Origin of the sequence: Cupriavidus gilardii (assembly GCF_017598945.1) — a bacterium.
Classification (GTDB): Bacteria; Pseudomonadota; Gammaproteobacteria; order Burkholderiales; family Burkholderiaceae; genus Cupriavidus; species Cupriavidus gilardii_E.
The window spans coordinates 1-57671 of record NZ_JAGFTW010000001.1; the positions used below are offsets into that span (position 1 = coordinate 1).

Sequence of the window (57671 nt, forward strand, 5' to 3'; positions counted from 1 at the left end):
CCCGCGGCCACGCCGCAACCCGTACCCGCTGCCGAACCCGCGCCCGGTCCACCCGCGCCGACCGAAGGGCCGCCGCTGGCTGCCTCGCCGGGCGGCACGGGCAGTGTTGCCGCAGGCGGCGGTGCCGGCGGCAACGCCCCGGGGTCTGCACCGGCGCCGGCTTCCGCCGACGCGCTGCGCTACGCGGCGCCGCCGTCGGCGACGCTGCGCTACGCCAGCTTCGTCAACGGGGTCGAGAACCCGGACGGCACCATCCGCTGGCAGCACGAGGGCGGGCGCTACCAGCTGTCGGTCGAAACGCGGATGCTGTGGTTCCGCTTCGCCTTCCACAGCACCGGCGCGCTGGGCGAGCAAGGGCTGGCGCCCGAGCGCTACGTCGAGGAACGCCGCAAGCGCAGCCAGGTGACGCGCTTCGATCGCGCGGCTGGCACCGTCGTCTTCGAGTCGGGCGGCGGCCAGGCGCCGCTGCCCGACGGCGCGCAGGACCGCTTCAGCGTGTTCCTGCAGCTGGTCGGGCTGGTGCGCGGCAATCCGCAGCGCTACGCCGCGCCGGGCGTCACCGAAACCTTCCAGGTCGCCGACACCAGCGATGTCGAGCCGATGCGCGTGCAGTACGTCGGCGAGCAGGACATCGAGACCGGCGCGGGGTACGTCCGGGCCAAGCACTTCATCCGCCTCCCGCGGCGAGCCGACGACCGGCGCCGGGTCGAAGTCTGGCTGGCGGAATCGGTCGGCTGGATGCCGGTCCAACTGCGACAGACCGAACCGGACGGCACGCAGATCGATCTGGTGCTGCGCGGCGCCGGGCCCTAGTCTTGAACCATCGGAGCGAAACGGCGTGATCGCCGCTACACTCCAACGCGATGCGTCGCCGCCGACCCACCCAATCAGGAGGACACGATGACCGACACCTTGCCGCCCACCGCCACGACCGCCACCACGCCGGGATCGACGCCGGGATCGACGACCGCGGGCCCCGGGCCTGCCGCCCAGCCGCCCGCTTCCGAGACGCACCGCGTGATCGTCGGCGACGTGACGCTGCACGCCCGCATCGACGGCACCGAAGGCCCGTGGGTCGTGATGGCCCACGCGCTGGCCGCGGACCACACGCTGTGGGACGCGGCCGCGGCCCATCTGGCGCCGCGCTATCGCGTGCTGCGCTACGACCTGCGCGGCCACGGCCGCAGCGACGCGCCGGTCGGGCCGTATTCGATGCTGCGCATGGCCGACGACGTGGTCGCCCTGATGGACGGACTCGATGTGCCGCAGGCCCACTTCGTCGGCGTCTCGCTGGGCGGCATGATCGGCCAGACCCTGGGCGTGCGCTACCCCGAGCGCCTGCACTCGCTGACGCTGGTCGATACCACCTGCCGCACGCCGCAGCACGCGCATCCGATGTGGCATGAGCGGATCGGGCAGGTCGAGGCGCACGGCATGGCGGGCGTGATAGACGGCGTGCTGCAGCGCTGGATGACGCCGGCGTACCGGGCGGCGCATCCGGACCAGGTCGAGCGGATCCGCGCGATGGTGCTGGCCACCCCGGTGCGGGGCTATGTCGGCGCCGCCCTGGCCATCCTGGGTTTCGATCAGGCCGAGGCGCTGGCGCGCATCCATTGCCCGACGCTGGTCGTGGTCGGCGAACAGGATCAGGGCACGCCGGTCAGCGAGGCGAAGGCCATCGCAGATGCGATTCCGGCTTCACAGCTCGAAATTGTGCCGAATGCAGCGCATCTGCCGCCGATCGAGCAGCCCGAGCGATTTCATGCCGTTCTCGACGCTTTTCTGTGCAAGGCAGCCTGCGGCGCGCAGTGCGATACACCGTAACGCGCCGACTTCGTAGGACAAACCCTCTTTTCGAGCCCGGCACCGAACCGCCGCCGACGGGCCGGCTCCAACCGGATGAGCGGGCGCTATCGCAACCGGCACCACGCCAGCGCCCAGCGGGGCATGCGCTTGAAAAGTGTCTTCATGCCCTCAGCTTGGAGGTGAAATCGCGAAAGGAAGCCGGCGCTCCCACCGGCTGACGCAACAATCAACAACCCTTTCGCCCGTCCCATAGCCCGGAGGTGCGCCATGCAAATGATTTATAACAGCGACAACTACTGCATCGTGGAGTTTGGTGCCGACGTCGAGCATGCCACCCTCGCCTCCGGCGGTTACGAGATCGTCGACAAGAACCTGAAGCGTGAGATCTTCCTTGGCGGCCAGATGGCCGAGCATTTCCGCGCCGATGTGCAACGTCTGATCGAGAGCGAACCGTCCGTGGAAGAGGTGGACGAATTTCTTGGCAAGTTCGATACGGTGATGACGCACTCCCTGGTGATGCACTGACGACGGACCGACGCAGGGGCGTCCCGCTGCAGAAGAACCCGCGCCACGGCGCGGGTTTTTTTATGCGCTGGCGACCGATGGCCACGTCGGCACCGTCGGCACCGCCAGCACCGTTGGCACCGTCAGTACTGCTCCCACGGCAGCCCTTCGAAGCGCCACCCGTTGACCGTATTGCGGTGCCGCTGCGCGTCGAGGTCGCCCTCGAAGCCGTGCAGCACGTTGTAGACCGTGGTGAAGCCCGCGCCCTCGAGCGCCTGCGCCGCCGCGGTCGAGCGGTTGCCGCTGCGGCAGATCAGCAGCACGGGCCGCGCCGATGCCTGTCCGGCCAGCTTCTTGACCGACTGCACGAAGTGCGGATTGACCTCCCAGTCCGGGCCGTCGTTCCACGGCACGTTGAGGGCGCCGGTCGGATGACCGACGAACAGGTATTCCATCTCGCTGCGGCAGTCGATGAACAGGGCGTCGGGGTGCTCGGCCAGCAGGGCCTGGGCCTCGCGCGGGGCAAGGTGTTGCATGCGGTGTCGCGGGTGTCGGGTGGTGGTCGATCTGCCCGAGTGTAGGCGCGGGCAAGGCGGGGCGGCAAGGTGCCGTAACTGATAAAATCGACCACTTTTCCAGCATCACCGAGGCCAGTGAAGCCATGAGCGCTGCATCTACCGAATTGACCGGCGTCGCGCCGGGCCCGCATGCAGGCACCCCGGCCCGCCCGTACACCCGCGCCGCGCAGCTGCCGCGGCTGCTGCGCGAGCGCATCCTGATCCTGGACGGCGCGATGGGCACCATGATCCAGCGCTACAAGCTGGGCGAGGCCGAATACCGTGGCGAGCGCTTCGCCGCGCATCCGGTCGACGTCAAGGGCAACAACGAACTGCTGCTGCTGACCCGCCCGGCGGTGATCCGCGAAATCCACGAGCAGTACCTGGCCGCCGGCGCCGACATCATCGAGACCAATACCTTCGGTGCGACCCGCGTCGCGCAGGAGGACTACAAGATGGCGGACCTGGCCTACGAAATGAACGTAGCCGCCGCCCGCCTGGCGCGCGAGGCCTGCGAGCGCTACAGCACGCCCGACAAGCCGCGCTTCGTCGCAGGCGCCTTCGGTCCCACGCCGAAGACCGCCAGCATCTCGCCGGACGTCAACGACCCCGGCGCGCGCAACGTCAGCTTCGAAGAGCTGCGCCAGTCGTATTACGAGCAAGGCAAGGGTTTGCTGGAAGGCGGCGCCGACGTGTTTCTGGTCGAGACCATCTTCGACACGCTGAACGCCAAGGCCGCGCTGTTCGCCATCGACCAGCTGTTCGAGGACACCGGCGAACGGCTGCCGGTGATGATCTCGGGCACCGTCACCGATGCCTCGGGCCGCATCCTGTCGGGCCAGACCGTCGAGGCCTTCTGGAACAGCCTGCGCCACGCGCGCCCGATCACCTTCGGCCTGAACTGCGCGCTGGGCGCGGCGCTGATGCGGCCCTATATCGCCGAGCTGGCCAAGCTGTGCGATACCGCGATCTCGTGCTATCCGAACGCCGGGCTGCCGAACCCGATGAGCGATACCGGCTTCGACGAAACGCCCGACGTGACTTCGTCGCTGGTCGACGAGTTCGCCGCGTCGGGGCTCGTCAATCTGGTCGGCGGCTGCTGCGGCACCACGCCAGAACATATCGCCGCGATCGCGCAACGCGTCGCCAGCCGCAAGCCGCGCGCCTGGCCCGGCCAGTATCGCGACGAGGCGGCCGCGGCCTGACCGGTCGACCGCGCCGCCCCTTCCCGTCAGCCCATGCCTTGTCGGCGCGCCGTGAACGAGTCCGTCCCCGGCGCGCCGCGCATCCGATCCCGAACCTGAGTCCGCCATGTCTACCGAAACCCGTCCCGCTCGTCCGATGCGCCTGTCCGGCCTGGAGCCGTTCACGCTTGGCGAGGGCAGCCTGTTCGTCAACGTCGGGGAACGTACCAACGTCACCGGCTCCAAGGCCTTCGCCCGGATGATCCTGAACGGCCAGTTCGACGAGGCGCTGGCGGTCGCGCGCCAGCAGGTCGAGAACGGCGCGCAGATCATCGACGTCAACATGGACGAGGCGATGCTCGACTCCAAGGCGGCGATGGTGCGGTTCCTGAATCTGATCGCGTCCGAGCCCGATATCGCCCGCGTGCCGATCATGATCGATTCGTCCAAGTGGGAGGTGATCGAGGCCGGCCTGCAATGCGTGCAGGGCAAGGCCGTGGTCAACTCGATCTCGCTGAAGGAAGGCGAGGAGCAGTTCCGCCACCACGCCGCGCTGATCCGCCGCTACGGCGCTGCTGCGGTGGTGATGGCCTTCGACGAGAAGGGCCAGGCGGACACGTTCCAGCGCAAGACCGAGATCTGCAAGCGCAGCTACGACATCCTGGTCAACGAAGTCGGCTTCCCGCCCGAAGACATCATCTTCGATCCGAACATCTTCGCGGTCGCGACCGGTATCGAGGAACACAACAACTACGCGGTCGACTTCATCGAGGCAACGCGCTGGATCAAGCAGAACCTGCCCTACGCCAAGGTCAGCGGCGGGGTATCGAACGTCTCGTTCTCGTTCCGCGGCAACGACGTGGTCCGCGAGGCGATCCACACGGTGTTCCTGTACCACGCGATCGCCGCCGGCATGGACATGGGCATCGTCAACGCCGGCCAGCTCGGCGTCTACGATCAGCTCGACGCCGAGCTGCGCGAGCGGGTCGAGGACGTGGTGCTGAACCGCCGTGCCGACGCGACCGACCGCCTGCTCGAGATCGCCGACCGCTACAAGGGCGGCGGCGCCAGGCGCGAAGAGAACCTGGAATGGCGCGGCACGCCGGAGAAGCCGGTGCCGGTGGCCGACCGCCTCGCGCATGCGCTGGTGCACGGCATCACCACCTTCATCGTCGAGGACACCGAGGAAGCCCGCCAGCAGATCGCTGCGCGCGGCGGCCGCCCGATCGAGGTGATCGAGGGCCCGCTGATGGACGGCATGAACATCGTCGGCGACCTGTTCGGCGCCGGCAAGATGTTCCTGCCGCAGGTGGTCAAGAGCGCGCGCGTGATGAAGCAGGCCGTGGCCCATCTGCTGCCCTTCATCGAAGAGGAAAAGCGCCTGCTGGCCGAGGCCGGCGGCGACGTGCGCGCGCGCGGCAAGATCGTGATCGCCACGGTCAAGGGCGATGTGCACGACATCGGCAAGAACATCGTGTCGGTGGTGCTCCAGTGCAACAACTTCGAGGTCGTCAACATGGGCGTGATGGTCCCGTGCAACGAGATCCTCGCCAAGGCGAAGGTCGAAGGCGCCGACATCATCGGGCTGTCCGGCCTGATCACGCCGTCACTCGAGGAGATGGCCTACGTCGCCTCGGAGATGCAGCGCGACGACTATTTCCGCGTCAAGAAGATTCCGCTGCTGATCGGCGGGGCGACCACCTCGCGCGTGCATACCGCGGTCAAGATCGCGCCGAACTACGAAGGGCCGGTGGTCTACGTTCCCGATGCCTCGCGCTCGGTCAGCGTGGCCTCGAGCCTGCTGTCCGACGAGGGCGCCACGCGCTATCTGGACGAGCTGCGCGCCGACTACGAGCGCATCCGCACCCAGCACGCCAACAAGAAGGCCGTGCCGATGGTGACGCTGGACGAGGCGCGCAGGAACAAGACGCCGATCGACTGGAGCAGCTACGTGCCGCCGAAGCCGAAATTCATCGGCCGGCGCGTATTCCGCAACTACGATCTGGCCGAGCTGGCCAACTACATCGACTGGGCGCCGTTCTTCCAGACCTGGGACCTGGCCGGCAAATTCCCCGCGATCCTGAACGACGAGATCGTCGGCGAATCGGCGCGCCGCGTGTTCTCCGACGGCAAGGCGATGCTGGCGCGGCTGATCCAGGGACGCTGGCTGACCGCCAACGGCGTGATCGCGCTGCTGCCGGCCAACACCGTCAACGACGACGACATCGAGATCTACACGGACGAGAGCCGCAGCAAGGTCGCGCTGACGTGGCACAACCTGCGCCAGCAGAGCGAACGTCCGGTGATCGACGGCGTGCGCCGCCCGAACCGGTGCCTGGCCGATTTCGTCGCGCCGAAGGACAGCGGCATCGCCGACTATGTCGGCCTGTTCGCGGTGACGGCCGGCATCGGCGTCGAAAAGAAGGAGGCCCAGTTCGAGGCCGACCACGACGACTACAGCGCGATCATGCTGAAGGCGCTGGCCGATCGTCTGGCCGAGGCCTTCGCCGAATGCCTGCACGCGCGCGTGCGCCAGGACCTGTGGGGCTACGCCGCCGACGAATCGCTCGACAACGAGCAGCTGATCGCGGAAGCCTATCGCGGCATCCGGCCCGCGCCCGGCTATCCCGCCTGCCCGGAACACACCGTCAAGGGACCGATGTTCCAGGTGCTCGATGCCGGCGAGATCGGCATGGGCCTGACCGATTCGCTGGCAATGACGCCGGCCGCCTCGGTCAGCGGCTTCTATCTGGCGCATCCCGAGGCCACCTACTTCTCCGTCGGCAAGATCGGCCAGGACCAGCTCGAAGACATGGTCGCGCGCCGGCACGAAGACCGTGCCGCGATGGAGCGGGCGCTGGCGCCGAACCTGTAACCGCATGCGAAACCGCGCTGCCGCCCCCGTTGCCGCGGGAGCGCGGCGCGCCGCCGCAAGTCGTTGAAGGGACTGGCGAAACGGCCCATCACGACAGCTTGCGCGGCGGACGCGCCGGCTCACGACTCCTTACAGCGCATTACATCTCCTCACAGCATCGCAGTGGGGTGCTCCCTAGACTGAGGTCTCGCTCTCCAGGCGAACCCCCGCGGCGAAAGCTCGCCGCACCAGTCAATCGAAAGGAGTACTCCATGAAGAAACTGCTGATCTCGCTGTCCGCCCTGTCGATCGCCGCCGCCTCGTCGCTGGCCATGGCGCAAGGTACGCAAGCCGGTGCGACCGGCGGTGCCGCCGGCTCGCTGACGGCACCGACGGCAACGGCTCCGTCGGCCGGCGCCAACGCCGGCGTGGGTGCCGGCGCTGAAGTGGCAGGCAGCCGCGCGAACATGGATACCGGCGTCAAGGCCGGCCTGAACGACAAGGCCGGCGAGATCGACGACACCCGCAAGAGCGCGAAGGAGCGTGCCGCCACCTCGGGCAGCAAGGCCAAGTCGAAGGCCCATGACGCGCATGGCAAGACCAAGAGCAAGGCGAAGGACACGGTTGGCGCGGTGGAAGGCACCGCCGACAAGACCGTGGGCGCGGTCGGCGACACGGTCAGCGGCACCGCGGGCAAGGTGGGCGGTCTGGTCGGCGGCGTCACCAGCGGTACCTCGGCGACCGTGGGCGCCGGCGCGTCGGCCAAGGTGCAGTAAAGAGAAAGAGCGCGCCCGCCGGGGCGCGTACATGCCGCGGCGGCGAACCGCCGCGTGCCGAAGGGACGGAAGGGCTTTACGCTCCCGTCCCTTTTTTGTTGGGGGCTTGCCGTGGCGCCGACGGATCGGTTCGGCCCGGCATGGGACCGCCCCGTGCCTGCACGTCCGCGGAAACTAGTGCGCCGGGACGTGCCACTTCGATGGCCAGACGCTATCGAAGATCGCGCGGAAGTCCTCGTTCCGATTGGCGGACAAGGACAACAGCATCAGCGACGAGAGTACCGCGGTACATTGATCGCCAAGAAGCAAGGCAGTGTAGTCGCGCGGCCCGGCAAATTGCTCGCCGGGCGCGATATGCCGGGCCTCATGGTGCAGCGCTGCCGCATACCGTCTCAAGGCAAACGGACTATGACCGCTTTCCCCGAAGAATCTCTCGGAGGACAGGCGAGCCAGCACGGCGGCCAGGCATGTCAGGAAGTACGCCTGGCAAGCGCCATCGTCCTGACGGCCGGGCATGATGGCCAGCAGCGCGCGCAGATGCTCGGCAGTGAGCCGCACGTCCGCGCCGTCGCCGGTCAGCACGTCGCTCACGCAATTTGCCAACGCGAGCTGGTGCTCCGGTTCGACCAGACGACGCCTGGCAACGCCATCGACGATGGCCGCCTCGAAATCGGCCCGGTAATCCGTGTCAATGGCAAACGGCAGCACGTCGAGAAGCTCGCCATGCCATTTCGCCTGGTTCGAAGCGAGGTAGGCGCGAGCGAGCAGCGGCCACGGCTTCAGGTCGCGACCAATCTCCTTGATGCCATCGATCGTATAGTTGCGCTCGCCGGCGCCTGCCTGGGAAGCAGCAGTCAATCGGTACATCTGCATCCAGGACGTAGGCGGAAGGTTGTCGGCCGGCGGCTCGCCGCGCACCAGATGGGCGTAGTGCTGCGGCGAGATCAGCAACGCATAGTCGCCGGCATCGCCCACTACCGGAAAGTACGGTTCGTCGTCCTGCTCGGCGAGCGCAGCCGCCTGCCGGACCAGCGCGGCAGGCAACGTGGCGAGATATGCCTGCCGCAACGGTGCAAGCCATTGAGCCGCGGACGAGGGGGCATCCGGCCGCTCTGCGAGGAAAATCAGCTGCATGACCGTGCCCGCGTTATCGCGTCCCCAAGCCGGTTGGGTGCCGTCCTTCAGCGAGGCGATGGCGTCGCGCATCAGCCCTGACAGCAGCGGCCGGACTTGCGGCCACGCAAGAGAACGGTGGTTGCTCGAGCGCCGCGCCTCCTGGTAGGGGCGGAGCACGATATGCAGTACCGGCTCGGCATCGTACTGCGGATGCTCCATCAGCCAGTCGCGCAATGCCGCGCACCGCTGCGTCGAGCTTGCGCAGGCATTGGCGAGCGCCAGCAGATAGTCGCGGATGACTCGCCGGCCTCCAGGAGAATCGGGCAGATAGGGCAGCGGTCCGTCGTCGCGCCTCAATTGCGCCAACGCTGCATCGGCGTCGTCGAACTCGATGGAGAACCGCGCATCGGCCTGCAACGCCAACGTGCCGAGACACTTGCCGTCGCCGACGTCGACGCGATCGAAGATCGCGCCGGCGACGTTCGCGCCCCTGAAATCGGCGCCACCCAGTTGGGCCCGGTCGAACTGCCCACGATGAAGCGTGGCGTTTCCGAAGGACGCACCGGTCAGGTCCGCGCCGGAAAAAAACGCGCCGGGCAAATGGGCGGAGGTGAAATCCGCGTTGTGCAATTGCGCGCCAACGAAGAGCGGTTTGGTTCCGTGGCAGCGGTTCAGCACCGCCGCTGTCATCTCGGCCTCGCAAAAGAGAGCAGATGACAGCGTGGCGCCGGACAGGTCCGCACGCGGGAGACGGGCGCCCCGCGCGTCCGCGTCCATCAAATTGGCGTTGGCCATGTTCGCATCCGACAGATCGGCGCCCCACAGCCAGGCGCGATACAGGGACGCGCCGGTCAGGTTGGCATTGCAGAACCTGGCGTTGGCCAGCTTGGCGTTGGCAAGATCTGCGTTCTCGAGATTTGCCCCGGTCAGGTCGGCCGACTTCAGCGACACGTTCGTCAGTTTCGCGCCACGCAGATTGGCGCCCCGCAGGATCGCGCCGGTCAAATCGAGCCCCGTCAGATCCGCGTCGCGCAAGTCGGCATCGCGCAGATCGGGTACCGCGTTGGCGAAGGAAACCCTGGCAATCAGGGCGGCCTGCAGTGCCGACTTCACCCGCGTACGGCTGGCGGCCGGGGACGGCGGTTCGCCCGATGCGCCGTTGCCGGCGTAATAGGTGCGGACAGCCCCGGTCAGCAGGCGCTCGATCGATCCGACCGGGAGCGGGGCCGACGCTCGGCGAAACAGATTGCGCACAGCTTGCACAAGCTGCGCCATGGGACTGGCCCGCTGCCCGACCGGAGTCAGGATTGCAGTGGCGTCGGCCATGCCGTGCCTGCCCGGCTCGACATGCACGTCGTAGTCGTGGCCGTCATAGCGCAGCCTTGTCCCGTCTGCGCATTTCTCCAGGAAGTCCTTGAATGTCGGCACATTGAGGTCGGGGCTGACCGCAAAAGCGCGGCACAGGTCGGCGAGCTTCGTGTCGCACCCGAACTGATGGGCGCGGTCAGCCAGTTGCGCGTGACGATTCGCGAGCCGCTTCGCCAGGGCATCGGCCAGTGCAGGCCGCCCTTCCTCGGTTGCCAGCGCCGGCGCTCGATGCCCGGGCCCGCCCGGCGTCAGCAAACGGACAATGTATTGTGGCCTGCCTCGCGCGCCTGCCAGTTCCACGCTGAAGGTTCGTGTGCCTACCGTCAGCCTGCCGCCGAGGCGTAGCGCCCGCATTGCCGTCGCATCGAGGCGGCTGACGTCCTGCACGGTCTTGCACCGGACCGTCGCGCCTGCGCGCGCATGGCGGGGAAAAGGGACACGTTCGGCGCGTTGGGGCGAAGGCGCGGAAATGGAAACGTTCTGGACTGGCATGCTCGATCGGAGTGGTCGGCCGGTGCTTCCGGCAGGGGGCGAGATTGCCATCGCAGAACGGGCGGGCGATATCGAATAATTCGTGCGCTTTAGATTCCGCTCTGCCCTTGTAGAAAAATATGCACTGCTCGGCATGGCGTGTCGCGCTGCGGCTTGCCGTGGCATAGGACGCCTGTTCCGCCATGCCAGCGGCGCGCCACATTGTCAGCCTGACACCGACATTCCCGGTGCTTTGTAATGACTACAATGCAACAGGCCAGACACAGCCGGGCCCCGGCGTCCGGGCAATACCATCGCAGGGGGGAATTTCATGATTCGCGTTCTGATCGCCGACGATCACCAGATCGTCCGAGCCGGTCTGCGCCAGTTCATTTCCGATGAGCCGGATATCCGCGTCGAAGGCGAAGCCGCCAGCGGCGACGAAGTGATGGCGCGCCTGCGCGAAACCGAGTTCGACGTGGTGGTGCTCGACATCTCGATGCCCGACCGCAACGGCATCGACGTGCTCAAGCTGATCCGGCAGCGTCATCCCGATCTGCCGGTGTTGATCCTGTCGACCTATCCCGAGGACCAGTACGCGATCAATCTGATCCGCGCCGGCGCCTCCGGCTATCTGACCAAGGAAAGCGCGCCCGACGATCTGGTCAAGGCGATCCGCACGGTCGCGCAGGGCCGGCGCTATGTCAGTCCGACCGTGGCGGAGCTGCTGATCGGCGGGCTGGAGAAGCCGACCGACCAGCCGCTGCATCAGACGCTGTCCAAACGGGAGTTCCAGATCTTCTGCAAGCTCTCGCGCGGACAGTCCGTTTCGGTGATCGCCGACGAGCTGTTCCTGAGCGTCAAGACGGTCAGCACCTACCGCTCGCGCATCCTGGAAAAGATGGGTATGAAGACCAACGCCGATCTGACCTATTACGCGATCAAGAACGGCCTGGTCGAGTAGGCGGCACGCCGTTGGTCCCGGCAAAAAAGGGGCGGGCGGCGGTGCTGTAGGACGGACCCGGATACCTGGCCCCTGGCCCCATTGCTACCATCGAACCATGTTGGATCAAGCCGCGGCAACTCCCTACCGTACGCTGCGGGTCTTACTGATCGAGGACTCGGCGGTCCTGCGGAGCATGTTGCTGGAGTACTTGAACGCATTCTCCTTCGTCGAGACCGTCGATTGGGCGGATACCGAAAGCACTGCCATCCGCCTGTTCGAAAGCGGCAGGTATGAGGTCGTCATCGTCGACCTGCAATTGCGTCAGGGGAACGGTATCAACGTGCTGCGGGCGATCCAGAAGGCGCAGGCGCCCGGCATCCGGATCGTCTACACCAATCATGCGCAGGTACCCACCTACCGGCGTCAGTGCGCCGAGGCGGGAGCCGACTATTTTTTCGACAAGTCGCTCGAGCTCGAGCAGGTGTTCCGCGTGATCGAGGAATACGCGCAGGCACCGTCCTGAGTTCGAACGAACGATTTGCGCTGGCGGCTGGCGACGACGACTCGTGCCGAGCTCCATCGACCGATCCTTGGGCAGCCTCTTTTTTCCCGTCGCGGCAACGCGCCGCACCCTAGCTAAGCAAAGGAGATCGTCATGAAAAAGCTGATCGCGCTGTTCGCACTGGCCGGTGTCACGCTGATTACGGGTTGCAACACCATTGCCGGCGCCGGCAAGGACGTCGAAAGGGGCGGCGAAAAGGTACAGGGTGCGGCGGAGGAAACCAAGCGCAAGATGTAATGCGCCGCAGCGCGCAGCCATCGAAAAAGGAGCCTTTGCAGGCTCCTTTTTTTATGCGCCGTGCCGGTGCTGCGGCGCCCCGGCAGCGCCTGCGGTCGGCGTGGGCTCGGTGCCCGTGCTCGCGGCCGGGCGCGGCGGCGTCGGTTCCGTCGGCGTCGATTGCGCCGGCGTCGATTCCGCCTGCCCGGGGCCGGCGATCGGCATCTGGTGCGGCAGCGGCTCGTCGCCCTCGTCCAGCGCGGGCGGCGGCGCCACCACGGCGTCGGTCAGCGGCACCTCGACGCGGACCGTGACGCCCGCGCCCGGCGTGGAATCGATTTGCAGCGTGCCGCCCAGCGCGATCACGCGCTGCTCCATGCCGAGCAGGCCGTGGTGGCCGGAGGTGCGGCGCGTTTCGATATCGGCCGGCAGGCCGCGCCCGTTGTCGCTGACCTTGAGCAGCAGATGATCGTCGGTGCGCGTGAGCGCGACCGACACGCGGCTCGCCTCGGCGTACTTGGTCGCATTGGTCAGCGACTCCTGCACGATGCGGTACAGCGCGATGGCGGCCGCGTCGCGCAGCGGCGGCACCGACGGGTCGAGCTCGACCTCGGTCTGCCAGTGGTTGCGCGTGGCTACCTCCTCGACCAGCTGGGCGATCGCCTCCTTCAGGCCCAGGTTCAGCAGCACGGTCGGGCGCAGGTCCTCGATCAGGCGGCGCTTGATCTGGATGCCCTGGTCGACATGCAGCATCACCCGCGTGATCTTTTCCTGGATCTCCGGATAGTCGTTCTGCAGGCGCCGGCGGATCCAGTGCATGTCGAGCTTGGTCGCCGTCAGGATCGCGCCGAGCTCGTCGTGCAGCTCGCGCGCCAGCCGCGTCTTCTCGTCCTCGGTGACGCGCTGCAGGTGAGAGGCGAGCGCCGACAGCTGGCGCGTGCGCGCGCGCACCATGCGGTCCAGCCGTGCGCTCTCCTCTTCGAGCTCGCTGCGCGCGGCTTCGGACACCGCCAGCCGCCGCGAATGCTGGAAGCCGACGATCACCAGCAGCACGATGTTGATCGCCGTCAGCAGGCCGATGCCGTAGCGCGACAGGTTGATGTCGCGGTCGGCGTTCTCGAGATTGCGCGACACCGATGCGGCCGAGCGCGCGCGCAGCGTCTCCAGACCGAGCCGCGCCTTCTCCATGGTCTGCTTGCCGAAGTCGGTGCGGATCAGGTCGAGCGCGACCTCGACATCGCGCTTGCCGTAGATCAGCGTCAGCTCCATTTCCGTCAGCTTGCGGCTGATCAGCAGCGATGCCTCGCCGAACTGCTTCAACGCCTCGGGGTCGTCGGCGAAGCGGTTGCGGATGTCGTTCATCAGCGTGTTGATGCGCGGAATCGCGCGATGGTACGGCTCCAGATAGCTTTCCTTGCCGGTCAGCAGGTAGCCGCGCTGGCCAGCCTCGGCGTTGACCAGTTCGGCCAGCAGCGCGCTGATGTCGCTCTGCACGTTCTGCGAGCGGATGACTTGCGAATACCCCTGGCGCAGCCGGATATTGCCGGCCTCCGAGGCGATCAGCACGACCACCGTGAGCAGGATGCCACCCGCGAGCAGCACGGTGGACCGCAACGACGATAGCTTCAACATGATGGAATTTCCTGGATTGCGCGCTCGCGGTCGCGCGCGGTGACTGCGCCGATGGAATCACAACGGTTGCGCCCGGTCAACCGATCCACCGGCTCGTTGCAGGCCCTCGCGCACCGGTATCCCGCAAGAGACCTGGCGCTGCGCCGGACCTGTAGGAAACCGCCGACACGGGAATCGGTGCAAGGTCGGTGCCTCGCCGAAGTGGCGATTCCTACCATGCTTTCATGGCCTGGCGCACCGAAGCACCGAGCCGCGAGAACAGGAGAAATACCATGCTGAAGTGGGCGCTGATCTTTGCCGTGATTTCCATCGTCGCGGGGCTGCTCGGTTTCACCGGCATCGCGGCGGGCGCGGCGGGCATCGCCAAGGTTCTGTTCTTCCTGTTCCTGATTCTGTTCGTGCTGTTCCTGGTGCTTGGGGTAACGATCTTCAAGTCGGTCAAATGACGGCCTGCCGGTCGATCCACCGCTCGCGCTTGCGCGCGCTGTTGTGCTAAGGCAGTTCGATTCAACTAGGGGAGTTTCACCATGCTTTACTACGCACTGGTCTTTTTCATCATCGCCCTGGTCGCCGCCGTGTTCGGCTTTGGCGGCATCGCTGCCGGCGCGGTCGAGATCGCGAAGATCCTGTTCTTCATCTTCCTGGTAGTGGCGCTGGTGACCTTCGTCATGAGCCTGGTCCGCAAAGGCCGATGACGGGCCGCTGATGGCCCGATGATCGTCGGCAGGCCCTGCGGCAGGTCGCCTGCATTGCGTCGGCCAAGCGTGGCGCGTCGCGCCGCGCGTTGGCCGACGCGCGTCTTAAGGAGAGTCCCATGCTGACCCACAATCCGAAGGTGAAGAAGGAAGTCCGCCATCTTGCCGATTGCGCCAGCGATACGGTGCGCCAGCTGCGCCACGCCGCGCGCGATACCAGCGGCGCCGCGCGCGAGGCGGCCTCGCCGGTGGTGGACGAAGTGAGGGGACTGATCTCGGCCCTCGAACACACCATTGAAGTGCTGGCGCGCGAAGGCTCGTCCGAGGCCGCGCAAGCCAGCCGCCGGCTGCAGACGCGGGCGCGCATGCTGGCCGATCAGGCGCGCGAGGCCACGGTGCAGAGCGCCGGACGTGCGCGCGAACGGGTGGACCAGGCGGTCGTGGGCGTGCAGCACCGCGTCGCCGAGTCGCCGTTCCGTGCCATCGCGATCGCCGCGGCCGTCGGCGCGATCGCCGCCCTGCTGCTGGTGGGCGGCAGCAGCCGCCGCCGCAGCGAGGACGGCAACTACGACGGCAACTGAGGCAGCGAACCTCGGGCCGCGAGCTTCGGCTTGCGGCCGTCAACCCCACAAAGCAACCCTGACAGGAGAACCGCATACATGGACACCCAGACCACGGGCGACGCCTCTTCCCGCACCGATGCCACCTCCGCCGGCAAGGGGCCGACCCAGGGCTTTCTGTCGGATGTCGCCACCATCCGCGCACGCGCCCGCAAACATATCGAGGACGGCGCGGTGACCGAGAACTACGACGCGGACCGCGCCACCGTGCTCAAGCTGCTGAACGAGGCGCTGGCCACCGAGCTGGTCTGCGTGCTGCGCTACCGGCGCCACCACTTCATGGCCAAGGGCATTCACGCCGAGCCGATCGCGGCCGAGTTCAAGGTGCATGCCGATGAAGAGCAGGCGCATGCCGACCGCATCGCGGCGCGCATCGTGCAGCTGGGCGGCGAACCGGACTTCTCGCCCGACGGTCTGGCCGCGCGCAGCCATTCGGAATATGTGGCGCCCAACGGCCTGACCGACATGATCCGCGAGAACCTGATCGCCGAACGGATCGCGATCGAAAGCTATCGCGAGATGATCCAGTACATGGGCGAGCGCGACCCGACGACCCGGCGCATCCTCGAGGAAATCCTCGCCGTCGAGGAGGAGCATGCGGACGAACTGGCGGACATGCTGAGCCAGGAATAGCGGTCAAGGCGCCATCGCATGGCGGTCGGCCAGCGGGCCGGCCACGGCGGCGCGCATGCCGCCGTCAAGAATGTCGCCGGCGCTGCCGATGATGTCATCGGCAGCGCCGGACAAGGAATTGCGGTGCCTCCCCCGACGCCGCAATATCGCAGTACCCCCCTTCGGATCCCCCCTGGTCCGATGCCCGGTCCGCCCCCAGCGGCCGGGCTGTTTTTTTGGGGGGCGCAGGCGAGACGGGCAGCGCCGGTTGCAAGCGGCGCGCGATCGGGAGCGGTGGTCAGCGCCTGCGGTCGGCGCGGGACAAGCCCGGCGCCGCACGGCAGGGCGGGAAGTGCGGACGAGACGTGGTCAGACGCCCCACAACACGTCGCAGCCCTCGCGCTGGGAGGCGCGCAGCATGTCGAGGAAGGGATAGGCGCGCTGTCCCAGATGCAGCGGCTCCTCTTCCTCATCGTCGTAGTCGTTGCCCTTGCCGCGCTGGTCTTCGGGCAGCTGGCTCTGCGCCGGGGACTGCCTGGCCTGCATCACGGCGGCCTCGAGCCGGTGGATCGCACGCGGGAGTTCTTCCTTGGTGATCACCCCGCGCTCGCCGACATGCTTGCCGATGATGCCGAGCAAGGTGACGGCGAGATCGTTCATCATGATCAGGTCTTGCGCCGCGTGGGATTTGAAGGTGATCAGCATGGTGGTTCCTTGTCAGCCGTGTTGGAATGGTAGCCGTCCGGCGTGCCGGGAGCCGGCCGACTGGCTCCTGCGGATGATGTCAGCATAGCACCTGATAAAATCCGCGTTCTGCAATCGATTGCCCGTGCCGCGCTGCGGCATCGCTACGCTGCCGGTGACGGCACCGCCACTATGGCCAAGGCCATCGCGGTCCCGGACGTGGCGCGCGGGCCCAGACATTCATGCTGCCTGTTCAGACCTCCAAACTTGCCGCCGCGTTCACCGATGCGGTACGCGCGCTGGCGCCGGCCGATGCCGTGCTGCCCGCCGTCGCCTTCGAACGGCCCAAGGTGGCCGCCCACGGCGATCTCGCCTGCAATCTGGCGATGCAGGTGGCCCGCACGCTCAAGCGCAATCCGCGCGAGCTGGCGCAGCAGATCGTCGATGCGGTCAAGGCCGATGCGCGTACCGCCTCGCTGGTGGCCAGCCTGGAGATCGCCGGCCCCGGCTTCATCAACCTGCGGCTGACGCCCGCGGCCAAGGCCGAGACGCTGCGCGCGGTGCTGGAACAAGGCGATGGCTATGGCGCCCAGCAGCAGGGCGCGCGCGGCCAGGTGCTGGTCGAGTTCGTCTCGGCCAATCCCACCGGCCCGCTGCACGTGGGCCACGGCCGCCAGGCGGCGCTCGGCGACGCGCTCGCCAACCTGCTGTCCTGGCAGGGCTATGCGGTCCATCGCGAGTTCTACTACAACGATGCCGGCGTGCAGATCCAGAACCTGGCGATCTCGGTGCAGGCGCGCGCGCGCGGCCTGAAGCCGGGCGAGGCGGGCTGGCCCGAGGCCGCCTACAACGGCGACTACATCGCCGACATCGCCGCCGATTTCCTCGCCCGCAAGACCGTGCGCGCTTCCGACGGCGAGCCGGTGAGCGCCTCGGGCGACGTCGAGGATCTCGATTCGATCCGCAAGTTCGCCGTCACCTATCTGCGCAACGAGCAGGACATCGACCTGCAGGCGTTTGGCGTCAAGTTCGACCGCTACTACCTGGAGTCGTCGCTGTACACCGACGGCAAGGTCGAGGAAGCCGTGCAGACGCTGATCGCCAAGGGCAAGACCTACGAGAGCGAAGGCGCGCTGTGGCTGCGCACCACCGACGACGGCGACGACAAGGACCGGGTGATGCGCAAGGGCGATGGCAGCTACACCTACTTCGTGCCGGACGTCGCCTATCACACCACCAAGTGGCAGCGCGGCTTCCACAAGGTCATCAACGTGCAGGGCAGCGACCACCACGGCACCATCGCGCGCGTGCGGGCCGGCCTGCAGGGGCTGGAGATCGGCATCCCGGTCGGCTACCCCGACTACGTGCTGCACAAGATGGTCACCGTGATGAAGAACGGCGAGGAGGTCAAGATCTCCAAGCGCGCCGGTTCGTACGTCACGGTGCGCGACCTGATCGAATGGAGCAATGGCGGCGACCAGACCATCCGCGGCTGCCTGGAGGCGGGCGTGGCGGACTGGCCGGCGCACTTCACGCGCGGCCGCGACGCAGTGCGCTTCTTCCTGCTGTCGCGCAAGGCCGATACCGAGTTCGTGTTCGACGTCGACCTGGCGCTGAAGCAGAACGACGAGAACCCGGTGTATTACGTCCAGTACGCGCACGCCCGCATCTGCTCGATCTTCGAGTCGTGGGGCGGCGAGGGCTGGCAACAGCGCCTGGCCGAGCTGGCCGGCGCCGATCTGGACGCGGTCACCGGTGCCGCGGCCAGCCCGCAGGCGCTGGCGCTGGGCCAGCGCCTGGCCGAGTTCCCCGAGATGCTGGCGCAGGCCGCCAACGAACTGGCGCCGCATGCGGTGGCCTTCTATCTGCGCGATCTGGCCGGCGACTTTCATGCCTTCTACAACGCCGATCGCGTGCTGGTCGACGACGAGCCGGTCAAGCTGGCGCGGCTCGCGCTGCTCGCCGCCACGCGCCAGGTGCTGCGCAACGGCCTCGCGGTGATCGGCGTGTCCGCGCCGCAGCGCATGTGAGGCGGCGGCGCGGCCCGTCGACACCCATCGTCGATTCGGGCCGCGCCGGCCCGGCCGCCCGGCCGTGGTGCCAGGCACTGGCTCTATAATCTTCCGGCAATATCCAAGAGGACTCCATGCAACAGCAACGCAAGCGTGCCCCGCGCAAGGCCAGCCGCGCCCAGCAGCGCGGGGGTACGTTTCTCGGCCTGGTGCTCGGCCTGATCATCGGCTTGGCCATCGCGGTGGTGGTGGCGCTGTATATCACCAAGGCACCGACGCCGTTCCAGCGCAAGGGCACGCCGAAGCCGGCCGAATCCGGCAACGTGGTGGGCACCTTGCCGTCGCCGGTGCAGGAGCCGCCGTCGGACCCGAACAAGCCGCTGTGGAGCAAGACCCCGCCCAAGCCGGTCGGACCGCCCGCGGAACCGGCGCATCGCGACCCGGCCGCCCCCGCCGCGCCCGCGGCCAAACCGGCGCCGACGCCGGAAGAGGCCGTGAAGCCCGCGCCGAAGACGGCCGAAAAGCCGGCGGAAAAAGCCGCCGAGCGTCCGGTGGCCGATCCGATCGCCGAGATCGCCCAGGCCGACGCCAACAAGGTCGGCTATCTGCTGCAGGTCGGCGCCTTCCGCTCGCAGGACGACGCCAACCGCCAGAAGGCCAATCTGGCGATGCAGGGCTTCGAGGCCAAGGTCACCGACCGCGAGGTCAATGGCGTCAAGCTGTACCGCGTGCGGCTGGGCCCGTACAACAAGATCGAGGACATGAACCGCGCGCGCGACCGCCTGCAATCGGCCGGTTTCGAGGCGTCGGTGATCCGCTTCACCAAGCAGTAAGCCAGGAGGCGGCGGCGCCGGCGCGGGCTGAACCCGCGCGGCGCATCGCTGTCATACGCAGACCGTTTCTCTTTTCTCTCGCGCCATGAAGAAAATCGCCGCCTTGTTCGCCACGCTCGCCGCCGCCGCGGGACTGATGATGGCATCGCCCGCCCAGGCCGCGCCGGCCGAAGGCAAGGAATATCAGGTCCTGAAGGCGCCCCAGCCCGTGACCGCGGGCAAGATCGAAATCACCGAGTTCTTCTGGTACGGCTGCCCGCATTGCTACGACTTCGAGCCGGAGCTCGAAGGCTGGGCCAAGAAGCAGGGCAAGGACGTCGTCTTCAAGCGCGTGCCGGTGGCCTTCCGCGACGACCTGCTGCCGCATACGCGGATCTACTACGCGCTCGAATCGATGGGCAAGCTCGACGCCATGCACGGCAAGGTCTTCAGCGCGATCCATGCCGAGCGCAAGCGCCTGCTCGATCCGAACGAGATCGCCGACCTGATGGCCAGGAACGGCATCGACCGCAAGGCCTTCCTGGACGCCTACAACTCGTTCTCGGTGTCGACCAACACCACGCGCGCCAACAAGATCGCCGACGCCTACAAGATCGACGGCGTGCCGACCATCGTGGTCCAGGGCAAGTACGTGACCTCGCCGTCGATCGCGGGCAGCAAGAGCGCCGCCCTGCAGACGATGGATTACCTGGTGACCCAGGTCCGCGACAAGAAGCTCTGATGAGGTGGCGCGCCGCGCGGCCGATCGCCACCGAACGGTTGGCGAACGGCTGAGCGGCGCGCACCGCCTTTCCGCTTCGTCCTGATCTTCCCCGCCGCCCGATGCGACCCGTCAAAGTCTTCCTCACCGGCGCATCGAGCGGAATCGGCCAGGCCCTGGCGCGCGAATATGCGCGGCAGGGCGCGATTCTCGGCCTGGTCGGCCGCCGCGACGATGCGCTGCGCGCGTTCGTCGCCACCCTGCCCAATCCCAATGCCGCCCGCGTCTATGCGGCGGACGTGCGCGACGCCGACGCGATGCTCGCCGCCGCGCAGGACTTCCTCGAGCATTTCGGCTGCCCCGATATCGTCATCGCCAATGCCGGCGTATCGGTCGGCACGGTGGCGAGCGAGCGCGAGGACCTCGATGCCTTCCGCGCGGTGATGGACACCAACTGGTTCGGCGTGCTGACCACCTTTCAGCCGTTCCTCGCGCCGATGCAGGCCCGCGAGGCCGGCGCCCGCGAGTGGCGCGGCACGCTGGTCGGCATCGCCAGCGTCGCCGGCGTGCGCGGATTGCCCGGCGCCGGTGCGTACAGCGCGTCGAAGTCGGCGGTGATCAAGCTGCTCGAGAGCCTGCGGCTGGAACAGCGGCCGCACCGCATCCGCGTGGTCACCATTGCGCCCGGCTATATCCGCACGCCGATGACCGCGCGCAATCCCTACCCGATGCCCTTCCTGATGGACGCCGACGCCTTCGCGCGCAAGGCGGTGCGCGCCATCGGCGCCGGCCGGCGCTTTGCCGTCGTGCCGTGGCAGATGGGCGTGGTCGCGGCGGTGCTGCACGTGCTGCCGCGCTGGCTGTACGACGCGCTGTTCGCGCGGGCGCCACGCAAGCCGCGGCAGCCGGAGCGCTCCACTGACCAAGCCGGCGACGGCAGCGGGAGCGCGTGATGTGGCACGACGCGCTGGGCCAGCCGCACTCGCGCGCCGCTGCCGATGCGCGCATCGCCTCGCTGGTGCCGTCGGTCACCGAACTGCTGTTCTCGCTGGGGCTGGGCGGCCAGCTGGTGGCGCGCACCGGCTTCTGCATCCATCCCGAACCGCAGGTGCGCAGCGTTGCCAAGGTCGGCGGCACCAAGGACGTGCAGCTGGACAAGCTGCGCGCGCTGGCGCCGACCCATGTGGTCGTCAACATCGACGAGAACCGGCGCGAGACCGTCGACGAGATCCGCAGCTTCGTGCCGAACGTGATCGTGACCCATCCCTGCGCGCCGCGCGACAACCTCGACCTGTACCGGCTGCTGGGCGGCATCTTCGATCGCGAGGCGCAGGCCGAGGCGCTGTGCGCGCGGCTGGAGCAGGCGCTGTCCCGGCTCGAGGGGCGGAGCTGGCCGACGCGCAAGGTGCTGTACGCGATCTGGCAGGACCCATGGATGACGGTGTCGCGCGACACCTATATCAGCCGCATGCTCGCGATGATCGGCTGGCAGACCTGGCCCGATGCCGATGCTGCTGGCGCAGCCCTGCAGGCCTGCATCGATGGCGATTGCGCACGGCCCAATGCGCCGGGCCAGCGCTATCCGAGCTTTCGCTGGAGCGAGGCGCTGGTGCGCGAGCTCGACCTGGTGCTGCTGTCGACCGAACCCTATCGCTTCACCGAGGACCATGCCGACGCGCTGGAGCGCCAGCTCGGCCTGCCGGTGCTGCTGGTCGATGGGGAGAGGGTGTCGTGGTACGGCAGCCGTGCGATCGATGGCGTCGCGTATCTGGAGACGCTGGCGCGACAGGCTTGATGCCCGGCCCGCCATCCGTGAACCGGGATCAGCGCTCGAACCCGTAGGCGCGTTCGACCTTGCAGACGCGCAACTGGAAGCCCTGATACCAGCGCTCGCGGCCGAGCCGCTGCGCGACGCGGTGCTCGGCATGCGCCTGCCAGGCCGCGATGTCCTCGAGCGAACGCCAGTACGACACGGTGATGCCCGGCGCGCCCGGCGTGCTGCCGTCGCGCACCGACTCGACGCCGAGAAAGCCGGGCATGGTCGCGGCCAGCTCCACCATCCGCTGTGCCATCGCGCCGTAGTCGGCCTCGTGGTTGTCGCCGCCCGCGTCGGCACCGGTGCGCGTGGACGTGAAGATCACCGCGTAGTAGGGCGGCGGCGGGGTCTGGGCGAAGGCGCTGTCGGTGGCGGACATGGGGGCGCGGATTCAGGCGTTGGCACGGAACCGGATGATGCCATCGTCCCCGGTGGCGCGCTGCAGCTCGCCGGCATGCCACAGCACGTGCAGGTGGGCCAGCGCCTCGCCCATCGCGAAGGTCATCTGATGGATGTCGAACTGGCGTCGGAAGATCACGTCGACGATATCGCGCGCGCTGCACGGCTTCTCGGCGCAGGCGGCGCGGGTCTCGGCCAGCCGCTCGACATGGTGTTCGCGCAGTTGCCCGATGCGCGTCTGCAGATTGCGGAACGGGCGGCCGTGCGAGGGCAGCACCAGCGTGTCTTGCGGCAGGTCCTGGTAGCGGTCGAGCGAGCGCAGATACAGCGCCAGCGGGTTGGCCTCGGGCTCCATGTCGAACACGCTGACATTGGTCGAGATCCGCGGCAGCACCATGTCGCCGGAGATCAGCACGTTCAGCTCGGCGTTGTACAGCGCCACGTGTTCCGGCGCATGACCGTAGCCGGTGATGACGCGCCAGCTCGCGGCGGCGGGATCGGCGCCCATCGTCACCGTATCGCCGTCCATCAGCCGCCGGTATTGCGTCGGCAGATCGGGCACCAGCGTCGCGTAATAGCTCTTGCGGGCGCGCAGCTTTTCCAGGCTGTCGGGATCGGCCAGGCCGTGGCGCGCGAAATGGCTGGCGGCGAAGTCGCCGCCGGCGTTCGAGCCGACGCCGTTGCCGCCGCCCATCACCCGCGCGCTCATGTAGTCGCCCAGGCTCATCCACAGCCTGGCGTCCCAGCGCTGGCACAGCCAGTGCGCCAGGCCGACGTGGTCGGGATGGCAGTGGGTGACCAGCACCCGCAGCACGGGCAGCCCTTCCAGCTCGTTGGCGAACACCGTTTCCCAGTGCGCCTTGATGGTGTCGTTGGTGATGCCGCAATCGATCACGGTCCAGCCGTCGCGCCCGTCCTGGCGGTCGCGCACCAGCCACAGATTGATATGGTCGAGCGCGAAGGGCAGCGGCATGCGCAGCCAGTAGACGCCGGGGGCGACCTCCTGGCGCGCGCCGGGCTCGGGCATGGTCTCGCCGAACGGGTATTGGAGTTGGTGTTCGAGTGCGTTCATCGGGGAGTCTCTCGGTTGCGAAGCCCTGCGGTGGGCTTTCTCGTCGTGGATGCGGACGCCGGACGCCCGGGGGCGCAATGCGAGGGCAATGCGCGCGGACGGCGTCGGGGCGGTTGCCAGGCGCGCTGCTTGACGCTAACGTAAACGTCAATTCGGACGGCCTGTTGCCATCTTAAGCGAAAACGCCCACGCGTATCGAACGTTCGTTCTCTTTTACAGGCGCCCATGCCCAGCTCCGCCACCCAGCCTCCCACGCCCGCGAACCAGCCCGACAGCCCGCCCGCCAACCCGCCCGCCGGCACCACGTACACCATCACCGAACTGGCGCGCGAGTTCGACATCACGCCGCGCGCGATCCGGTTCTACGAGGACCAGGGCCTGCTTTCGCCCGACCGGGTCGGCGCCGGGGGACGGCAGCGGCTCTACAGCGGCCGCGAGCGTACCCGCCTGAAGCTGACGCTGCGCGGCAAACGCCTGGGCCTGACGCTGAACGAAATCCGCGAGATTCTCGACCTCTATGAGTCGCCGCGCGACACGGTGCCCCAGCTCGAGCGCTTCCTGGCTTCGCTGGCGCAGCACCGCCAGGCCCTGGAGCGGCAGATGGAAGACTTGCAGGCGCAATTGGCCGAGATCGACCAGCACGAGCGCCAGTGCCGCGCCTTGCTGGCGAAGGCCGAGCCGCAAAAGGGCCAGCAGGAGAACCACCAGCAGAAGGGCCCGGGGAGGGAGCGCGAGCGCGCCGCCGGCGCCTGACTGTGGCCGAGTGCGCCCGAGTGTGCCCGAGGCCACCGTCGCGGCCCGATCGCCGACAAATTTGATTGACGTTTACGTAAACGTAAATAAAATAAGCCAACCGCCCACCGCACCACGCGGTGCAGGCGCCGACAGGAAGCTGCCATGCCGAATTCCGACACGGACGTCGCGACGTACGCCGCCGCGGACGCCGCTGCCCACGCCTCCCCCGATCTGCCGCCCGGCCGTGCCGATGCGATTGCCGCCAGCTTTGCCCGTCAGGGCCTGATGCGGACCTTCGGCGCCTCGCTGGTCCGCGTCGAGCGCGGGGAGGTCGAACTGGCAATGCCGTGGTCCGAGGGCGTGACCCAGCAGCACGGCTTCTTCCACGGCGGCGTGGTCGGCGCGCTGGCCGACAGCGCCTGCGGCTATGCCGCGCTGTCGATGGTCGGCGAAGGCGAGGCGGGGCTGACCGCGGAGTACAAGATCAATCTGCTGTCGCCCGCCAAGGGCGAGCGGCTGATCGCCGTGGGCCGCGTCCTGAAGCCGGGCCGCACGCTGATCGTCGCCCAGGGCGATGTGTTTACCGAGACCGGCGGCACGCGCAAGGCGGTGGCCACCATGCTGATGACGCTGTGCGTGGTACGCACGCTCGACCACGTCTGAGCCGCTGCCCGTCCCCGACGCTGCATTCGCCCCGCATTGCCCGACATCGCCCCGGCGCCGCAAGACCAGCGATTCCGTATCGAACCCGATCCGACAGGAAATAGGAGACAAACATGACCGCAACCCTGCCAGGCCTGAAATTCGACCTCGGTGAAGACATCGAGATGCTGCGCGAGTCCGTGCAGTCCTGGGCCCAGGCCGAGCTCGCGCCGCGCGCGGCCGAGATCGACCGCACCGACCAGTTCCCGATGGACTGCTGGAAGAAGATGGGTGACCTCGGTGTGCTCGGCATCACCGTGGCCGAGGAATACGGCGGCGCCAATATGGGCTATCTGGCCCACATGATCGCGATGGAAGAGATCAGCCGCGCCTCCGCCTCGGTGGGCCTGTCGTACGGCGCCCATTCGAACCTGTGCGTCAACCAGATTCACCGCAACGGCACGCCGGCGCAGAAGGCGAAATACCTGCCCAAGCTGGTGTCGGGCGACTGGATCGGCGCGCTGGCGATGAGCGAACCCAATGCCGGCTCGGACGTGGTCAGCATGAAGCTGCGCGCCGACCGGGTGGGTGGACCGCGGGGCGACCGCTACGTGCTGAACGGCACCAAGATGTGGATCACCAACGGTCCGGACTGCGACGTGCTGGTGGTCTACGCCAAGACCGAACCGGAGCTCGGCGCGCGCGGCATGACGGCCTTTATCGTCGAGAAGGGCATGAAGGGCTTCTCGGTGGCGCAGAAGCTGGACAAGCTCGGCATGCGCGGCTCGCATACCGGCGAACTGGTGTTCCAGGACGTCGAGGTGCCGGCCGAGAATATCCTCGGCGCCGAGAACGGCGGCGCCAAGGTGCTGATGAGCGGCCTGGACTACGAGCGCGCGGTGCTGTCCGGCGGTCCGGTCGGCATCATGCAGGCCTGCATGGACGTGGTCACGCCGTACATCCACGACCGCAAGCAGTTCGGCCAGAGCATCGGCGAGTTCCAGCTGATCCAGGGCAAGATCGCCGACATGTACACCACGCTGCAGGCGGCGCGCAGCTACCTCTATACCGTCGGCAAGAATCTCGACGCGCTCGGCAGCGAGCACGTGCGCCAGGTGCGCAAGGACTGCGCCGCGGTGATCCTCTATACGGCCGAGAAAGCCACCTGGATGGCCGGCGAATCGGTGCAGATCCTGGGCGGCAACGGCTATATCAACGAATATCCGGTGGGCCGCCTGTGGCGCGATGCCAAGCTGTACGAGATCGGGGCCGGCACCTCGGAGATCCGCCGGATGCTGATCGGCCGCGAACTGTTCTCGGAGACGATGTAACGGCGAGCAAGCGCGGTGAACGGTGCGCCGCTCCGAGGTGGGCGGCGCCACCGATGCCTCGCTCGAAGCGCTTACAATCACCCCTGAATTACCGTTGACATCGCGCCGCGCTCGAGCGAGCGCTGCCTGCACAGGTTTCCAGCCGATTTCCAACCGGATTGGCCTTCCGAATCTCACCCGCGCCCAGGTAATCCGTTCCAGCCATGTCTCACTTCCCGAAACTGCTGTCGTCGCAGATCGCCTACGATGTGGCGCGCACCATGCTGGACGGGTTCGACAAGCACTACCGGCTGTTTCGCGAGGTCAGCATCGAGGCCAAGGTCCGTTTCGAGGCGGGAGACTGGGCCGGGCTGCAGCAGCTGCAGCGCGACCGCATCGCGTTCTACAACGAGCGCGTGCGCGAAACCACGGTGATCCTGGAAGACGAGTACGACGCCGAGCAGATCGAGGACGAGATCTGGCAGCAGATCAAGCTGCATTACATCGGACTGCTGACCAACCACCACCAGCCCGAGCTGGCCGAGACCTTCTTCAATTCGGTCTTCACCCGGATCCTGCATCGCTCGTACTTCAACAACGACTTCATCTTCGTGCGCCCGGCGATCTCGACCGAATACATCGAGAACGAGGAGTCGCCGACCAAGCCGACCTTCCGCGCCTACTATCCGGGCAGCCGCGAGGGCATGGCCGACTGCTTCGAACGGATCGTGCACAACTTCCAGCTCGAGCGGCCGTACGAGGACCTGAAGCGCGATATCGGCTATGTGGTGCGCGCGGTCACCGAGCATCTGGGCGACTTCCGCATCGCGCCCAATTTCCAGATCCACGTGCTGTCGTCGCTGTTCTTCCGCAACAAGTCGGCCTTCATCATCGGCCGCCTGCTGAACGGGGACCGCACCTATCCGCTGGCGATCCCGATCGTCCACGGCCCCTCGGGCAAGCTGGCGCTCGATACCGTGCTGCTGCGCAAGGAACAGCTGCTGATCCTGTTCTCCTTCACGCATTCGTATTTCATGGTCGACATGGAAATCCCGTCGGCCTACGTGACGTTCCTGCGCGACATCATGCCGCGCAAGCCGCGCGCGGAGATCTATACCTCGCTGGGTTTGCAGAAGCAGGGCAAGAACCTGTTCTACCGGGACTTCCTGCACCATCTGCAGCATTCGTCGGACAAGTTCATCATCGCCCCCGGCATTCGCGGGCTGGTGATGCTGGTGTTCACGCTGCCGTCCTATCCCTATGTGTTCAAGGTGATCAAGGACTTCTATCCGGCGCCGAAGGAAACCACGCGCGAGCTGATCAAGTCCAAGTACCAGCTGGTCAAGCAGCACGATCGCGTCGGCCGCATGGCGGACACGCTGGAGTATTCGGACGTCGCCTTTCCGCTGTCGCGCTTCGACGATGCGCTGGTGCGCGAGCTGCACGAGCATGCGCCGTCGATGATCGAATACCAGCGCGCCAAGGACGGCACCGAGGAAATCGTGGTGCGCCATCTCTATATCGAACGCCGCATGACGCCGCTGAACATCTACCTGCAGGAAGGCACCGAAGAGCAGGTCGAGCACGGCATCATCGAATACGGCAATGCGATCAAGGAGCTGATGGCCGCCAACATCTTTCCGGGCGACATGCTGTACAAGAACTTCGGCGTCACGCGCCATGGCCGCGTGGTGTTCTACGACTACGACGAGATCGAATATCTGACCGACTGCAATATCCGCCGCATACCGACGCCGCGCAACGAGGAAGAGGAGATGTCGGGCGAGGTCTGGTACAGCGTCGGTCGCCACGACGTCTTTCCCGAAACGTTCCGCACCTTCCTGCTGGGAGACCCGCGCGTGCGCGCGGCCTTCCTGCGGCACCATGCGGACTTTTTCGATCCTGCCCTGTGGCAGGGCCACAAGGACCGGCTGCTGGCCGGACATGTTCATGACTTTTACGCCTACCATGCATCGGAACGCTTCATCCATCGATATGGCCCAACCGAAACCGGCGACGCGCCGGCAAGGAGGGCAGCATGACTGACGCCATCGCCCAGCTGTTTCGCAACAACCGCGAATGGGTCGACCGCGTCAATGCGGAAGACCCGAACTTCTTCACCAGCCTGGCCAACCAGCAGGCGCCCGAATACCTGTGGATCGGCTGTTCGGACTCGCGCGTGCCGGCCAACCAGATCCTGGGCCTGGCGCCGGGCGAGGTCTTCGTCCACCGCAATATCGCCAACGTGATCGCGCACAGCGACCTGAACGCGCTGTCGGTGATCCAGTTCGCGGTCGAGGTGCTGAAGGTGCGCCATATCACCGTGGTCGGCCACTACGGCTGCGGCGGCGTCAAGGTCGCGCTCAAGCGCGAGCGCGTCGGCCTCGTCGACAACTGGCTGCGCCATGTGCGCGACGTGGCCGACAAGCACGACGCCTATCTGGGCACCATCGTGCGCGAAGACGATGCGCACAGCCGGCTGTGCGAGCTCAACGTGATCGAGCAGGTCAACAACGTCTGCCAGACCACGGTGATCCAGGACGCCTGGGCGCGCGGCCAGCAGGTCACGGTGCACGGCTGGATCTACGGCGTATCCGACGGCCTGCTGCGCGATCTGGGCATGGCGGCCAGCAGCAACGAGGAACTGCGCACGCAATTGCAGGCGGCCTACCGGCAGTACGGGGATCCGCCGCATATTCCGGTGCGGTAAGGAAGAGGGTTGCAGTAGCGAAACTTCACGCATACCACCGACAGGCTCCCCTCCCCCGCGCGCGGGGGAGGGGCTGGGGGAGAGGGAAAGCGGCGTTCCGAACGGCTGACAGTGTTGGCAGAACGACCGCCTCTCCCTCTCCCCCACCCCTCTCCCGCAGGCGGGAGAGGGGAGCAAAACAGACCGATAGCCAAGCACAAGGAGACCACCATGCAAGACCCGATCGTGATCGTATCCGCGGCCCGGACGCCGATGGCCGCATTCCAGGGCGAGTTCGCCAGCGTCACGGCCCCGCAGCTTGGCGCCGTGGCCATCCGCGCGGCGATCGAGCGTGCCGGCATCCAGCCGGAGCAGGTCCAGGAGGTGGTGTTCGGCTGTGTGCTGCCCGCGGGACAGGGGCAGGCGCCGGCGCGCCAGGCAGCGCTCGGCGCAGGGCTGCCGCTGTCGGTCGCCTGTACCACCGTCAACAAGATGTGCGGCTCGGGCATGCGCGCAGCGATGACGGTCTACGACAGCCTGGTGGCCGGCTCGTACGAGATCGCGGTGGCCGGCGGCATGGAAAGCATGACCAATGCCCCGTACCTGATCCCGAAGGGGCGCGGCGGCTATCGCATCGGTCACGGCATGATCTATGACCACATGATGCTCGACGGGCTGGAAGACGCCTACGAGAAGGGCCGCGCGATGGGCACCTTCGGCGAGGACTGCGCGGCCAAGTACGGCTTCACGCGCGAGGCGCAGGACGCCTTTGCGATGGAGAGCGTGCGGCGCGCGCAGCAGGCCACGGAGAAGGGCGATTTCCGCTGGGAGATCGCGCCGGTCACGGTCGCGGCCAAGGGCGGTGATGTGGTGATCGACACCGACGAAGGCCCGCGCCGCATCAAGGTCGACAAGATCCCGTCGCTCAAGCCCGCGTTTGCCAAGGACGGCACCATCACCGCCGCCTCGTCGTCGTCGATCAACGACGGCGCGGCCGCGCTGGTGATGATGCGCGAGTCGACTGCGAAGGCGCTGGGCCTGCAGCCGCTGGCGCGCATGCTCGGCCATACCAGCCACGCGCAGGCGCCGGGCTGGTTCACCACCGCGCCGGTCGAGGCGATCGCCAAGCTGTATCGCAAGCTGGACTGGAACAGCGACAGCGTCGACCTGTTCGAGATCAACGAAGCCTTCGCCGTGGTGCCGATGGCGGCGATGCACGAACTGAAGATTCCGCGCGACAAGGTCAATATCCACGGCGGCGCCTGCGCGCTCGGCCACCCGATCGGCGCTTCGGGCGCGCGCATCATGACCACGCTGATCGGTGCGCTGCGCAAGACCGGCGGCAAGCGCGGCGTGGCCAGCCTGTGCATCGGCGGCGGCGAGGCCACGGCGGTCGGCATCGAGCTGATCTGAACGGCCGGCGCCAACCGCGCCACGCGGCCCCGGACCTTGGCCCACGACCTTCGACCTTCGACCTTCGACCTTCGACCCGACAGGAGGCTAGCTTGCCAACCGCACTGATACTCGGCGCCTCGCGCGGCATCGGCCTGGAGTTCGTTCGCCAGTACCGCGCCGACGGCTGGCGCGTGATCGCGACCGCCCGCAGCGACGAGGGGCTGGCCGCGCTGAAATCGCTGGGCGCGGAGGCGCACCGCGTCGACCTGACCGAGGCCGATCAGGTCGCGGGGCTGGGCTGGACGCTCGACGGCGAATCGCTGGACGTGGCCGTCTACAACGCCGGCGTGATCGGCCCGCGCACCGAAGGCGCGCAGCCGGTTTCGGTCGAGGAGTTCGACGACGTGATGCATGCCAATGTGCTGGGCCCGATGATGGCGCTGCCGCTGGTGCTGCCCTTCGTCGAAACCGGCCGCGGCGGCAAGGGGGGCGTGCTGGCGGTGCTGTCCTCGCGCATGGGCAGCATCGGCGCGATGGAAAGCAACCGCAGCTGGCTGTATCGCGTCAGCAAGGCGGCGGTCAACGCGGCGCTCAAGTCGGTGTCGCTGGACGCGCGCCACGCCGTCTGCCTGGCGCTGCATCCCGGCTGGGTGCGCACCGACATGGGCGGCGCGGGCGCCGACCTGACCCCGCAGCAAAGCGTTTCCGGCCTGCGCCGCGTGCTGGCCGGCGCGACCGCGCAGGACAACGGCGGTTTCCGCAACTACGACGGCAGCGTGCTGCCCTGGTGAGATCTCGATGCTGCTCAGTCCCGAACAGGAAATGATCCGCGACGCCGTGCGGCAGTTCGCGCAGGAGGTGATCGCGCCGCAGGCTGCGGCTTGGGATCGCGACAAGACGTTCCCGAAGGAGGTCCACCGCGAGCTCGCAGCGATGGGCACCTACGGCGTGGCGGTGCCGGAAGCCTACGGCGGCGCAGGGCTCGACTACCTGTCGCTGGCGCTGATCCTCGAGGAGATCGCCGCCGGCGACGGCGGCACCTCGACCGTGATCAGCGTCAACAACTGCCCGGTCTGCAGCATGCTGATGGCGTTCGCCAGCGAGGCGCAGAAACAGCAGTGGCTGGTGCCGCTGGCCCGGGGCGAGATGCTCGGCGCGTTCTGCCTGACCGAGCCGCATGTCGGCTCGGACGCCGCGGCGCTGCGCACCACCGCGACGCGCGATGGCGATCATTACGTGCTGAACGGCGTCAAGCAGTTCATCACCAGCGGCAAGCACGCCGATGTGGCGATCGTGATGGCGGTCACCGACAAGGCCGCCGGCAAGCGCGGCATCAGCGCCTTCCTGGTGCCCACCGATACGCCCGGCTATGTCGTCGCGCGGCTGGAGGACAAGCTCGGCCAGCATTCGTCGGACACCGCGCAGATCGTGTTCGAGGACTGCCGCGTGCCGGCCGCCAATCTGCTGGGCGAGGAGGGCGCGGGCTACAGGATGGCGCTGTCCGGCCTGGAGGGCGGGCGCATCGGCATCGCCGCGCAGAGCGTCGGCATGGCGCGCGCGGCATTCGAGGCGGCGCTGGCCTACGCGAAGGAGCGGGAGAGCTTCGGCCAGCCGCTGTTCGCGCATCAGGCGGTGCAGTTCCGGCTGGCGGACATGGCCACGCGCATCGAGGTCGCGCGTCAGATGATCTGGCACGCCGCCTCGCTGAAGGACGCCGGCCGGCCCTGCCTGAAGGAAGCCGCGATGGCCAAGCTCCATGCCAGCGAGATGGCCGAGGCGGTCTGCTCGGATGCGATCCAGGTGTTCGGCGGCTATGGCTATGTCAGCGACTTCCCGGTCGAGCGGATCTACCGCGACGTGCGGGTCTGCCAGATCTACGAGGGCACCAGCGACATCCAGAAGATGCTGATCGCGCGGGCGCTGGCGTGAGCCGCGCACGCGCGCTGTATTTCGCAGTCGCTGCCGTTCCCTTCGCCGTTCCCTTCGCCGTTCCATCGGCTGTTCCGCTCGCCAGGACCTGACATGACCGCTGCCCCCATCGACTTCTATTTCGATTTCTCCTCGCCCTACGGCTACTTCGCCAGCACGCGCATCGACGATCTCGCGCGGCAGTACGGGCGCAGCGTCGCCTGGCATCCGATCCTGCTCGGCGTGGTGTTCAAGACCACCGGCATGGCGCCGCTGCCGCAGATTCCGCTCAAGGGCGACTACAGCTGGCGCGATTTCGAACGCACCGCGCGTCATCACGGCATCCCGTACCGCCGGCCGTCGAGCTTTCCGCTGCCGACCACGCAGGCGGCGCGCGCGATGCTGTGGCTGCAGAACCATCATGCCGCCGACGTGGCGGTGCGCTTCGCCAAGGCGGTCTACCACGCCTACTTCGTCGACGACATCAACATCGCCGAACCGGCCGAGCTGGTGAAGATCGCCGCGGCACTGGACATCGACGCCAACGCGATGGACGCCGGCGCCAGCAGCCAGCCGATCAAGGATCAGCTCAAGGCCGAGATGGAAGTGGCGATGGCCAAGGGCGTGTTCGGCTCGCCCTTCGTCATCGTCGATGGCGAACCCTATTGGGGCTTCGACCGTTTCGACCAGATCGAAGCCCTGCTCAAGAGCGGCACGCCCACCGAATTGCGGGCCGTGCCGACCACCGATCTCAAGGAAAAGAAACCCGCATGACCCTCAGCGCTTCCCCCTCCCGTGACCGCGACACCGGTGTCGCCCGGCCGTCCCGTCGCTTCGACTGCGTGATTTTCGATTGCGACGGCGTGCTGGTCGACAGCGAGCCGATTGTCAATCGCGTGTTGAACCAGATGCTGAACGAATTGGGCATCGCGATCTCGCTGGAGGATTCGACCGCGCTGTTCCTCGGCCGCGCCGTGCGCGAGGAGCTCGACACCATCGAGCGGATGCGCGGCGCGCCGCTGCCGGAGAACTGGCTGTCGCAATGGCTGGCCCGGCGCAACGAAGTGCTGGAGGCCGAGGTCGAAGCCGTGCCGCACGTGCGCGACGCCATCGCCGCGATCGCCGCGACCGGCATGCCGCTTTGCGTCGCCTCGGGCGCGGACCGCGTCAAGGTCAAGCTGCAGCTCAAGCGCACCGGCCTGCTCGAGCTGTTCCAGCACGACGCTGACGGCGTGCAGCGCGAGCACGTGTTCTCGGCCACCGAGGTCGAGCGCAGCAAGCCGGCGCCGGACGTGTACCTGCTCGCCGCGCGCACGATGGGCGTCGAGCCGTCGCGCTGCGCGGTGGTGGAAGACAGCCCGGCCGGCATCACCGCCGGCGTGGCGGCCGGCATGACGGTGTTCGGCTATGCCGCGCGCAACGATGCCGCGATGCTGCGCGAGGCCGGCGCCCACACCATCTTCACCGACATGCGGCAACTGCCGGAGCTGGTGGCATGAAGCGAGCGGCAGCGCCTTCGCGCGAGGGGTCCTGCCCTTGCGGGGGGACCAGCGGGGCCAGCGGCGCCCGCTATGCCAGCTGCTGCGGGCGCTTTCATCGCGGCGAGGCGCTGCCCGAGACCGCGGAAGAGCTGATGCGCTCGCGCTACAGCGCCTACGTGCTGAACGACTCCGATTGGCTGCGCCAGACCTGGCATCCGTCGACCTGTCCGCCGACGCTGGAACAGGATCTGGCGCACGACAACGCCGGCCCGCGCACGCAGTGGCTGGGCCTGTCCATCGTGGCGAGCGAGCAGCAGGACGACACGCACGCCGAGGTCGAGTTCGTCGCCCGCTACAAGGTCGGTGGCCGCGCGTCGCGGCTGCACGAACGCAGCCGCTTCGTGCGCGAGGCGCGCAGCAGCGGCGAAGCGCCGCGCTGGCTGTATCTGGATGGGGAGATCCGGGGGGAGTCGCGATGAGCCCCGAGCCCGGACGCTGAATTCCGAAGTTCCCGAATGCCGTCGTTGCCGAATTTCGAACCGAACTGAACCGCAACGCATCCATCGCAACGCATCACAAGATCAGGAAGAGACAGACACGATGCCCACGCTCGAATCCAAACTCAATGCCCGTTCCGAGGCGTTCAAGGCCAATGCCGAGGCGATGCAGGCGCTGGTCGCCGACCTGAAGGCGAAGATCGCGCAGGTCGCTCAGGGCGGCGGCGAAGACGCGCGCAACAAGCATCTGTCGCGCGGCAAGATGCTGCCGCGCGAGCGCGTGCAGCAATTGCTCGACCCGGGCACGCCGTTCCTGGAGCTGTCGCAGCTGGCCGCGTACGACATGTACGACAATGCCGCGCCCGGCGCCGGCATCATCACCGGCATCGGCCGCGTGGCCGGGCAGGAATGCGTGATCGTGTGCAACGACGCCACGGTCAAGGGCGGCACCTATTACCCGATGACCGTCAAGAAGCATCTGCGCGCGCAGGAGATCGCCGAGCAGAACCATCTGCCCTGCATCTACCTGGTCGATTCGGGCGGCGCCAACCTGCCGAACCAGGACGATGTGTTCCCCGACCGCGATCACTTCGGCCGCATCTTCTACAACCAGGCCAACCTGTCGAAGATGGGCATCCCGCAGATCGCCGTGGTGATGGGCTCGTGCACTGCCGGCGGCGCCTATGTGCCGGCGATGAGCGACGAGTCGATCATCGTCAAGAACCAGGGCACGATCTTTCTGGGCGGCCCGCCGCTGGTCAAGGCGGCCACCGGCGAGGAGGTCAGCGCGGAGGACCTGGGCGGGGCCGACGTGCACACGCGGCTGTCGGGCGTGGCCGACTACTTTGCGCAGAACGACGCGCACGCGCTCGGCCTGGCGCGCAATATCGTGCAGCACCTGAACCGCCGCAAGCCGGACCAGATCCGCCTGCACACCCCGGTCGAGCCGCGCTATCCGGTGGAGGAACTGTACGGCGTGATTCCGACCGATACGCGCAAGCCCTACGACGTGCGCGAGGTCATCGCCCGCATCGTCGACGATTCGGATTTCGACGAGTTCAAGGCGCGCTACGGCACCACGCTGGTCTGCGGCTTCGCGCGGATCTGGGGCTACCCGGTCGGCATCGTCGCCAACAACGGCATCCTGTTCTCGGAATCGGCGCTCAAGGGCGCGCATTTCATCGAGCTGTGCTGCCAGCGCAAGATCCCGCTGGTGTTCCTGCAGAACATCACCGGCTTCATGGTGGGCCGCAAGTACGAGAACGAGGGCATCGCGCGCAACGGCGCCAAGATGGTGACCGCGGTGGCGACCGCGCAGGTGCCGAAGTTCACGGTGATCATCGGCGGCTCGTTCGGCGCCGGCAACTACGGCATGTGCGGCCGCGCCTATTCGCCGCGCTTCCTGTGGATGTGGCCGAACGCGCGGATCTCGGTGATGGGCGGCGAGCAGGCCGCCAGCGTGCTGGCCACCGTGCGGCGCGACGGCATCGAAGGCCGGGGCGGCAGCTGGAGCGCGGAGGAGGAGGAGGCCTTCAAGCGGCCGATCCGCGAGCAGTACGAACACCAGGGCCATCCGTACTACGCCAGCGCGCGGCTGTGGGACGACGGCGTGATCGACCCCGCGCAGACCCGCACAGTGCTGGGCCTGGGCCTGTCGGCGAGCCTCAATGCCCCGATCGACGAGATGAAGTTCGGCGTCTTCCGGATGTAAGCGATGCTGCGTCGTTGCCGCGCGCGCGGTGCCCGCCATCCCCGCGATCGCGCCGAGTTCGTGCCGTATGCCCGGCTGGCTATCTGCCTGTTGGCATGCATGGCGTGGATGCCGATGCCGGCCGGCGCCGCGCCGCTCGAGGAGACCTGGTCGGTACCGGTGACGGTCACCGACGCGCACGGCCGGCAGGTCGCGCAACGGATCGTCGTCACCGCGTTCCGCGAGCCGGGCCGCCAGCGCTATCCGCTGCTGGTGCTGAACCACGGCCGCGCGCCCGATCCCTATGCCCGGGCCCGGCTCGGACGCGTGCGGCTGGCCGAGCAGGCCGCGTATTTCGCCTCGCTCGGATTCCAGGTGCTGGTGCCGACGCGGATCGGCTATGGCGCCAGCGGCGGCGACGATATCGAGAACACCGGCAGCTGCACGCGCAAGAACTATCGGCCCGGCTTCGAGGTGGCCGCGCAGCAGGTGCTGCAGGTCATCGACATGGCGCGCTCGCGACCCGAAATCGACGTCTCGCGGGTGGTGCTGGTCGGCCAGTCGTTCGGCGGTGCGGCCGTGATCGCGCTGGCGGCGAAGAACCCGCCGGGCGTCCGGCTGGTGCTGAACTTTGCCGGCGGCGGCGGCGGCGATCCGCGGCTGCATCCGGGCGAGCCGTGCGCGCCGGAGCAGCAGGCCGCGCTGTTTGCGGAATACGGCCGCAGCGCGCGCGTGCCGACGCACTGGATCTACACCACCAACGACCGCTACATGGGGCCGTATCCGGCGCAATGGTTCGACGCCTTCCGCGGCGCCGGCGGCGTCGGCAAGTATCACGCGCTGCCGGCCTTCGGGCAGGACGGCCATCAGCTGTTCGCGCGGGGCCTCGCGCGCTGGAAGCCGCTGGCCGAGCAGGCGCTGCGCGATGCCGGCTTCGAGCCCAGGCCATTGAACCGGCCCGCCGCAGCGAACGACACGCGGCGATAGCCGGTAGACGGAAACGCCAATCACAGCCAGAACTGCAAGGAGACCACGATGGAATTCACCACGCTGACCGTGACCGTCGAGCGCCATGTCGCCACGGTGACGCTGAACCGCCCCGATGTGCGCAACGCCTTCAACGAAACGGTGATCGCCGAGCTCAGCGGCGCGTTCCGCGCGCTGGGCGATACCCCGGAGGTCCGCGCGATCGTGCTGGCCGGACAGGGGCCGGCGTTCTGTGCCGGCGCCGACCTGAACTGGATGAAGAAAATGGCCGGCTACTCGCATGACGAGAACCGTGCCGACGCGCTGCAGCTCGCCCAGATGCTGCACACGATCTGGGCCTGCCCGAAGCCGGTGATCGCGCGCATCCACGGCGATACCTATGCCGGCGGGGTCGGCCTGGTGGCGGCCTGCGATATCGCGGTGGCGGCCGATCACGCGCACTTCTGCCTGTCCGAGGCGCGCCTGGGGCTGCTGCCGGCGACGATCAGCCCCTACGTGATTCGCGCGATGGGCGAGCAGGCGGCGCGCCGCTACTTCATCACCGCCGAACGCTTCGACGCGGCCGAGGCGCTGCGGCTCGGCTTCGTGCATGCGGTAGTGCCGGCCGACACGCTCGACGCCAAGGTGGCCGAACTGACCGCCGCGCTGGTCGCCAACAGCCCGAATGCCGTGCGCGAAAGCAAACGGCTGGTGCAGGACATCGCCGGCCGGGCGATCGACGACGACCTGCTGGCCGACACCGCCGAGCGCATCGCGGCAATCCGCGCCTCCGACGAAGGACGCGAGGGCGTGCGCTCGTTCCTCGAGAAGCGCAGCCCGTCGTGGCGCCCGGCTTGATGTCGTCGAGGTCGGCAATGCCGCTGGCGGCGATGTGCGCAGATGCCGGCGCAAGCGTGTGCGATCGCGGTTTCATCGGCCAAATCCGCTGAAATCGACGCCAACACGCCGGTAACGCGCAAATCGCCGACCGTTTGCCAAGCCTGCAAGGACCTTCCTACCATGCGTTCTCCCAATCCAGCCATGTTCGCCGCGCCGCCGGGACCCTCCCGGCACGGCGCGCGCGCGGCTGGCCAACCATGGAGGACTCCCTTGCATACCCAGTCCTTGCACACCGCCCGCTCCGATCCGCCCGCCGCCCCGGTGCGGCAGGGCGGCAGCGGGCTCGGCGCGCGCAGCCTGCGCGCGGTATGGCATCCCTGCACGCGCCTGCGTCCCGGCGGCGATCGGCCGCCGCTGGCCGTGGTCCGCGGCGAAGGGCCTTGGCTGTTCGACGACGAAGGCCGGCAGCTGTTCGACGCCACCAGCTCCTGGTGGGTCAATCTGTTCGGTCATGCGAATCCCGCCATCAACGCCGCGCTGAAGGATCAGCTCGACACGCTGGAACACGTGATGCTGGCCGGCTGCACGCACGGCCCGGCGGTCGAGCTGGCCGAACGCCTGTCGGCGCTGACCGGCGGCGCGCTCGGCCATGCGTTCTACGCGTCGGATGGCGCCTCGGCGGTCGAGATCGCGCTGAAGATGAGCTTCCACTACTGGCGCAATACCGGGCTGCCGGGCAAGCGCGAGTTCGTCTGCCTGCGTCACGGCTATCACGGCGAGACGGTCGGCGCGCTGGCGGTCACCGACGTTGCGGTGTTCCGCGATGCCTACGATCCGCTGTTGATGCGCGCCCATGTGGTGATGTCCCCCGACGCACGCCAGGCCGAGGCCGGCGAAGCGCCGCGCGAGGTCGCGCAGCGCGCGCTCGATCAGCTCGAAGCGCTGCTGCAGCAGCGCGCCGCCAGCATCGCGGCGCTGATCGTCGAGCCGCTGGTGCAATGCGCGGCCGGCATGGCGATGCACGATCCGGCCTATCTGGACGGCGTGCGCGCGCTGTGCGACCGCTACCGCGTGCATCTGATCGCCGACGAGATCGCGGTGGGCTGCGGACGCACCGGCACCTTCTTCGCGTGGGAGCAGTCGCGCTGCAATGAGGCCGGTGACAACGCCCCGCTCGGCGCGCAACAGTGGCCCGATTTCCTGTGCCTGTCCAAGGGCATCAGCGGCGGTTATCTGCCGCTGTCGCTGGTGCTGACGCGCAGCGCGATCCAGCAGGCCTTCGTCGCCGACGAACTGTCGCGCAGCTTCCTGCATTCGCACTCGTACACCGGCAATCCGCTGGCCTGCCGCGCCGCGGTGGCCACGCTGGACCTGTTCGCGCAGCAGGATGTATTGGCGCTCAACCGCCAGCGCGCCCAGTGGCTGGCCGAAGGGCTGGCCGGCCTGGCCGCCGATGCGCGGCTGTGTCACGTGCGCCAGCGCGGCCTGATCTGGGCCGCCGACCTGCGCGAGCCGTTCGCCACCGAAACCTTCGCCGCCGACTTCCATCAGGCCGCGCTGGAGCAGGGCGTGCTGATCCGGCCGATCGGCAGCACGCTGTACGTGATGCCGCCCTATGTCTTTGACGCGCCGCTGGCGAACTGGCTCGGCGAGCGTTTGCTGGCCGCGCTGGACAGCGCGCTTGACACCGTGACGGCGCCGGCTGGCCCCGGCAAGGAGGCACGCCATGCTGCTTGATCGCCTGACCCAGGCCGCCGCCGAACGCGAACGCCAGGCGCTGACCCGCACCCGCCGTATCGCCCATACGCCGTGCGCGCCGCAACAGACCGTCGCCGCAATGCTGCGCGACGGCAGCGAGGCCGAGCCCCGCCCCTTGCTCGGCTTCAGCAGCAACGATTATCTGGGCCTGGCCAATCATCCGGCCATCGTCGACGCCTTTGCAGAAGGCGCGCGGCGCTGGGGCGCCGGCAGCGGCGCCTCGCATCTGGTCACCGGCCATGGCCTTGCGCACCACCGGCTCGAGTCCGAACTGGCGCGCTGGTACGCCGACGCGATCCCCGACGCCGCCGCGCTCTACTTCTGCACCGGCTATATGGCCAATCTCGCGGTGCTGACCGCGCTGGGCGGCGCCGATGCGACGCTGTTCTGCGAGGCGCTGAACCACGCCTCGCTGATCGACGGCGCGCGGCTGGCCCGCGCCAGCGTGCAACGCTACGCGCATGGCGATGTCGCGGCGCTCGACGCGCTGCTCGCCGCCAGCGCGACGCCGCTGAAGCTGATCGTCACCGACGGCGTCTTCAGCATGGACGGCGATATCGCACCGCTGGCCGAACTGCTGGCGCTGGCCGAGCGGCACGATGCCTGGCTGGTGGTCGACGACGCCCACGGCTTCGGCGTGCTGGGCGAGCGCGGCCACGGCGTGCTCGAGCAACTTGGCCTGTCGTCGCAGCGGCTGATCTATATCGGCACGCTGGGCAAGGCGGCCGGCGTGGCCGGGGCCTTCGTTGTCGCGCACCGGCTGATCGTCGAGCATCTGGTCAATACCGCGCGCACGTATATCTTCACCACGGCGGCGCCGCCGGCGGCGGCCCATGCGCTGCTGACCAGCCTCGCGCTGATCGAAGGCGATGAAGGCGCGCGGCGGCGCGCGGCGCTGCGGCAGCGCATCGCCGAACTGCGGACCGGTCTGGCGCCGATGGCCGCGCAGGCGGGCTGGCAGCTGGCCGACAGCGCGACCGCGATCCAGCCGCTGATCGTCGGCGACAACGCCGCGGCCTTGATGCTGTCGGCCGGGCTCGAGCAGGCCGGCATCCGCGTTGGCGCGATCCGACCGCCGACCGTGCCCGAGGGCACCGCGCGGCTGCGCATTACCCTGTCTGCCGCGCATGCGCAGGCGGATGTCGCGGCCTTGCTGGCGGCGCTCGGGGCCTTGGCGGCGCAGGCCGCGCGTTCATGCAGGGTGGCCGCATGAGCCGACTCTCCGCATTCGCCTGTTTCGTCACCGGCACCGATACCGGCGTGGGCAAGACCCACGCCACGGCGGCGCTGCTGCATGCGCTGGCCGCGCAGGGCCGCACCACGGTCGGCATGAAGCCGGTCGCCAGCGGCTGCGAGTGGCGCGACGGCCAATGGCATAACGACGATGTCGCGCAACTGCGCGCGGCCAGCAGCGTCGACGTGCCGCTGGCGCAGACCTGCCCCTGGCTGCTGCGCACGCCATGCTCGCCGCATCTGGCGGCGCAGGCCGATGGCGTGCGCATCGAAGCCGAGCCGATCCTGTCCGCGTTTGCCGCGCTGCGCGCGCAGGCCGACGCGGTCGTGGTCGAGGGCGTCGGGGGCTTTCGCGTGCCGCTGGCCACCGGTCCCGACGGCTGGGATACCGCCGATCTGGCGGTCCGGCTCGATCTGCCGGTGATCCTGGTGGTCGGCATCCGGCTCGGCTGCCTGAACCATGCGCTGCTGACCGCGGAGGCGGTGCGCGCGCGCGGGCTGCGCCTGGCCGGCTGGATCGCCAACCGGATCGATCCGGACATGCTGCTGGCCGACGAGAACATCGCCACGCTGCGCGACGCCTTCGACGCGATCGGCACGCCCTGGCTCGGTACGCTGCCCTGGCAAGTGCCTGCCGATCAAGCCGCGCGCCGCCTCGATCTGGCCCCGCTGCTCGACCTCAACCGACATCCCGGCGACGCGCTTTGAGCGCGCCGCCTGACAACAGAATTCGCATCGACATGACTACCATCGCTACCATTTCCGCCGATTCGCTGCGCCAGAGCGCACGCCAGCAAGCTGCGCAGGCCGGCAACGCCGACGCCAACGCCCGCACCAACGCCGGCACGAACGCCGGCACCAACGCCCGCTGGACCGTCGACGCCGTCGCGGCGTTGTTTGCGTTGCCGTTCAACGATCTGCTGTTCCGCGCGCAACAGGTTCACCGCGAGCACTTCGACGCCAACACCGTGCAGCTGTCGACGCTGCTGTCGATCAAGACCGGCGGCTGCGAAGAGGATTGCGGCTATTGCCCGCAAAGCGCGCACCACGATGCCGGCGTCAAGGCCGAGAAGCTGATGGGCCTGGACGAGGTGCTCGACGCCGCGCGCACCGCCAAGGCCAACGGCGCCACGCGCTTCTGCATGGGCGCCGCGTGGCGCAGCCCGAAGGACCGTCATCTCGAACCCGTGATCGAGATGGTGCGCGAGGTCAAGGCCATGGGGCTGGAGACGTGCGTGACGCTGGGCATGCTGCGCGCCGAACAGGCGCAGCGCCTGAAGGACGCCGGCCTCGACTACTACAACCACAATCTCGATACCTCGCCGGAGTTCTATGGCGAGATCATCAGCACGCGGACCTACCAGGACCGCCTCGACACCATCGGCCATGTGCGCGAGGCCGGCATCAACGTCTGCTGCGGCGGCATCGTCGGCATGGGCGAAACGCGCGAGGCGCGCGCGGGCCTGATCGCGCAGCTGGCCAACATGGAGCCGTATCCGGAGTCGGTGCCGATCAACAACCTGGTCCAGGTCGAGGGCACGCCGCTGGCGGGCACCGCGCCGCTGGACCCGTTCGAGTTCGTCCGCACCATCGCGGTCGCGCGCATCACGATGCCGCGCGCGATGGTGCGCCTGTCCGCCGGCCGCGAGGCCATGGACGAAGCGTTGCAGGCGCTGTGCTTCCTGGCCGGCGCCAATTCGATTTTCTACGGCGACAAGCTGCTGACCACCGGCAACCCGCAGGCCGAGCGCGATCGCGCGCTGCTGGGCCGGCTCGGCATCCGCGCGGAAGGACACGCGGGATGACGAGGGTGTCCGCGCCTGCCGTTCTCCCGTCGCCTCGCGAAAGCGCGGACGACGGTGGGGGAGGCGCAGCGCGGACACGTGCAGCCAGCCGGTCGCCGTTCCCCATCAACAAGGAGGAGCCATGTTCACCAAGATCCTGATCGCCAACCGCGGCGAAATCGCCTGCCGTGTCGCCGCTACCTGCCGGCGCCTGGGCATCCGCACCGTCGCGGTCTATTCCGACGCCGACGCGCAGGCGCGCCATGTCGCCTACTGCGACGAGGCCGTGCATATCGGCGGGGCCGCGGCGCGCGACAGCTATCTGCGCGGCGACCACATCATCGAGATGGCGCGCGCGACCGGCGCGCAGGCGATCCATCCCGGCTACGGCTTCCTGTCGGAGAACGAGGGCTTTGCCGAGGCGTGCGCTGCGGCCGGGCTGGTGTTCATCGGACCGCCGGCCTCGGCGATCCGCGCGATGGGCAGCAAGAGCGCGGCCAAGCAGCTGATGGAACGCGCGGCGGTGCCGCTGGTGCCGGGCTATCACGGCGAGGACCAGGACCCGGCGCTGCTGCGCCGCGAGGCCGACCGCATCGGCTACCCGGTGCTGCTCAAGGCCAGCGCGGGCGGCGGCGGCAAGGGCATGCGCGTGGTCGAGGACGCGGCCGGCTTCGAGGCGGCGCTGGCCTCGGTCAAGCGCGAGGCCAGCGCCAGCTTCGGCGACGACAAGGTGCTGGTCGAGAAGTACCTGACGCGGCCGCGCCATATCGAGATCCAGGTGTTCGCCGACACGCAGGGCAATTGCGTCTATCTGTTCGAGCGCGACTGCTCGGTGCAGCGGCGCCATCAGAAGGTGCTGGAGGAAGCGCCGGCACCGGGCATGACCGAGGAGCGCCGCCGCGCGATGGGCGAGGCGGCGGTCGCCGCGGCGAAGGCGGTCGGCTATGTCGGCGCCGGCACGGTCGAGTTCATCGCAAACCAGGACGGCTCGTTCTACTTCATGGAGATGAACACGCGGCTGCAGGTCGAGCACCCGGTGACCGAGATGATCACCGGCCAGGACCTGGTCGAATGGCAATTGCGCGTGGCCGCCGGCGAGCCGCTGCCGCTCTCGCAGGACCAGCTGCGCATCGACGGTCATGCGCTCGAGGCGCGCATCTACGCCGAGAACCCCGACAAGCAATTCCTGCCGTCGACCGGCACGCTGCGCTACCTGCGCACGCCGCCCGCGGTGCAGTTCATGCGGGGAGAAGACGTGCATGGCCCCGCCGGCGTGCGGATCGATTCGGGCGTGCGCGAGGGCGATGCGATCAGCCCGTATTACGACCCGATGATTGCCAAGCTGATCGTCTGGGGCAAGGACCGCGCCGAGGCGCTGGCGCGGATGCGGCAGGCGCTGGCCGCCTATCACGTGGTCGGACTGTCGACCAATATCGCGTTCCTGCAGCGGCTGGTGGCCTCCGAACCGTTCACCAAGGCCGACCTGGATACCGGCCTGATTGCCCGTCACGAGGCCACGCTGTTCGCGCCGCCGGCGCCGGTGGGCATGGAGCTGATCGCGCTGGCGGTGGCGGCGCTGCTCGATGCCGAGGCGCGCGAGCGCCGCATCGATGCGGCCGATCCGCATTCGCCGTGGACCCATGCCGGCCCGTGGCGGCTGAACGCGGGCGCCCAGCGCCTGCTGCGCTTCACGCATGGCGCCGACACGCTGGAGGTCACGCTGCAGGCCGACGCGCACGGCAGCACGCTGTTCTATGCCGACCAGGCCGCGCCGTTCCGCTCGCATTGCGCCGCCGACGATGTCCACGTCGACCTCGGCACGCGCCGCGCGCACGGACAGGTGCATCGCGACGGCGATGTCTTTCACGTGTTCGCCGGCGGGCGGCATGTCGCGCTGGAATGGCAGGACCCGCTGGCGCACGCCGGCGACGCCGAAGGCGAGGGCGGCAAGCTGACCGCGCCGATGCCGGGCAAGGTGATCGCGGTGATGGTCGAAGCCGGCGCGACCGTCACGCGCGGCACGCCGCTGCTGGTGATGGAGGCGATGAAGATGGAGCACACCATCTCGGCGCCGGCGGACGGCGTGGTCGGCGAAGTGCTGTACGGGGTCGGCGATCAGGTCGGCGAGGGCGAGCAGCTGCTGGGGTTCGAGGCGAAGGGCAGTTGAAGGCCCACCGCGGGACGGTCCGCTGTCCGAATCGGAAAGTGGGCCGCTCCTTCGTGCAAGCAAGCGGCCGCGGCTGCTTCGACAATGCCGCGCTGCCTTGTTTGTCGCGACGCCAGTCCCGGCGGCCGACGGTACCGGTGCCGCCGCCAGGGCGCCGGCCCGTCGGCGCCAGGGATCCATCGACCGGTCCGGTCGGCTGCGCGGCAACGAGGAAATCCGTGCCACTTCCTCTGTCGAGTCCCCATGCCGCGATACCAACTTGAACCTTCCGCCCGGCTGCTCTCCCCGCATGCCGTGGGCGCAGTCCCTTCCAACGCCGGCAAGTCCGTCGACCTCGGTCAATTCTGGTTCAACGGCTATGCCGTCTCCATCCGGCTGCTCGGCAACGGCAAGCTGTGGGCGCAGCGGGTCGTCAAGGAAGCGCCACGCGACGGTGTGCTACAGAAAATCCTGTACTGGCTCAGAACGGTGTTCGACGCCGAAGGCGGACGCGCCTGGTGTCTGAACGCGCGCGATGGTGCCGACGTCCTCAATCAGCGCTGGGCGGAATACCGCAACGATTCGCTGGATGCGTTCGTGCCGGGAAGCACGCCGCTCGCCGCTGCTGCGCCGGCGCCGGCCGGGGCGACGAGTCTGCTGTCACTCTGCCATGCCGATCCGGTGCTGCGTTGCGTGATCGTCAATCTGAACCGGCGCGATCGGACGGCGTTGAGCCTGGTCCACAGGTCCTTGCGCTTGCCGACGGACTCCTGGATGGACCTGGATGCCCACAGGGCGATGCGGGCAGCGACCGGCATCCGCACGCTGAAGGACCTGAAGGCGGTGACGGCCGAGTACGGCCTGGGCGGTCCCGAATCGGCGGGTGCCGGCCGGCTTTCGGCGGTGGACCAGGTCGAACTGCTGGGCGCGCTCGCAAGCCGACAGGCTGCGCTCCCGCCGCACGAGCATTCGCGTGCCGCGCGCCATCTGCTCGAAGTGGCTGCCCGCTTGCCGGATACGATTCGCCTGCAGGCGCAGCTGGCCTTGCTGATGCGCTCGCTCAAGGGCCAGCGGGCCGAGATCGAATCCGCGCTGGTGCCCGACAAGGCGGCCTATACGGCGCTCGCCGCAGCGTTGACGCCGGCGCAGCGCAAGCAAGGGCTGTGCGTGCTGGCCGGGGCGTTCATGGCCTCGAATGGGATCGCGGCGGCAGAGCGAGCCAGCCGGTGGGACGAATTGTTCGCCGATGCCGAAGCGGCCGTCGCCAGTGACCCGACTGTGGCCGCGCATCGCTTTGCCGTCCTGGCAGAGTGCCTGAAAGAGATCGATTCCGGCCAGCTTGCAGGCAAGAGCCTCGTGTTGGGCGCCCACGCGCTCGAACGTTGGCACACGCTGCAGCAGCAATTGGACCGCTTGCCCCGGCCTGCCGGCATGGTGCTGGCATGCGCGCTGGCGCGATGCCTGTGGGACTTCGGCGACAAGCACGATGCGGCCGCGACAGCGCTGGCATTGCTGCGAAAGTGGCAAGGCCGATTGCCGCCGGACAACCCGCAGGAAGTCGCGCTGTCGCTGGCGCTGCTGGCCCGGATCGACGAGGCGGAGCGGGCCGATTGCTGGTCGGGCGCGTGGGACCGTATCGAGGCGGACCGGCTGGCTGACCATGGCGAGGAAGCGGTGTATCAGCTGGCATGGGTGCCGGCGCAGGACCGCTGGCCGCGGGTGATCCGATTCTGCAGGGATGGCATTGCGGCGTATCCGAAACAGTGCGCCGACATGCTGCTTGCGCTGATCTACGTGGCCGACAAACGCCGAGGAGCAGACCCGTCGCTGGATACCCCCGAACTGAGAACGGCGCTGCACGAGGTGGCGCTGGACCTGCTCAAGCGCGGTGGACCGGCAGCCCCGCTGCTGCACTGCCGATGGATTCCCAGGGCCGACTTGCTGGCGGCGATACAGACCCATGTCCCGTGGCCGGACAAAGCCCAGGTTCTGGCCCAGTGGCTGGAGACCGGGCCGCTCCGAGGCAATGCCGATCAGCCGCCATCGTCGCTGCTTCCCGCGCTGATCCCGACGCTGAACGAACTGGTCACATTGACCCGCCAGGGCGCCGACGACACAACCTGCGATGCCTGTGCCCGTGCGCTGAGCACGCTGGCACGGCAGTGCGACGAAGCGTTGCTGAGCGGCGCCGAGGGGCTGCACGCCGCGGTGCAGGCGGCCGAGGCCTTGCTGCCGCTGATTCGCGGCATGCGCAGCGACGGCACTGCCGAGGCAGCGGCAGCCCTGGCACAACTGGTCAACAGCATCGCGCTGCTGGCGGCAGAAGGGCACGACCGCGCCCACACGCAGCGCATCGGGACGCTGCTCGAGCGCATCTGGGCACTGTCGCGCCGGCTCCCGTCCGCCGGCCGGCAGGCAATGCTTCAGGAGCTCATTGCGCTGAAGACGCCTGAGCCGCCGCCGAACGAGACGCGCAAGAATCCCCATATCTGGACCGAACAAACGCTGCGGCGCGCCGTTCAGGCCGTGGCCGACGATCTGCCGGCCGGCGGGGCGATCCTGGCCGAGCTGGCCTCGGCGGAACGCACGCTGGACGGTGTCGGCAATAGCGGTGGCCACTTTGGCGACCTGAGGAAGCGCATCTGGACCAAGGCCATGGCCATGCCGGACGCGCAGTTTGTCGAGGTCGCGGAGCAGATCGCCGTGTGGTTCGCCAAGGCGCCGCCCGGCGAAGGGGAACAACGTGCCTGGCGAGAGGCGAGGTCGGCTTTCCTTGGCAGGGTCAAGGCCCTGCCGGCGGACCCGTACCGCTCCGCTCGCGAGCGCATCGAATACGGTATGGTCCCGCTTTGAATCCCGGCGCCGCGTCGCCGGCCGCGGAGCCGGCGCGCACAGAGTGCGGGACCAGAGTCTGAGACAATACGCCGGGACAAGACCAAAGACGTGGAGAAGCGATGAAGTTGCAGTTGTACGTGCCGGATGGCCGCTATGCGCCGTGGATCGAAGGGTTTGCGCAGGCCCTGCCCGAGGCGCAGTGCGTCACGTGGGAAGACAGCCGGGGACAGGCGGTCGACTATGCGGTGGTCTGGCGCCCGCCGCTCGAGATGCTGAAGGGTCGCCAGGACCTGAAGGCCGTATTCAACCTCGGCGCCGGCGTGGACGGCATCCTGCGGCTGCGCGACACCGATCCGGAGGCGCTGCCGGCCGGCGTGCCGATCGTGCGGCTCGACGATGCCGGCATGGGCGCGCAGATGGCCGAGTACGTGACCCACGCGGTCCTGCGCTATTTCCGCCGGCTGGACGACTATGCGGCCCAGCAGCAGGCCGGCACCTGGAAATTTCTCAAACCGAATCGCCGCGCCGATTTCACCATCGGCGTGATGGGCGTCGGCACGCTCGGCGCGCATATCGCGCGCACGCTGGCTTCGTTCGGTTTCCCGGTACGCGGCTGGAGCCGTTCGCCGAAGACCGTCGAGGGCGTGCAATGCCATGCCGGCGAGGCCGGGCAGGCCGCCTTCCTCGATGGACTGCGCGTGCTGGTCAACGTGCTGCCGCTGACGCCGGAGACCGAGAACATCATCGATGCGGCGCTGCTGAACCGGCTCGCCAAAGGCGCCTATCTGATCAACGTCGCGCGCGGCCCGCATCTGGTCGAAGACGATCTGTTGGCCGCGGTGCAGCAGGGCCAGATTGCCGGCGCCACGCTCGACGTATTCCGTACCGAGCCGCTGCCGCCGGAACATCCGTTCTGGCGCGAGCCGCGCATCACCATCACGCCGCATATCTCGGCGCTGACGCTGCGCGAGGACAGCATCGCGCAGATTGCCGACAAGATCCGCGCGCTGCAGGCCGGCCAGCCGATCGCCGGCGTGGTCGACCTGCAGCGCGGCTATTGACCGCACGCCACCAGAACCAGACCGCCGCCGGCGAGCGGCGGCCGCCACCAGACGAGGAGCAGCAATGAACCAGCCCAACTACGTGAAGATCGTCGAGGTCGGGCCGCGCGACGGCCTGCAGAACGAGAAGGCGATGGTCCCGGCCGACACCAAGGTCGCGCTGATCGACCGCCTGACCGAGGCCGGCTTCGTCAATATCGAGGCCGCCTCCTTCGTGTCGCCGAAATGGGTGCCGCAAATGGCCGACGGCGCGGAGGTGATGGCGCGCATCCAGCGCCGCCCCGGCACGCTGTATTCGGTGCTGACTCCGAACATGAAGGGCTTCGAAGGGGCGGTCGCGGCCGGTGCCGACGAAGTGGTGATCTTCGGCGCGGCCAGCGAGGCGTTCTCGCAGAAGAACATCAACTGCTCGATCGCCGAATCGATCGCGCGTTTCGAGCCGGTCGCCGCCGCGGCGAAGGAGAGGGGCATCCGCTTGCGCGGCAGCATCTCGTGCTCGCTGGGCTGCCCGTATCAGGGCGAGGTGCCGGTCGCGGCGGTGGTCGACGTGGTGCGTCGCCTGCGCGATCTCGGCTGCGACGAGATCGACATCGCCGACACCATCGGCGTCGGCACCCCGGGCCGCGTGCAGGAGGTGATGCGCGCCGCCGCCGCCGAATTTCCGCTCGATCGGCTGTCGGGCCATTTCCACGATACCTATGGCCAGGCGCTGTCGAACATCCTCGCGAGCCTCGACGTCGGCATCCAGATCTTCCATGCCTCCGTGGCCGGCCTCGGCGGTTGCCCCTATGCGAAGGGCGCGACCGGCAATGTGGCGACCGAGGACGTGCTGTACATGCTGCACGGCATGGGCGTGCGCACCGGCATCGATCTGGAGCAGGTGGTGCGCGCCGGCGATTTCATTTCCCAGGCGATCGGCCGCGCCAACAACTCGCGGGTCGGCCGCGCGCTGCTGACCAAATGGGCCGCCGACAAGGCCGAAGGCAATGCGGCGGCCTGCGTCTGACGGCGGCACGTCTACCGAACCGACCTCGACCATCAGCGAAGCACGCGGAGACCGAAGCCCGATGCAGAATCTCGCCCCACCCTTGTCCTTTTCCGAAGCGGCCTGCACCGAAGCCGCCCTGCCCGAATCCGCCCGCCGCGTGGCGCGTCTGCTCGCCGAACTCGGCCACGACAAGCCGATCGTGATGCTGCCGTCGACCGGCAGGACGTCGGCCGAGGCGGCGGCCGGCCTGGGCTGCTCGGTCGCCGAGATCGCCAAGTCGATCGTCTTCCGGCGGCTGGACGACGATGCGCCGGTGGTGGTGATCGCCAGCGGCAGCAATCGCGTCGACGAGGCCAAGGTCGCCGCGCGCGTCGGCGCCCTCGGCAAGGCCGATGCCCGGTTCGTTCGCGAGAAGACCGGCTATGCGATCGGCGGGGTCTGTCCGATCGGCCATGCCGTGACGCCCGTGATGCTGCTCGACCGCGATCTGTTCCGCCATGGCAGCCTGTGGGCCGCCGCCGGTCATCCGCACGCGGTGTTCAATCTGACCCCGCACGAATTGCAGGCGATCACCGGGGCAGAGGTGGCCGACGTGGCCCAGGAGGGCGCGGCATGAGCCCGGATCTGAAACCCGGCCTGGCGTTCACCTGGCGCTACACGGTCCCGCCCAAGGCCACGGTACCCAATCTTTACGACGACGTGCCGGGCTGCCCGGAGATGCCGGACGTGCTGGCTACCGGCTACATGGTCGGCATCATGGAATGCGCCTGCCTGCAGATGCTGCGCGAGCACCTGGACTGGCCGCGCGAGCAGTCGCTTGGCACGCTGGTCAGCTTCACGCATCTCGCGCCGACGCCGGCCGGCATGACGGTGACCGTCAAAGGCGTGCTGACCGCGATCGAGGGCCGCAAGCTGCGTTTCGAACTGTCGGCGTGGGATGGCGAGGACAAGATTTCCGAAGGCGTCCATGAGCGCCATCTGATCGACGCGGCACGCTTCAACGACAAGGTCGCGGCCAAGCGCGAACGCGCAGGCGCGGCACGGCAATAGCGCGGCCGGCGATCGCGCGACTTCGCTGAGCAGAACCGGCACATTCGTGCCAATGGCGAAAGCGGCCCTCGTGCCGTCTGGGGAGAATCGGCGTTTTCCTTGAACCACGGAAACGACCGAATCGCCATGGGACCCACGGAACCGGTGTACCAGTACCAAGCCGACCATGTCGTCAGCAAAGCCGCCGCCAGCACGCCGGCCGAGGGCCGCGGCGGTACGCCGCTGGTCATCGGCGCGTTCCGGTTCCGCGATGGCGGGCTGGTACGGATCACGATAGAGAGAGGCGCCGTTTTTCGCGCGACGCGGCTGGACACGCCTCGCTTCGAATCGGCATGGCAGCGGCTGGGGTATTGCCTGCGCTGCCTGTTCGGACTCGAAGGCGGGCGGCGTTGGACGGTCAAGCCCCCACATGAGCGCGAGATCGCCAACGTGGTGTGCCACCTGACCATGGTCAGGCGGCAGCCGGCTCAACCGGTGCCGTCCACGACGCCATCCAAGGTGCCATCGGTGTCGCCACCGGCTTCATCGTCGACGCCATCCACGGCCCCAACCGCATCGGCCCCATCCGCCCCATCCGCCCCATCGCCGGCAGAGTCTGCGCCACCACCGCTGATTCAGGCGCTTGCGGACGTTCTGCCATTCCTCGAGCCGTCCGACCGGCTGCGGGTCATGTCGATCTCTCGGCAGGCGTATCGAGTGTGCGAAGGCGAGCGCCTGGTCGCGCGTGCCATGGTGCGTTCGCAAGGCATTCATACGCGTTCGGCGCTGCAGGCCGCGCTGGCGGATGCCGCGCGCTGGCACGAGGCACGCAAGCTGAGCCATCAGCAATACGCCGAGCTGCTTGCTGCGTTGGCCGCGCGCGTCGCATGCCTGCCTCCCGGTCAGCGCGTCACCGGCTTCGCCGACGTGCTGGAGGCACTGAGCGCGGCGCGCAGCCTGCGCAAGCGGGTCAGCATTCCGCTGCTCGCCTTGATCGACGTGCTGCGTGACAAGGAGGGGTTGCGCCAGGTCGGAGCCGCACTGACCGACCGGCTCTGCGCGCTGATCGACAGGCTGGCAAGGGATCTGCCGCAGTCGGCCACGCCGGATGAGCGGCTCCGAACCTGGCTGCCGCTGATGCGACATGCGGCCAGCGTACCGGCGGTGGCGCGCCGCGCATGGTGCAAGCTGGTGCCCGACCCGTTGGCCTGGCCGGACGCCATCGCGCATCTGGACCCGGCCCGGCAGCAAGCTGTGGTGCCGACGCTGTTTGCCGCCGCGACGGCCGTCCGGACCAAGACCGGCGAGCGCGATAGCGTGATGGAGCAGGTCGAAAGCCAATGGCTGGCGATGGTCGGCGCGACGCTGAATTTCGACGAACGCGACCCCCTCAAGGGTCAGGCCCTTGCCGCGCTGGCCAGGCACTGGCCGCGTCGGGAGCGGAAGGCCGATCTCGCTTCCCGGCAGGGCGCCGTGTCGCCTGTCGGGCAAGTCTGGGACGAACTGTTCAAAGCGGCGCAGCAGCTCGATGCCGCCTCGGCAGCCGAGTTGGCGTTGCGGTTGATCGACAAGCTCGGGGAATTTCCCCAACGGTTTGTTCAGCGCCGATGGCTGTCGCTGTGGCGCTGGGTGCAAGAGACCGGCAACGTACCGGACACGCTGCGCCGCATCGAGCTTCATATGGCCATGCACCGCCCCGGGTTCGCCAGCGAGCCGATACGTGCGCAGGCGTGGGCCCAGCTCTGGGATGCATGGCGCCATGGTCCCGAGGCGACCGACATGCAGGTCGGCGCGGCCCTGATGGCGGAGGTGGTCCGGCTCGACAAATGGTCCGGCGTGCTTGCCGACAAGCTGACCACCGCCGCGCGCGGATTGTCTCCCCGGCAGCAGGCGATGCTGCTCGAATCGGTCTGTCCGGAAGCACGATTCCAGGACACGACCGCGCTGCGCGTCGTCGCTCTGGATCTGGCACGTGTCCATGGACAGCCGGGGCCGCTGCTTTCGCTGTGCCGCCATGAGCGCTCGCTGTTCAATGACGTCGGCGAGGTTGCATTGTCCGCCCTGAAGACGCTGCCGTGCGCAGAGCAGGCTCGCCATCTCGAGATGTTGTTGCGCAACGATGTCCTGCCGGCACAGCCAGGTCCGTGGACCGAGACCGCCCGAGCGCTGATCCATCACGGCGAGCTGCCGCGCCCGCGGTGGGTGGCGCTGGCTTGCGAGCTGGTCCGCTGGTATGCGCGCCAGTGCGCGTATGGCGCCATCCAGCCGGCGCATGTCGATGGCGTGTCCGAACTGCTCGACAGACCCGATGCCGGCCGGGAGCCCGTGCTTCTTGCCGCGATCGCTGCGCTGGCCGACGCCATGGCGACACGGGGGACGTCGGGGAACCCGACGGCGGCAGACCACAGCGCGACCGGAGCCTTGTTTCGCCGCGTGTGGGACCGGATCGGGCGCGCGCCCGGCCCGCTTCGCAATGCGGCGCTGGACGCGCTGCTGCGCGACGAAGGCGCCAGACAGCGCAAGCCCATGTATCGGATGACGGTCCAATTCATCGCCGATCATGCGGAGCGATCGCCCGCGCAACAGCCGCGCTTGCTTGCCAGGCTCGCGTCCAGCGTAGGCAAGCATGCGATCGATTCCGCTGACGGCCCGGAAGGTCCGCTCGGGCCGAACAGGCAGATCGTATGGAGGGCGATCCTTGCGCTGGCGGACAACCAACTGGCAAGACCGTTGGACAAGGTGATGCCCTGGTTCAAGCGAGCGCGCGCAGACGGAGCCAGGGCCGGCCACACGCAGGCCCAATGGGTCAGATTGCTCGAGCAGTTGAACAGACTGCGCGACCGGCTGCCGGAGGCCGACAAGTCCCTGTTCTCCCTGCCGTGACGATCATGCTTCATCCTCCCCGGTACCTCTACGACGCGGACCATGCGGACAGCATTGCCGCGCTGTCCGGCCTTGGGCGTTCGTCGTCGGACACCGTGCAGAGCGTTGGCGTCTTTCGCTTTCGCGGCAGCGTGCCGGTCCGGATCGATCGGCTGGACGACAAGTCCTTTGTCGCGACCCGGCTCGATGCGGCCGATCGCCGGCGAAGCGTCTTCGTCAGGCTGCTCCGCATCGTCCGGTCTCTGTTCGGGCTGGAGGGCGGTTCACGGTGGAAGCTGTCCAGGGATGACTGTCGCGCGATGGAGTCCTGCGTGTTCGCGTTGTCGGCGCGCGCGATGCAACAGCAGCAGCGATGCCAGCGGGACTGGGCCGCGAAGCGCGATCGTCGCGACACCGGCGAGCGCTCGCCGCTGGAAACGTTGCCGCAGCCCGCGCTGCAGGCAATCACCGCGACGCTGAGCCTGCAGGACTGTCATGCGATGCGGCTGGCTTGCGTCGGGCTCGCCAGGTCAACGGCGAACTGCGTGCCGCTCTTGCAGGCGACTTCGTGGACGACGCTCGCCGGGCTGCGCAGTGCGCTGGCTCATGCGCTGGCGACCGTGGCCGAGGCACCGTTCGCCGATCCGCCGGATCGGGCGACGCGTGCAAAGGCACTGACGCTGGCGGCGGGCCGCATTTCGGTCCTGCCCTTCAGCGAGCGATGCGAGGGCCTGCGCCTCGTGCTCGATGCCGTTGAACGCGCATTCCCGGATGGCGCTGGCAGCGCGGGGCCGCTGCGCGTGCTCGCCGCCCGGCTGGCGAAGCTGTATGGGTTCAGCCGCGATGAACTGCCGGAAGTTCGGCGTCTGGCGTCCAGGCTCTGTCGCGCGCTGGAGCGGCTGCCCCTGGCCGATCGCATCGACGCGGCGCTCGATCTCGGCAGGAATCCAATGCTGTCGGTGGCGGATAGCGCGCGTGGGCTGCTGATCCCGGACTCGTGCTGGGCGCTGGCCGCGCGGGTGGTGCCCCCCGCCGAGCGGCGCCGTGTCGTCGCCGGCCTCGCCGGCCTGATTGCCGAGCCGACCCGTTTGCCGCCGGCAAAGGCAGTCCCGCTGGCCCGGCAGGCGCTGCAACTGGCAGCGCTGGATCCAACCGCGAGCGCCCATGCGCTCGCGGCCCTGCTTGGAATATCGATGCCCGAGATGCTGACGCAGGTCTGGCCGACCGATGCGCCCGCCGCGGAGGGGCCGTCCTGCTCGGGCGTGCCGGCATGGGAACAGCTGTTGGCGACAGCGACGGCGTGGCCCACGCAATCCGCCGTCATTCTGGTCAGGGCACTGTTGCAGGCGCTGTCCGTGCTGCCGGAGCAGCGCGACAAGGACAAGGCCGGTCTGGCGGTCCGAAAGTGGGTACAGAGCGCGACCGCGGTGACGGACGACGATCGCCGCGATATCGAGACGCTGCTGTTTCCGCTGTTGCCGCCGCACGCTCGCCTCGCTGCCTGGGACGCGCTGTGGGACGCATGGTCGCCATCGAACGGGCAGGGCGACGTCACGGAGGCGCAGGCCCGGCAGATCGCGGCATGCCTGCGGTACCTGCCCGGTGCCGGGCAATGGGAATCGATCCTGCTGCCACGGCTCAATCCGTTGCCGCCGCAGCAGCAGGCGGCAGTGCTGGCCAACATCCCGGCGCACCTGTACACCGGGCCGCGTACGAGCGAACTGTTCGAGCGAGTTCTGGACCTGGCGGTCCATCATCGACTGATGAAGCCGCTGGCCATGTGGTACCGCGCTCGCACGCTGGCCGACTACCGCCAGTACAGCGATGCGCTGGACAGTGCGCTGATTTGCCTGCCGAAGGCGCAGCAGGCCGAGTGGATCGTCGCGCTTTCGCGCAATCGGGTGGTGCCGCAACTGTGGATCGACGTGGGTCTGGCTGCGCTGGAACCGCCCCTGCCGAGTGCCGCGCTGCAAGCGTCGCTGACCGGTGCCGTGGTGTCGCAGTGCGGCCGCTATGGCGCTCGTCTGGACGATGTCTGGCGCTCGCGGATCGCGCGCTTGACCACGTTACTGACGCGATCGGCAGGCACGACGGCCAACCTGGACGCCGGCACCGTGTCGGCGCTGACCAGCATCGCCGATACCTTGCTGCAATTGCACGACGCGGCGGCAAAGCGTCCCGAGCCGGACTGGACCGCCGACGCGATCCCGGCCTTCGTCGACGCGGTATGGAAGCACGTCGAGAAGCTGCCCTTTAACAACCTGTACGGCATGATTGCCAGCATGTGCGTCGTGCATCTGCCCTATGACCCCGCGTTCGAGCGGCATTTCCATCTCACCACGGTACGGCATGCAGTGGCGCTGCTGCCGGCGTTGTCGCCCCAGCAGCGAGGCCACTTGCTGCCGAAGCTGATCGAGATGGAGTCCGGACGCAAGGGCGCGCGGCCGGTGGATTGGCGCGGCTTCGACAGCTGCCGCCAGGCGCTGTGGCAGGCGATAGCGGCATTGCCCCCTCGTCCCCGCGCCCGCCTGCTCGACGACGTCGCGCGCTGGTTCGCGCATTCGCCCGCGGACGCAGCGAGTCGTCCGGCGTGGAAGGCGGCCCGAGAACAATACCTTGCCCTGGTCGACGCCATGCCCGTCGAGGAGCGCCCGGTACTGGGCTGGCGCTGATCCGGCGTGATCGGCGCGGACCGGCTGGCGATCGTGCTTTGCCGTCCGGGATCCGCCGGGCTGTGCCGTCGCGCCAATGGCGCTACACTGCGTCGATCCGTCCAGCCGCCAGTCCGTTCGCCCGATGTCAGCCGATCCCAAACTGATTGCCGATCTGCGCCGCCGCGCGCTTGCTGCCCAACACGCCAAAGCGGTCGCATCGCCGTGCCGCGACATCTGCCGCATGGGCGAGCATGGCTACTGCGAGGGCTGTTTTCGCACCATCGACGAGATCGCGGGCTGGGCCAATCGCAGCGAGGACGACAAGCGCGCCATCTGGCAGATGCTGCCGCAGCGTGCCGCCGCGGTCGGCACGGTCGACGATGGAACCGGCGCGGCCGGTGCGATGTGAGCGGGACGGCCATGACGATGACCACGACGAGCGAAGCGAGCGTATCGGCCGACATGTTGCCAACCGGCATCCGCGTATTCGAGCGCGGCTGGCTGTCGGCCAACAACGTGCTGCTGAGCGATGGCGACGATACCGTGCTGGTCGACAGCGGCTATGTGACCCACGCCGAGCAGACGCTGGCGCTGGTCGACGCCGCACTAAGCGGCAAGCCGCTCAGGCGGCTGATCAATACGCATCTGCATTCGGACCACTGCGGCGGCAATGCGCGGCTGCAGCAGCGTTGGCAGCCCCGCACGTGGATTCCGGCGGCCGAGGCAAATGCGGTGGCGCAGTGGGACGTCGATGCGTTGAGCTTCCGCGCCACCGGCCAGCAGTGCGATCGCTTTGCTTTCGATGCGCTGCTCGAGGACGGTCAGACGATGCGGATGGGCGGCCTGGACTGGCAGGTGATCGCCGCGCCCGGACACGACCCGCATGCGGTGATGCTGTACGCGCCGGACGAGCGCATCCTGATTTCGGGCGATGCGCTGTGGCAGCACGGCTTCGGCGTGATCTTTCCCGAGCTGGATGGCGACAGCGGTTTTGCCGAGCAGGCCGCCGTACTGCAGCGAATCGCCGAGCTCGATGTGCGGCTGGTGATTCCAGGCCACGGCAGCCCGTTTACCGATGTCGGACCGGCGCTGGAGCGTGCCAGCGGCCGGCTCGACTACCTGCGTGCCGATCCGCGCCGCAACGCCGCGCACGCGCTGAAGGTGCTGGTCAAGTTCAAGCTGCTGGAGCAGCGGCAAATGACGCGGGACGCGCTGCTGCAGTGGATGGCACAGGCACCGCTGCTCGAACGCGTGCGGCTGCGCTATCTCGATAACGCGCCGCTGCCCGACGTGCTGCAGCAGGTCGTGGCCGGCCTGGTCAAGGCGGGCGCGGCGACCGTCGACGGCGAGATCGTTCGCAATTCGGATTGAGCGCGATGGGGACGGTGCCGATCCTGCGCGGCGACGGATTTTCGCTGCGCCCGTTTCGCCAGGCCGACGCGGAGCAGCTCGCCGCCGCGGTGCAGGAATCGATGGCGAGCCTCGCGCCATGGATGCCATGGGCCCATCTGCGCTACAGCGTGCGCGACGCGCAGCTGTGGATCGATACCTGCGCGGACAATGTCGCGGCCGGGCTGTCCTATGACATCGGCATCTATTCGCAGGACGGCCGCGTGCTGTTCGGCGGCGTTGCGCTGAATCAGATCTCCACCGAGAACCGCATGGCCAATCTGGGCTACTGGGTCCGCAAGAGCCGCCAAGGTCAGGGGCTTGCTACCCGCGCCGCCTGGATG

Annotated in this window: 52 protein-coding genes (1 of these 52 running past the window's edge); 46 read left to right on the forward strand and 6 right to left on the reverse strand. The window is 68.3% G+C overall.

The window, feature by feature from the left end; genetic code table 11:
* From J5T34_RS00005 to J5T34_RS00015, 3 genes are all read left to right on the forward strand, one after another.
* A partial coding sequence (locus J5T34_RS00005) for a DUF3108 domain-containing protein (protein ID WP_244258596.1) occupies positions 1–813 on the forward strand: 813 nt, incomplete at its 5' end.
* Positions 814–1017: 204 nt separating this feature from the next.
* Complete coding sequence (gene pcaD / locus J5T34_RS00010; RefSeq protein WP_347880620.1) at positions 1018–1824, forward strand: 3-oxoadipate enol-lactonase; 807 nt, start codon at positions 1018–1020, stop codon at positions 1822–1824.
* Between the two features lie 249 nt (positions 1825–2073).
* A complete protein-coding gene (locus tag J5T34_RS00015; RefSeq protein ID WP_208577230.1) occupies positions 2074–2331 on the forward strand; it encodes a BTH_I0359 family protein in 258 nt (85 codons plus the stop codon).
* A 122-nt stretch (positions 2332–2453) separates the two neighbouring features.
* Here J5T34_RS00015 and J5T34_RS00020 read toward each other — a convergent pair whose 3' ends face one another.
* Positions 2454–2846, reverse strand: a complete 393-nt coding sequence (locus J5T34_RS00020) for a rhodanese-like domain-containing protein (RefSeq protein WP_208577232.1) — start codon at positions 2844–2846, stop codon at positions 2454–2456.
* A gap of 125 nt (positions 2847–2971) precedes the next feature.
* Between J5T34_RS00020 and J5T34_RS00025 the strand changes: the two genes are divergently transcribed.
* The 3 genes from J5T34_RS00025 (at position 2972) to J5T34_RS00035 (ending at position 7681) form a co-directional block, all read left to right on the forward strand.
* A complete protein-coding gene (locus J5T34_RS00025) occupies positions 2972–4072 on the forward strand; it encodes a homocysteine S-methyltransferase family protein (protein ID WP_244258598.1) in 1101 nt (366 codons plus the stop codon).
* Positions 4073–4178: 106 nt separating this feature from the next.
* Complete coding sequence (gene metH, locus J5T34_RS00030) at positions 4179–6926, forward strand: methionine synthase (RefSeq protein ID WP_208577241.1); 2748 nt, start codon at positions 4179–4181, stop codon at positions 6924–6926.
* A gap of 251 nt (positions 6927–7177) precedes the next feature.
* Entirely contained in the window at positions 7178–7681 is a 504-nt protein-coding gene (locus tag J5T34_RS00035; protein WP_208577351.1) for a hypothetical protein, read from the forward strand.
* 174 nt (positions 7682–7855) lie between these two features.
* On the opposite strand, the gene J5T34_RS00040 is transcribed toward J5T34_RS00035, so the two are convergent.
* Positions 7856–10657, reverse strand: a complete 2802-nt coding sequence (locus J5T34_RS00040) for a pentapeptide repeat-containing protein (RefSeq protein ID WP_208577243.1) — start codon at positions 10655–10657, stop codon at positions 7856–7858.
* A 310-nt stretch (positions 10658–10967) separates the two neighbouring features.
* Between J5T34_RS00040 and J5T34_RS00045 the strand changes: the two genes are divergently transcribed.
* The 3 genes from J5T34_RS00045 to J5T34_RS00055 all read left to right on the forward strand — a co-directional run bounded on the left by J5T34_RS00045 (position 10968) and on the right by J5T34_RS00055 (position 12381).
* Positions 10968–11600: a response regulator gene (locus tag J5T34_RS00045; protein ID WP_006579377.1), complete on the forward strand. Its 633-nt coding sequence runs from the start codon at positions 10968–10970 to the stop codon at positions 11598–11600.
* A gap of 97 nt (positions 11601–11697) precedes the next feature.
* A complete protein-coding gene (locus J5T34_RS00050) occupies positions 11698–12105 on the forward strand; it encodes a response regulator (RefSeq protein ID WP_023263511.1) in 408 nt (135 codons plus the stop codon).
* Between the two features lie 132 nt (positions 12106–12237).
* Positions 12238–12381, forward strand: coding sequence for an entericidin A/B family lipoprotein (locus J5T34_RS00055; RefSeq protein WP_149317310.1), 144 nt, complete (start codon positions 12238–12240; stop codon positions 12379–12381).
* Between the two features lie 51 nt (positions 12382–12432).
* Here the strand turns inward: J5T34_RS00055 and J5T34_RS00060 are convergent, their stop codons facing one another.
* Complete coding sequence (locus tag J5T34_RS00060; RefSeq protein WP_208577245.1) at positions 12433–13992, reverse strand: CHASE3 domain-containing protein; 1560 nt, start codon at positions 13990–13992, stop codon at positions 12433–12435.
* A gap of 272 nt (positions 13993–14264) precedes the next feature.
* Between J5T34_RS00060 and J5T34_RS00065 the strand changes: the two genes are divergently transcribed.
* The 4 genes from J5T34_RS00065 to J5T34_RS00080 all read left to right on the forward strand — a co-directional run bounded on the left by J5T34_RS00065 (position 14265) and on the right by J5T34_RS00080 (position 15940).
* Positions 14265–14438 (forward strand): DUF1328 family protein, encoded by a 174-nt coding sequence (locus tag J5T34_RS00065; RefSeq protein ID WP_006579617.1) that lies wholly within the window; start codon positions 14265–14267, stop codon positions 14436–14438.
* 81 nt (positions 14439–14519) lie between these two features.
* Positions 14520–14687 carry a DUF1328 domain-containing protein gene (locus J5T34_RS00070; RefSeq protein WP_006579618.1) on the forward strand — a complete coding sequence of 56 codons (168 nt, stop codon included), beginning with the start codon at positions 14520–14522 and terminating at the stop codon, positions 14685–14687.
* Between the two features lie 119 nt (positions 14688–14806).
* Positions 14807–15268, forward strand: coding sequence for a glycine zipper domain-containing protein (locus J5T34_RS00075; protein WP_208577247.1), 462 nt, complete (start codon positions 14807–14809; stop codon positions 15266–15268).
* 78 nt (positions 15269–15346) lie between these two features.
* Positions 15347–15940 carry a ferritin-like domain-containing protein gene (locus tag J5T34_RS00080; RefSeq protein ID WP_244258599.1) on the forward strand — a complete coding sequence of 198 codons (594 nt, stop codon included), beginning with the start codon at positions 15347–15349 and terminating at the stop codon, positions 15938–15940.
* A gap of 348 nt (positions 15941–16288) precedes the next feature.
* Here the strand turns inward: J5T34_RS00080 and J5T34_RS00085 are convergent, their stop codons facing one another.
* Positions 16289–16624: a DUF1840 domain-containing protein gene (locus J5T34_RS00085; protein WP_208577249.1), complete on the reverse strand. Its 336-nt coding sequence runs from the start codon at positions 16622–16624 to the stop codon at positions 16289–16291.
* Between the two features lie 221 nt (positions 16625–16845).
* Here J5T34_RS00085 and argS point away from each other — a divergent pair, with 221 nt between their 5' ends.
* The 5 genes from argS (at position 16846) to J5T34_RS00110 (ending at position 21943) form a co-directional block, all read left to right on the forward strand.
* Positions 16846–18633: an arginine--tRNA ligase gene (argS, locus tag J5T34_RS00090; protein WP_208577251.1), complete on the forward strand. Its 1788-nt coding sequence runs from the start codon at positions 16846–16848 to the stop codon at positions 18631–18633.
* Between the two features lie 116 nt (positions 18634–18749).
* Positions 18750–19448, forward strand: coding sequence for an SPOR domain-containing protein (locus J5T34_RS00095; protein ID WP_208577253.1), 699 nt, complete (start codon positions 18750–18752; stop codon positions 19446–19448).
* Between the two features lie 85 nt (positions 19449–19533).
* Positions 19534–20169 carry a thiol:disulfide interchange protein DsbA/DsbL gene (locus tag J5T34_RS00100; RefSeq protein WP_174109003.1) on the forward strand — a complete coding sequence of 212 codons (636 nt, stop codon included), beginning with the start codon at positions 19534–19536 and terminating at the stop codon, positions 20167–20169.
* A 101-nt stretch (positions 20170–20270) separates the two neighbouring features.
* Entirely contained in the window at positions 20271–21101 is an 831-nt protein-coding gene (locus tag J5T34_RS00105; RefSeq protein WP_208577255.1) for an SDR family oxidoreductase, read from the forward strand.
* Positions 21101–21943: a helical backbone metal receptor gene (locus J5T34_RS00110; RefSeq protein ID WP_208577257.1), complete on the forward strand. Its 843-nt coding sequence runs from the start codon at positions 21101–21103 to the stop codon at positions 21941–21943. The genes J5T34_RS00105 and J5T34_RS00110 overlap by 1 nt, the downstream gene beginning before the upstream one ends.
* Positions 21944–21971: 28 nt before the next feature.
* Here J5T34_RS00110 and J5T34_RS00115 read toward each other — a convergent pair whose 3' ends face one another.
* A complete protein-coding gene (locus J5T34_RS00115) occupies positions 21972–22343 on the reverse strand; it encodes an antibiotic biosynthesis monooxygenase family protein (RefSeq protein ID WP_208577259.1) in 372 nt (123 codons plus the stop codon).
* Positions 22344–22355: 12 nt separating this feature from the next.
* Positions 22356–23435: an MBL fold metallo-hydrolase gene (locus J5T34_RS00120; protein WP_208577261.1), complete on the reverse strand. Its 1080-nt coding sequence runs from the start codon at positions 23433–23435 to the stop codon at positions 22356–22358.
* 225 nt (positions 23436–23660) lie between these two features.
* On the opposite strand from J5T34_RS00120, the gene J5T34_RS00125 reads away from it, so the two are divergent.
* The 28 genes from J5T34_RS00125 to J5T34_RS00260 form a co-directional block, all read left to right on the forward strand.
* Positions 23661–24188, forward strand: coding sequence for a MerR family transcriptional regulator (locus tag J5T34_RS00125; protein ID WP_244258600.1), 528 nt, complete (start codon positions 23661–23663; stop codon positions 24186–24188).
* Positions 24189–24455: 267 nt separating this feature from the next.
* Positions 24456–24833, forward strand: a complete 378-nt coding sequence (locus tag J5T34_RS00130; RefSeq protein ID WP_244258603.1) for a PaaI family thioesterase — start codon at positions 24456–24458, stop codon at positions 24831–24833.
* A 113-nt stretch (positions 24834–24946) separates the two neighbouring features.
* Positions 24947–26143, forward strand: coding sequence for an isovaleryl-CoA dehydrogenase (locus tag J5T34_RS00135; protein ID WP_208577263.1), 1197 nt, complete (start codon positions 24947–24949; stop codon positions 26141–26143).
* A gap of 203 nt (positions 26144–26346) precedes the next feature.
* Positions 26347–28164 carry a bifunctional isocitrate dehydrogenase kinase/phosphatase gene (gene aceK, locus J5T34_RS00140; protein WP_208577265.1) on the forward strand — a complete coding sequence of 606 codons (1818 nt, stop codon included), beginning with the start codon at positions 26347–26349 and terminating at the stop codon, positions 28162–28164.
* Positions 28161–28832 carry a carbonate dehydratase gene (gene can, locus J5T34_RS00145; RefSeq protein ID WP_006578377.1) on the forward strand — a complete coding sequence of 224 codons (672 nt, stop codon included), beginning with the start codon at positions 28161–28163 and terminating at the stop codon, positions 28830–28832. Before aceK ends, can begins: the two co-directional genes overlap by 4 nt.
* A 210-nt stretch (positions 28833–29042) precedes the next feature.
* Complete coding sequence (locus J5T34_RS00150) at positions 29043–30224, forward strand: acetyl-CoA C-acetyltransferase (RefSeq protein WP_208577267.1); 1182 nt, start codon at positions 29043–29045, stop codon at positions 30222–30224.
* 92 nt (positions 30225–30316) lie between these two features.
* Complete coding sequence (locus J5T34_RS00155) at positions 30317–30997, forward strand: SDR family oxidoreductase (protein WP_150082723.1); 681 nt, start codon at positions 30317–30319, stop codon at positions 30995–30997.
* Between the two features lie 7 nt (positions 30998–31004).
* On the forward strand, positions 31005–32135 hold the full coding sequence (locus J5T34_RS00160) for an acyl-CoA dehydrogenase family protein (RefSeq protein WP_208577269.1): 1131 nt from the start codon (positions 31005–31007) through the stop codon (positions 32133–32135).
* Between the two features lie 93 nt (positions 32136–32228).
* On the forward strand, positions 32229–32888 hold the full coding sequence (locus tag J5T34_RS00165; protein WP_208577271.1) for a 2-hydroxychromene-2-carboxylate isomerase: 660 nt from the start codon (positions 32229–32231) through the stop codon (positions 32886–32888).
* A complete protein-coding gene (locus tag J5T34_RS00170) occupies positions 32885–33613 on the forward strand; it encodes an HAD family hydrolase (protein WP_208577273.1) in 729 nt (242 codons plus the stop codon). The genes J5T34_RS00165 and J5T34_RS00170 overlap by 4 nt, the downstream gene beginning before the upstream one ends.
* Entirely contained in the window at positions 33610–34074 is a 465-nt protein-coding gene (locus tag J5T34_RS00175; RefSeq protein WP_208577275.1) for a YchJ family metal-binding protein, read from the forward strand. The genes J5T34_RS00170 and J5T34_RS00175 overlap by 4 nt, the downstream gene beginning before the upstream one ends.
* A 121-nt stretch (positions 34075–34195) precedes the next feature.
* A complete protein-coding gene (locus J5T34_RS00180) occupies positions 34196–35803 on the forward strand; it encodes a carboxyl transferase domain-containing protein (protein WP_208577277.1) in 1608 nt (535 codons plus the stop codon).
* A gap of 3 nt (positions 35804–35806) precedes the next feature.
* Complete coding sequence (locus tag J5T34_RS00185; RefSeq protein ID WP_208577279.1) at positions 35807–36769, forward strand: alpha/beta hydrolase; 963 nt, start codon at positions 35807–35809, stop codon at positions 36767–36769.
* Positions 36770–36817: 48 nt separating this feature from the next.
* Positions 36818–37606, forward strand: coding sequence for an enoyl-CoA hydratase/isomerase family protein (locus J5T34_RS00190; RefSeq protein WP_208577281.1), 789 nt, complete (start codon positions 36818–36820; stop codon positions 37604–37606).
* Positions 37607–37858: 252 nt separating this feature from the next.
* Positions 37859–39325, forward strand: coding sequence for an adenosylmethionine--8-amino-7-oxononanoate transaminase (gene bioA / locus J5T34_RS00195; protein ID WP_432207614.1), 1467 nt, complete (start codon positions 37859–37861; stop codon positions 39323–39325).
* A complete protein-coding gene (gene bioF / locus J5T34_RS00200; protein ID WP_208577286.1) occupies positions 39315–40559 on the forward strand; it encodes an 8-amino-7-oxononanoate synthase in 1245 nt (414 codons plus the stop codon). Before bioA ends, bioF begins: the two co-directional genes overlap by 11 nt.
* Positions 40556–41287, forward strand: coding sequence for a dethiobiotin synthase (gene bioD, locus J5T34_RS00205; protein ID WP_208577288.1), 732 nt, complete (start codon positions 40556–40558; stop codon positions 41285–41287). The genes bioF and bioD overlap by 4 nt, the downstream gene beginning before the upstream one ends.
* Positions 41288–41319: 32 nt before the next feature.
* Positions 41320–42384, forward strand: coding sequence for a biotin synthase BioB (gene bioB, locus J5T34_RS00210; RefSeq protein WP_208577290.1), 1065 nt, complete (start codon positions 41320–41322; stop codon positions 42382–42384).
* 121 nt (positions 42385–42505) lie between these two features.
* Positions 42506–44530 (forward strand): acetyl/propionyl/methylcrotonyl-CoA carboxylase subunit alpha, encoded by a 2025-nt coding sequence (locus tag J5T34_RS00215; RefSeq protein ID WP_208577292.1) that lies wholly within the window; start codon positions 42506–42508, stop codon positions 44528–44530.
* A 243-nt stretch (positions 44531–44773) separates the two neighbouring features.
* Positions 44774–47362 carry a hypothetical protein gene (locus tag J5T34_RS00220; protein ID WP_208577294.1) on the forward strand — a complete coding sequence of 863 codons (2589 nt, stop codon included), beginning with the start codon at positions 44774–44776 and terminating at the stop codon, positions 47360–47362.
* A 101-nt stretch (positions 47363–47463) separates the two neighbouring features.
* Entirely contained in the window at positions 47464–48405 is a 942-nt protein-coding gene (locus J5T34_RS00225; protein WP_208577296.1) for a 2-hydroxyacid dehydrogenase, read from the forward strand.
* Positions 48406–48469: 64 nt separating this feature from the next.
* Positions 48470–49411: a hydroxymethylglutaryl-CoA lyase gene (locus J5T34_RS00230; protein ID WP_208577298.1), complete on the forward strand. Its 942-nt coding sequence runs from the start codon at positions 48470–48472 to the stop codon at positions 49409–49411.
* Between the two features lie 61 nt (positions 49412–49472).
* On the forward strand, positions 49473–50009 hold the full coding sequence (locus J5T34_RS00235) for a YbaK/EbsC family protein (protein WP_208577300.1): 537 nt from the start codon (positions 49473–49475) through the stop codon (positions 50007–50009).
* Positions 50006–50443 (forward strand): thioesterase family protein, encoded by a 438-nt coding sequence (locus tag J5T34_RS00240; protein ID WP_208577302.1) that lies wholly within the window; start codon positions 50006–50008, stop codon positions 50441–50443. The genes J5T34_RS00235 and J5T34_RS00240 overlap by 4 nt, the downstream gene beginning before the upstream one ends.
* 2663 nt (positions 50444–53106) lie before the next feature.
* Positions 53107–55956: a hypothetical protein gene (locus tag J5T34_RS00245; protein ID WP_208577304.1), complete on the forward strand. Its 2850-nt coding sequence runs from the start codon at positions 53107–53109 to the stop codon at positions 55954–55956.
* Between the two features lie 124 nt (positions 55957–56080).
* A complete protein-coding gene (locus J5T34_RS00250; protein ID WP_208577306.1) occupies positions 56081–56347 on the forward strand; it encodes a DUF1289 domain-containing protein in 267 nt (88 codons plus the stop codon).
* Positions 56348–56364: 17 nt separating this feature from the next.
* Positions 56365–57309, forward strand: a complete 945-nt coding sequence (locus tag J5T34_RS00255) for an MBL fold metallo-hydrolase (RefSeq protein WP_208577308.1) — start codon at positions 56365–56367, stop codon at positions 57307–57309.
* Positions 57310–57314: 5 nt separating this feature from the next.
* On the forward strand, positions 57315–57671 hold the 5' portion of the coding sequence (locus J5T34_RS00260) for a GNAT family N-acetyltransferase (RefSeq protein WP_208577349.1). Its footprint extends 219 nt past the window's final position; only the first 357 of its 576 coding nucleotides appear in the window; it begins with the start codon at positions 57315–57317; its stop codon lies beyond the right edge, outside the window.

Bases quoted from the DNA above. Each gene is read 5' to 3' on its own strand.
- J5T34_RS00100 (WP_174109003.1), top strand. From the start codon at position 19,534: ATGAAGAAAATCGCCGCCTTGTTCGCCACGCTCGCCGCCGCCGCGGGA.
- J5T34_RS00040 (WP_208577243.1), bottom strand. From the start codon at position 10,657: ATGCCAGTCCAGAACGTTTCCATTTCCGCGCCTTCGCCCCAACGCGCC.
- J5T34_RS00115 (WP_208577259.1), bottom strand. From the start codon at position 22,343: ATGTCCGCCACCGACAGCGCCTTCGCCCAGACCCCGCCGCCGCCCTAC.
- J5T34_RS00245 (WP_208577304.1), top strand. From the start codon at position 53,107: ATGGAGGGCGATCCTTGCGCTGGCGGACAACCAACTGGCAAGACCGTT.
- J5T34_RS00055 (WP_149317310.1), top strand. From the start codon at position 12,238: ATGAAAAAGCTGATCGCGCTGTTCGCACTGGCCGGTGTCACGCTGATT.
- J5T34_RS00120 (WP_208577261.1), bottom strand. From the start codon at position 23,435: ATGAACGCACTCGAACACCAACTCCAATACCCGTTCGGCGAGACCATG.
- J5T34_RS00175 (WP_208577275.1), top strand. From the start codon at position 33,610: ATGAAGCGAGCGGCAGCGCCTTCGCGCGAGGGGTCCTGCCCTTGCGGG.
- J5T34_RS00255 (WP_208577308.1), top strand. From the start codon at position 56,365: ATGACCACGACGAGCGAAGCGAGCGTATCGGCCGACATGTTGCCAACC.
- J5T34_RS00065 (WP_006579617.1), top strand. From the start codon at position 14,265: ATGCTGAAGTGGGCGCTGATCTTTGCCGTGATTTCCATCGTCGCGGGG.
- J5T34_RS00250 (WP_208577306.1), top strand. From the start codon at position 56,081: ATGTCAGCCGATCCCAAACTGATTGCCGATCTGCGCCGCCGCGCGCTT.
- J5T34_RS00230 (WP_208577298.1), top strand. From the start codon at position 48,470: ATGAACCAGCCCAACTACGTGAAGATCGTCGAGGTCGGGCCGCGCGAC.
- J5T34_RS00225 (WP_208577296.1), top strand. From the start codon at position 47,464: ATGAAGTTGCAGTTGTACGTGCCGGATGGCCGCTATGCGCCGTGGATC.
- J5T34_RS00095 (WP_208577253.1), top strand. From the start codon at position 18,750: ATGCAACAGCAACGCAAGCGTGCCCCGCGCAAGGCCAGCCGCGCCCAG.
- J5T34_RS00130 (WP_244258603.1), top strand. From the start codon at position 24,456: ATGCGGACCTTCGGCGCCTCGCTGGTCCGCGTCGAGCGCGGGGAGGTC.
- J5T34_RS00035 (WP_208577351.1), top strand. From the start codon at position 7,178: ATGAAGAAACTGCTGATCTCGCTGTCCGCCCTGTCGATCGCCGCCGCC.
- J5T34_RS00015 (WP_208577230.1), top strand. From the start codon at position 2,074: ATGCAAATGATTTATAACAGCGACAACTACTGCATCGTGGAGTTTGGT.
- J5T34_RS00110 (WP_208577257.1), top strand. From the start codon at position 21,101: ATGTGGCACGACGCGCTGGGCCAGCCGCACTCGCGCGCCGCTGCCGAT.
- metH (WP_208577241.1), top strand. From the start codon at position 4,179: ATGTCTACCGAAACCCGTCCCGCTCGTCCGATGCGCCTGTCCGGCCTG.
- J5T34_RS00045 (WP_006579377.1), top strand. From the start codon at position 10,968: ATGATTCGCGTTCTGATCGCCGACGATCACCAGATCGTCCGAGCCGGT.
- bioB (WP_208577290.1), top strand. From the start codon at position 41,320: ATGACTACCATCGCTACCATTTCCGCCGATTCGCTGCGCCAGAGCGCA.
- J5T34_RS00020 (WP_208577232.1), bottom strand. From the start codon at position 2,846: ATGCAACACCTTGCCCCGCGCGAGGCCCAGGCCCTGCTGGCCGAGCAC.
- J5T34_RS00160 (WP_208577269.1), top strand. From the start codon at position 31,005: ATGCTGCTCAGTCCCGAACAGGAAATGATCCGCGACGCCGTGCGGCAG.
- J5T34_RS00235 (WP_208577300.1), top strand. From the start codon at position 49,473: ATGCAGAATCTCGCCCCACCCTTGTCCTTTTCCGAAGCGGCCTGCACC.
- J5T34_RS00025 (WP_244258598.1), top strand. From the start codon at position 2,972: ATGAGCGCTGCATCTACCGAATTGACCGGCGTCGCGCCGGGCCCGCAT.
- J5T34_RS00080 (WP_244258599.1), top strand. From the start codon at position 15,347: ATGGACACCCAGACCACGGGCGACGCCTCTTCCCGCACCGATGCCACC.
- J5T34_RS00125 (WP_244258600.1), top strand. From the start codon at position 23,661: ATGCCCAGCTCCGCCACCCAGCCTCCCACGCCCGCGAACCAGCCCGAC.
- J5T34_RS00220 (WP_208577294.1), top strand. From the start codon at position 44,774: ATGCCGCGATACCAACTTGAACCTTCCGCCCGGCTGCTCTCCCCGCAT.
- aceK (WP_208577265.1), top strand. From the start codon at position 26,347: ATGTCTCACTTCCCGAAACTGCTGTCGTCGCAGATCGCCTACGATGTG.
- J5T34_RS00085 (WP_208577249.1), bottom strand. From the start codon at position 16,624: ATGCTGATCACCTTCAAATCCCACGCGGCGCAAGACCTGATCATGATG.
- argS (WP_208577251.1), top strand. From the start codon at position 16,846: ATGCTGCCTGTTCAGACCTCCAAACTTGCCGCCGCGTTCACCGATGCG.
- J5T34_RS00070 (WP_006579618.1), top strand. From the start codon at position 14,520: ATGCTTTACTACGCACTGGTCTTTTTCATCATCGCCCTGGTCGCCGCC.
- bioF (WP_208577286.1), top strand. From the start codon at position 39,315: ATGCTGCTTGATCGCCTGACCCAGGCCGCCGCCGAACGCGAACGCCAG.
- J5T34_RS00240 (WP_208577302.1), top strand. From the start codon at position 50,006: ATGAGCCCGGATCTGAAACCCGGCCTGGCGTTCACCTGGCGCTACACG.
- can (WP_006578377.1), top strand. From the start codon at position 28,161: ATGACTGACGCCATCGCCCAGCTGTTTCGCAACAACCGCGAATGGGTC.
- J5T34_RS00060 (WP_208577245.1), bottom strand. From the start codon at position 13,992: ATGTTGAAGCTATCGTCGTTGCGGTCCACCGTGCTGCTCGCGGGTGGC.
- J5T34_RS00050 (WP_023263511.1), top strand. From the start codon at position 11,698: ATGTTGGATCAAGCCGCGGCAACTCCCTACCGTACGCTGCGGGTCTTA.
- bioD (WP_208577288.1), top strand. From the start codon at position 40,556: ATGAGCCGACTCTCCGCATTCGCCTGTTTCGTCACCGGCACCGATACC.
- J5T34_RS00170 (WP_208577273.1), top strand. From the start codon at position 32,885: ATGACCCTCAGCGCTTCCCCCTCCCGTGACCGCGACACCGGTGTCGCC.
- J5T34_RS00190 (WP_208577281.1), top strand. From the start codon at position 36,818: ATGGAATTCACCACGCTGACCGTGACCGTCGAGCGCCATGTCGCCACG.
- J5T34_RS00105 (WP_208577255.1), top strand. From the start codon at position 20,271: ATGCGACCCGTCAAAGTCTTCCTCACCGGCGCATCGAGCGGAATCGGC.
- J5T34_RS00215 (WP_208577292.1), top strand. From the start codon at position 42,506: ATGTTCACCAAGATCCTGATCGCCAACCGCGGCGAAATCGCCTGCCGT.
- J5T34_RS00185 (WP_208577279.1), top strand. From the start codon at position 35,807: ATGCTGCGTCGTTGCCGCGCGCGCGGTGCCCGCCATCCCCGCGATCGC.
- J5T34_RS00165 (WP_208577271.1), top strand. From the start codon at position 32,229: ATGACCGCTGCCCCCATCGACTTCTATTTCGATTTCTCCTCGCCCTAC.
- J5T34_RS00150 (WP_208577267.1), top strand. From the start codon at position 29,043: ATGCAAGACCCGATCGTGATCGTATCCGCGGCCCGGACGCCGATGGCC.
- J5T34_RS00135 (WP_208577263.1), top strand. From the start codon at position 24,947: ATGACCGCAACCCTGCCAGGCCTGAAATTCGACCTCGGTGAAGACATC.
- J5T34_RS00075 (WP_208577247.1), top strand. From the start codon at position 14,807: ATGCTGACCCACAATCCGAAGGTGAAGAAGGAAGTCCGCCATCTTGCC.
- J5T34_RS00180 (WP_208577277.1), top strand. From the start codon at position 34,196: ATGCCCACGCTCGAATCCAAACTCAATGCCCGTTCCGAGGCGTTCAAG.